Source organism: Flavobacterium sp. Arc3, assembly GCF_041431375.1.
In the GTDB taxonomy this organism is placed as follows: Bacteria; Bacteroidota; Bacteroidia; order Flavobacteriales; family Flavobacteriaceae; genus Flavobacterium.
Genome location: NZ_JASMRI010000003.1, coordinates 1 through 57,671, shown reverse-complemented (window position 1 = coordinate 57,671; position 57,671 = coordinate 1). Strand labels below are relative to the sequence as shown.

General features: G+C 34.7%; 48 protein-coding genes (1 of these 48 running past the window's edge). 31 read left to right on the top strand and 17 right to left on the bottom strand.

Annotated elements, in window-relative coordinates; all coding sequences use genetic code 11:
* From QO200_RS02885 to QO200_RS02875, 3 genes are all read right to left on the bottom strand, one after another.
* On the bottom strand, nucleotides 1–557 hold the 5' portion of the coding sequence (locus QO200_RS02885; protein WP_371536106.1) for a hydroxymethylglutaryl-CoA lyase. It extends 307 nt beyond the left edge of the window; 557 of the gene's 864 nt are visible here — the first part of the coding sequence; its start codon is at nucleotides 555–557; its stop codon lies off the left edge, out of view.
* Between the two features lie 127 nt (nucleotides 558–684).
* Nucleotides 685–1,704, bottom strand: coding sequence for a quinone-dependent dihydroorotate dehydrogenase (locus QO200_RS02880; RefSeq protein WP_371536103.1), 1,020 nt, complete (start codon nucleotides 1,702–1,704; stop codon nucleotides 685–687).
* A gap of 263 nt (nucleotides 1,705–1,967) precedes the next feature.
* Nucleotides 1,968–2,345, bottom strand: coding sequence for a hypothetical protein (locus tag QO200_RS02875; protein ID WP_371536101.1), 378 nt, complete (start codon nucleotides 2,343–2,345; stop codon nucleotides 1,968–1,970).
* Between the two features lie 76 nt (nucleotides 2,346–2,421).
* On the opposite strand from QO200_RS02875, the gene QO200_RS02870 reads away from it, so the two are divergent.
* The 4 genes from QO200_RS02870 (at nucleotide 2,422) to QO200_RS02855 (ending at nucleotide 5,407) form a co-directional block, all read left to right on the top strand.
* Nucleotides 2,422–2,988, top strand: coding sequence for a histidine phosphatase family protein (locus QO200_RS02870; RefSeq protein ID WP_371536098.1), 567 nt, complete (start codon nucleotides 2,422–2,424; stop codon nucleotides 2,986–2,988).
* Nucleotides 2,989–3,089: 101 nt separating this feature from the next.
* On the top strand, nucleotides 3,090–4,367 hold the full coding sequence (gene pepT / locus QO200_RS02865; protein ID WP_371536096.1) for a peptidase T: 1,278 nt from the start codon (nucleotides 3,090–3,092) through the stop codon (nucleotides 4,365–4,367).
* Nucleotides 4,368–4,389: 22 nt separating this feature from the next.
* Nucleotides 4,390–4,554, top strand: a complete 165-nt coding sequence (locus tag QO200_RS02860; protein ID WP_371536093.1) for a hypothetical protein — start codon at nucleotides 4,390–4,392, stop codon at nucleotides 4,552–4,554.
* Nucleotides 4,555–4,978: 424 nt separating this feature from the next.
* On the top strand, nucleotides 4,979–5,407 hold the full coding sequence (locus QO200_RS02855; protein WP_371536090.1) for a hypothetical protein: 429 nt from the start codon (nucleotides 4,979–4,981) through the stop codon (nucleotides 5,405–5,407).
* A gap of 79 nt (nucleotides 5,408–5,486) precedes the next feature.
* Here the strand turns inward: QO200_RS02855 and yajC are convergent, their stop codons facing one another.
* The 3 genes from yajC to QO200_RS02840 all read right to left on the bottom strand — a co-directional run bounded on the left by yajC (nucleotide 5,487) and on the right by QO200_RS02840 (nucleotide 8,010).
* On the bottom strand, nucleotides 5,487–5,759 hold the full coding sequence (yajC, locus tag QO200_RS02850; RefSeq protein WP_371536087.1) for a preprotein translocase subunit YajC: 273 nt from the start codon (nucleotides 5,757–5,759) through the stop codon (nucleotides 5,487–5,489).
* A 29-nt stretch (nucleotides 5,760–5,788) separates the two neighbouring features.
* A complete protein-coding gene (nusB, locus tag QO200_RS02845) occupies nucleotides 5,789–6,700 on the bottom strand; it encodes a transcription antitermination factor NusB (RefSeq protein ID WP_371536489.1) in 912 nt (303 codons plus the stop codon).
* Between the two features lie 203 nt (nucleotides 6,701–6,903).
* On the bottom strand, nucleotides 6,904–8,010 hold the full coding sequence (locus QO200_RS02840) for a Glu/Leu/Phe/Val dehydrogenase (protein ID WP_371536084.1): 1,107 nt from the start codon (nucleotides 8,008–8,010) through the stop codon (nucleotides 6,904–6,906).
* Nucleotides 8,011–8,212: 202 nt separating this feature from the next.
* Between QO200_RS02840 and QO200_RS02835 the strand changes: the two genes are divergently transcribed.
* From QO200_RS02835 to QO200_RS02800, 8 genes are all read left to right on the top strand, one after another.
* Nucleotides 8,213–9,973, top strand: coding sequence for an ABC transporter ATP-binding protein (locus QO200_RS02835; RefSeq protein ID WP_371536081.1), 1,761 nt, complete (start codon nucleotides 8,213–8,215; stop codon nucleotides 9,971–9,973).
* Nucleotides 9,974–10,044: 71 nt separating this feature from the next.
* Nucleotides 10,045–10,428 (top strand): PUR family DNA/RNA-binding protein, encoded by a 384-nt coding sequence (locus tag QO200_RS02830; RefSeq protein ID WP_371536486.1) that lies wholly within the window; start codon nucleotides 10,045–10,047, stop codon nucleotides 10,426–10,428.
* A 297-nt stretch (nucleotides 10,429–10,725) separates the two neighbouring features.
* Nucleotides 10,726–11,643: a mechanosensitive ion channel family protein gene (locus tag QO200_RS02825; protein WP_371536078.1), complete on the top strand. Its 918-nt coding sequence runs from the start codon at nucleotides 10,726–10,728 to the stop codon at nucleotides 11,641–11,643.
* Between the two features lie 121 nt (nucleotides 11,644–11,764).
* Nucleotides 11,765–12,934 carry an MFS transporter gene (locus tag QO200_RS02820; RefSeq protein ID WP_371536076.1) on the top strand — a complete coding sequence of 390 codons (1,170 nt, stop codon included), beginning with the start codon at nucleotides 11,765–11,767 and terminating at the stop codon, nucleotides 12,932–12,934.
* 112 nt (nucleotides 12,935–13,046) lie between these two features.
* Nucleotides 13,047–15,566: a cation-translocating P-type ATPase gene (locus QO200_RS02815; protein ID WP_371536074.1), complete on the top strand. Its 2,520-nt coding sequence runs from the start codon at nucleotides 13,047–13,049 to the stop codon at nucleotides 15,564–15,566.
* A gap of 11 nt (nucleotides 15,567–15,577) precedes the next feature.
* Complete coding sequence (locus tag QO200_RS02810; protein WP_371536072.1) at nucleotides 15,578–16,399, top strand: sulfurtransferase; 822 nt, start codon at nucleotides 15,578–15,580, stop codon at nucleotides 16,397–16,399.
* Complete coding sequence (locus QO200_RS02805; RefSeq protein ID WP_371536070.1) at nucleotides 16,392–17,090, top strand: GNAT family N-acetyltransferase; 699 nt, start codon at nucleotides 16,392–16,394, stop codon at nucleotides 17,088–17,090. Before QO200_RS02810 ends, QO200_RS02805 begins: the two co-directional genes overlap by 8 nt.
* A 104-nt stretch (nucleotides 17,091–17,194) precedes the next feature.
* Nucleotides 17,195–17,689: a nuclear transport factor 2 family protein gene (locus tag QO200_RS02800; RefSeq protein ID WP_371536067.1), complete on the top strand. Its 495-nt coding sequence runs from the start codon at nucleotides 17,195–17,197 to the stop codon at nucleotides 17,687–17,689.
* A 201-nt stretch (nucleotides 17,690–17,890) separates the two neighbouring features.
* On the opposite strand, the gene QO200_RS02795 is transcribed toward QO200_RS02800, so the two are convergent.
* From QO200_RS02795 to QO200_RS02785, 3 genes are all read right to left on the bottom strand, one after another.
* A complete protein-coding gene (locus QO200_RS02795; protein WP_371536063.1) occupies nucleotides 17,891–18,208 on the bottom strand; it encodes a four-helix bundle copper-binding protein in 318 nt (105 codons plus the stop codon).
* A gap of 52 nt (nucleotides 18,209–18,260) precedes the next feature.
* On the bottom strand, nucleotides 18,261–19,595 hold the full coding sequence (locus QO200_RS02790; RefSeq protein WP_371536060.1) for an erythromycin esterase family protein: 1,335 nt from the start codon (nucleotides 19,593–19,595) through the stop codon (nucleotides 18,261–18,263).
* Between the two features lie 374 nt (nucleotides 19,596–19,969).
* Nucleotides 19,970–20,311, bottom strand: a complete 342-nt coding sequence (locus QO200_RS02785) for a tRNA-binding protein (RefSeq protein WP_371536057.1) — start codon at nucleotides 20,309–20,311, stop codon at nucleotides 19,970–19,972.
* Between the two features lie 113 nt (nucleotides 20,312–20,424).
* On the opposite strand from QO200_RS02785, the gene QO200_RS02780 reads away from it, so the two are divergent.
* A complete protein-coding gene (locus tag QO200_RS02780) occupies nucleotides 20,425–20,982 on the top strand; it encodes a thioredoxin family protein (RefSeq protein ID WP_371536054.1) in 558 nt (185 codons plus the stop codon).
* 269 nt (nucleotides 20,983–21,251) lie between these two features.
* On the opposite strand, the gene QO200_RS02775 is transcribed toward QO200_RS02780, so the two are convergent.
* From QO200_RS02775 to QO200_RS02755, 5 genes are all read right to left on the bottom strand, one after another.
* On the bottom strand, nucleotides 21,252–22,184 hold the full coding sequence (locus QO200_RS02775) for a peptidylprolyl isomerase (RefSeq protein WP_371536052.1): 933 nt from the start codon (nucleotides 22,182–22,184) through the stop codon (nucleotides 21,252–21,254).
* Nucleotides 22,185–22,227: 43 nt separating this feature from the next.
* Nucleotides 22,228–23,412 (bottom strand): MFS transporter, encoded by a 1,185-nt coding sequence (locus QO200_RS02770; RefSeq protein WP_371536049.1) that lies wholly within the window; start codon nucleotides 23,410–23,412, stop codon nucleotides 22,228–22,230.
* A 136-nt stretch (nucleotides 23,413–23,548) separates the two neighbouring features.
* The gene (locus tag QO200_RS02765; protein WP_371536046.1) at nucleotides 23,549–24,217 is read right to left on the bottom strand and encodes a peroxiredoxin-like family protein; all 669 of its coding nucleotides are present in this window, start codon (nucleotides 24,215–24,217) and stop codon (nucleotides 23,549–23,551) included.
* Nucleotides 24,218–24,333: 116 nt separating this feature from the next.
* Nucleotides 24,334–25,329, bottom strand: coding sequence for an alpha/beta fold hydrolase (locus QO200_RS02760; protein WP_371536044.1), 996 nt, complete (start codon nucleotides 25,327–25,329; stop codon nucleotides 24,334–24,336).
* A gap of 237 nt (nucleotides 25,330–25,566) precedes the next feature.
* Nucleotides 25,567–27,693, bottom strand: coding sequence for a M3 family metallopeptidase (locus QO200_RS02755; protein WP_371536041.1), 2,127 nt, complete (start codon nucleotides 27,691–27,693; stop codon nucleotides 25,567–25,569).
* 175 nt (nucleotides 27,694–27,868) lie between these two features.
* On the opposite strand from QO200_RS02755, the gene trmD reads away from it, so the two are divergent.
* The 9 genes from trmD (at nucleotide 27,869) to uvrB (ending at nucleotide 42,301) form a co-directional block, all read left to right on the top strand.
* Nucleotides 27,869–28,546: a tRNA (guanosine(37)-N1)-methyltransferase TrmD gene (gene trmD / locus QO200_RS02750; protein ID WP_371536038.1), complete on the top strand. Its 678-nt coding sequence runs from the start codon at nucleotides 27,869–27,871 to the stop codon at nucleotides 28,544–28,546.
* Nucleotides 28,547–28,718: 172 nt separating this feature from the next.
* Nucleotides 28,719–29,069 carry a 50S ribosomal protein L19 gene (gene rplS, locus QO200_RS02745; RefSeq protein WP_367751816.1) on the top strand — a complete coding sequence of 117 codons (351 nt, stop codon included), beginning with the start codon at nucleotides 28,719–28,721 and terminating at the stop codon, nucleotides 29,067–29,069.
* Between the two features lie 269 nt (nucleotides 29,070–29,338).
* Nucleotides 29,339–31,561, top strand: coding sequence for an NADP-dependent isocitrate dehydrogenase (locus tag QO200_RS02740; protein ID WP_371536035.1), 2,223 nt, complete (start codon nucleotides 29,339–29,341; stop codon nucleotides 31,559–31,561).
* 131 nt (nucleotides 31,562–31,692) lie between these two features.
* Nucleotides 31,693–34,074, top strand: a complete 2,382-nt coding sequence (locus QO200_RS02735; protein ID WP_371536033.1) for a carboxypeptidase-like regulatory domain-containing protein — start codon at nucleotides 31,693–31,695, stop codon at nucleotides 34,072–34,074.
* A gap of 5 nt (nucleotides 34,075–34,079) precedes the next feature.
* A complete protein-coding gene (locus tag QO200_RS02730; protein WP_371536031.1) occupies nucleotides 34,080–34,898 on the top strand; it encodes a DUF4249 family protein in 819 nt (272 codons plus the stop codon).
* Nucleotides 34,899–35,038: 140 nt separating this feature from the next.
* Nucleotides 35,039–35,701, top strand: a complete 663-nt coding sequence (locus QO200_RS02725; RefSeq protein WP_371536029.1) for a thiamine diphosphokinase — start codon at nucleotides 35,039–35,041, stop codon at nucleotides 35,699–35,701.
* A gap of 122 nt (nucleotides 35,702–35,823) precedes the next feature.
* Nucleotides 35,824–36,783: a 23S rRNA (adenine(1618)-N(6))-methyltransferase RlmF gene (gene rlmF, locus QO200_RS02720; protein ID WP_371536027.1), complete on the top strand. Its 960-nt coding sequence runs from the start codon at nucleotides 35,824–35,826 to the stop codon at nucleotides 36,781–36,783.
* A gap of 344 nt (nucleotides 36,784–37,127) precedes the next feature.
* Nucleotides 37,128–40,181 (top strand): TonB-dependent receptor domain-containing protein, encoded by a 3,054-nt coding sequence (locus QO200_RS02715; protein ID WP_371536025.1) that lies wholly within the window; start codon nucleotides 37,128–37,130, stop codon nucleotides 40,179–40,181.
* A gap of 128 nt (nucleotides 40,182–40,309) precedes the next feature.
* The gene (gene uvrB / locus QO200_RS02710) at nucleotides 40,310–42,301 is read left to right on the top strand and encodes an excinuclease ABC subunit UvrB (RefSeq protein ID WP_371536022.1); all 1,992 of its coding nucleotides are present in this window, start codon (nucleotides 40,310–40,312) and stop codon (nucleotides 42,299–42,301) included.
* Here the strand turns inward: uvrB and QO200_RS02705 are convergent.
* Together QO200_RS02705 and QO200_RS02700 are read right to left on the bottom strand one after the other, a co-directional pair.
* Entirely contained in the window at nucleotides 42,298–42,699 is a 402-nt protein-coding gene (locus tag QO200_RS02705) for an excinuclease ABC subunit B (protein WP_371536019.1), read from the bottom strand. The two genes, uvrB and QO200_RS02705, sit on opposite strands and share 4 nt — an antisense overlap.
* Before the next feature lie 286 nt (nucleotides 42,700–42,985).
* A complete protein-coding gene (locus QO200_RS02700) occupies nucleotides 42,986–43,300 on the bottom strand; it encodes a hypothetical protein (RefSeq protein ID WP_371536017.1) in 315 nt (104 codons plus the stop codon).
* Nucleotides 43,301–43,672: 372 nt separating this feature from the next.
* On the opposite strand from QO200_RS02700, the gene QO200_RS02695 reads away from it, so the two are divergent.
* The 6 genes from QO200_RS02695 to QO200_RS02670 all read left to right on the top strand — a co-directional run bounded on the left by QO200_RS02695 (nucleotide 43,673) and on the right by QO200_RS02670 (nucleotide 48,385).
* Nucleotides 43,673–44,476 carry an alpha/beta hydrolase gene (locus tag QO200_RS02695; RefSeq protein WP_371536014.1) on the top strand — a complete coding sequence of 268 codons (804 nt, stop codon included), beginning with the start codon at nucleotides 43,673–43,675 and terminating at the stop codon, nucleotides 44,474–44,476.
* Nucleotides 44,477–44,544: 68 nt separating this feature from the next.
* A complete protein-coding gene (locus QO200_RS02690; protein ID WP_371536011.1) occupies nucleotides 44,545–45,555 on the top strand; it encodes a dipeptide epimerase in 1,011 nt (336 codons plus the stop codon).
* Nucleotides 45,556–45,560: 5 nt separating this feature from the next.
* Entirely contained in the window at nucleotides 45,561–46,592 is a 1,032-nt protein-coding gene (locus QO200_RS02685; RefSeq protein ID WP_371536008.1) for an aminotransferase class I/II-fold pyridoxal phosphate-dependent enzyme, read from the top strand.
* 58 nt (nucleotides 46,593–46,650) lie between these two features.
* On the top strand, nucleotides 46,651–47,115 hold the full coding sequence (locus QO200_RS02680) for a DUF1456 family protein (protein WP_074723960.1): 465 nt from the start codon (nucleotides 46,651–46,653) through the stop codon (nucleotides 47,113–47,115).
* A 7-nt stretch (nucleotides 47,116–47,122) separates the two neighbouring features.
* Nucleotides 47,123–47,779, top strand: a complete 657-nt coding sequence (locus QO200_RS02675; protein WP_371536006.1) for an NAD(P)H-binding protein — start codon at nucleotides 47,123–47,125, stop codon at nucleotides 47,777–47,779.
* A gap of 84 nt (nucleotides 47,780–47,863) precedes the next feature.
* Nucleotides 47,864–48,385, top strand: coding sequence for a hypothetical protein (locus QO200_RS02670; RefSeq protein WP_371536004.1), 522 nt, complete (start codon nucleotides 47,864–47,866; stop codon nucleotides 48,383–48,385).
* A gap of 63 nt (nucleotides 48,386–48,448) precedes the next feature.
* Here the strand turns inward: QO200_RS02670 and sucC are convergent, their stop codons facing one another.
* Nucleotides 48,449–49,642: an ADP-forming succinate--CoA ligase subunit beta gene (gene sucC, locus QO200_RS02665; protein ID WP_371536001.1), complete on the bottom strand. Its 1,194-nt coding sequence runs from the start codon at nucleotides 49,640–49,642 to the stop codon at nucleotides 48,449–48,451.
* Nucleotides 49,643–50,071: 429 nt separating this feature from the next.
* Between sucC and gltB the strand changes: the two genes are divergently transcribed.
* The 3 genes from gltB (at nucleotide 50,072) to lysA (ending at nucleotide 57,571) form a co-directional block, all read left to right on the top strand.
* Nucleotides 50,072–54,586, top strand: a complete 4,515-nt coding sequence (gene gltB, locus QO200_RS02660) for a glutamate synthase large subunit (protein ID WP_371535998.1) — start codon at nucleotides 50,072–50,074, stop codon at nucleotides 54,584–54,586.
* Between the two features lie 2 nt (nucleotides 54,587–54,588).
* Nucleotides 54,589–56,043 (top strand): glutamate synthase subunit beta, encoded by a 1,455-nt coding sequence (locus QO200_RS02655; RefSeq protein ID WP_371535995.1) that lies wholly within the window; start codon nucleotides 54,589–54,591, stop codon nucleotides 56,041–56,043.
* 304 nt (nucleotides 56,044–56,347) lie between these two features.
* Nucleotides 56,348–57,571: a diaminopimelate decarboxylase gene (gene lysA / locus QO200_RS02650; protein WP_371535993.1), complete on the top strand. Its 1,224-nt coding sequence runs from the start codon at nucleotides 56,348–56,350 to the stop codon at nucleotides 57,569–57,571.
* The last annotated feature ends 100 nt before the right edge of the window (nucleotides 57,572–57,671 follow it).

The following is a 57,671-nucleotide window of genomic DNA, read 5'->3' as shown; positions in this document are numbered from 1 at the left end:
ATTACATCTGGAGTAGAGCTACCAACAGTATCCGAAAGCGACAAAATTTTCACTCCCATGTTTGATAGTTTTTCGGTCCACTCTCCTACAATATCTACATTCCAAGGGTCTCCATACGGATTGCCAAAACCCATAGACAAATAAGCCACTACTTCCTTGTTTGTTTTATCAGCAATTTCCAGAATTTCTTCCAAAGTAATTAACGACTCGGCGATGGTTTTGTGAGTATTTCGCATCTGAAAATTCTCGGATATCGAAAAAGGATATCCTAAATACTGAATTTCAGCATGCTCAGAAGCCATTTTCGCTCCTCTTGTATTAGCAATAATAGCCAGTAGTTTACTTCTAGTTTGTGATAAATCCAATTGTGCCAAGACAGCAGCGGTATCCTGCATTTGCGGAATTGCTTTTGGAGACACAAAGCTTCCAAAATCGATCGAATCAAAACCTACTCTCAATAAAGATTGAATGTACGCTACTTTTCTTTCGGTGGGAATGAATGGCTTAATCCCTTGCATGGCATCACGTGGACATTCTATAATTTTAATTGGCTCCATATATTTTCAAAGATAATAAAACTTGGAAAGTAGCAAAGACTAAGATTATAAAATTTTACAGGAAATAAAAATGCGTAATTCTCAATGAAGAATTACGCATTTTGATAATAGTGTAAACCAACCACTCTTACATGCGGCTTAGTATCTTTTTGTTTATGGCTTTCACCAAAGCGGGTCCTTCATAGATAAAACCAGTGTACAATTGTATTAAACTAGCACCTGCTTCGAGTTTTTCTATAGCATCATCTGCTGAATGAATGCCTCCCACTCCAATTATTGGAAAAGCCTTATTACTTTTTTGAGACAGAAAACGAATTACTTCAGTAGAGCGGCTTGTTAATGGCTTTCCTGACAATCCTCCCATTTCTGTTTTATTTTCAGATTGCAAACCTTCACGAGAAATAGTAGTATTAGTAGCTATAACGCCTGCAATTTGCGTTTCCTTCACAATAGCTATAATGTCTAGTAATTGTTCATCAGTCAAATCAGGAGCAATTTTCAGCAATATGGGTTTCTGTTTTGGCTTTGCCAAATTCTTATTTTGTAAAGTTTGCAGCAGTTGCGTTAATGGTTCTTTGTCTTGCAATGCACGAAGATTAGGCGTATTAGGCGAACTAACATTCACCACAAAATAATCAACATAATCAAACAAGGCATCAAAACAAATTTCGTAATCCAAGGTCGCATCTTCGTTTGGCGTCAGCTTATTTTTTCCAATATTTCCTCCAATTAACACATCAGTGTTTTCTTTAAGTCGTTCCACCGCTTCTAAAACTCCTCCATTATTAAACCCCATTCGGTTAATAATAGCCGAGTCTGCTTTTAAACGGAACAAACGTTTTTTTGGATTTCCTTCCTGTCCTTTTGGCGTAAGCGTTCCTATTTCTATAAACCCAAAACCAAAGTTGGACAATTCTTTATACAATTTGGCATCTTTATCAAAACCCGCGGCAAGCCCTACTGGATTTTTGAACTTCAACCCAAACACTTCGGTTTCTAATCGTTTGTCATTGACTTCATATCGCGATTTAAATAGAGTAGAGAATCCAGGAATTTTAGATAAAAATCGAATCAGGGAAAAAGTAAAATAGTGCACTTTTTCTGGATCAAACCAAAAAAGAATGGGACGAATAACTAATTTATACATGAGTGTTTTGTTGTGTACTGCAAAAATAGAATTATCTGGTCGATAAATAAATATTTGGAAACTAAATTTATAAATCATTTTATTTGGCAAAAGACTATTCCGAAATTTCATTTTCATCTTTTCCTTTTTTCCTAAATCTAAAAAAACGACTACCGTGACAATTCCCATAAATACTATAAAAATGGAATGCCTTATAATTTCAAGTTCGTTTAAAAGATATTGTAAACTGTTATAAAACAGCATTTCGGCAGCGACGTACAGAATTACAAAAATAATGGCCCTAGTCCATTTACTAAGAAAAACAAGCTCCACTTTACGCAAAATACAACTGCAAAAATAGGCCTGAAAAATCTAATTTCAGGAATAAGACTCAGTATTACTAACGTTCGAACAGGATGTCCATGTAAACCTTTGACATAGCTATCTTGCGTTTTTTTACAGATTTTATTTTTTAGCTTTTCAATCACTTTATTTCCGGAAAACGCCAAGCAGTAAAACACATTATCAATAATAGTAAGTCCTAGAAATGCCGCAATTCCCGCAAAGTAAGGATTGACTATAAAGCTATCCAAAGATGAAAAATAACAACCAATTCCCTTTTCGAAATGCTTTAGAAAACAGCAAACTTGAAGCCAGAACATCTTTAAATAAAAAACAATGGTACCAGACCGTACTAAAAGAAAAAGAAAGAATCATTATTTATTTATAAATTAGCCAATGAAATCAATATTAAAACACATGAAAAACTACTGCAGCTTCTTACTATTATTTCTGACCATTGGCCTTTTTGCGCAAGCAGAAAAACCAACACGCATTTATTTAGTTCGCCATGCCGAAAAAATCACCACCGATCCAAAAGAAAACAATCCGTTACTGACAGGAAATGGAAACGAAAGAGCCATTGCGCTTGCCAAAAAATTAGAAAAAGAGTCCTTAAATGCCATATACAGTACAAATTATAAGCGTACCCAATCTACTGCAAGCCCCACGGCAGAAGCTCATAAAAAGGAAATTAAAATATATGATGCCAAAAACTTAACAGCCGCGGCTGTAACTATCCTTACAGAAAACAAAGGAAAAAATGCCTTAGTGGTAGGTCATTCTAATACCGTTTTAGAAATGATTGAAGCCCTGGGAGCTAAAAGACCAATACCAACTATTGAAGATCAAGAGTATGATTTCCTATTTCTACTTACTATTCGTCCCAACGGAAAAACAAAAGTAAAAGTCATGCATTACGGCAAAGCCAATTCCTATAAAGAGGGAGCGCAAATGATGCATTAAAGTAATTACTGTTTATTAGTGGAATCACTACTCTAAATGGGAGTTTTGAACCCTAATTTCTAAATAAACCTTATATTTGTAGTTCATTATAAAAATACTTTATGCAACATATTATAGATCGTTTCATCAGCTACGTTACTGTTGACACGGAATCAGATCCCAACTCAGAAACAACACCAAGTACAGCAAAACAATGGGTCTTAGCCAATCAATTGGTTGAAGAGCTAAAAAAAATAGGAATGCAGGATGTGACTATAGATGACAAATCTTATATCATGGCTACATTACCAAGCAATGTAGATCATGAAGTTCCAACAATTGGATTTGTATCGCATTTTGACACTTCTCCTGATTTTTTAGGAGCGAATGTAAAACCTCAAATTATCCCAAATTATAACGGTGAAGACATCGTTCTAAATGCGGAGCAAAACATCGTTCTATCTCCTAGCTATTTCAAAGATTTATTACAATACAAAGGACAAACATTAATCACAACTGATGGAACTACTCTATTAGGTGCTGATGACAAAGCTGGAATTACGGAGATTGTTACAGCAATGGAATACCTAATCAACCATCCAGAAATCAAACACGGAAAAATCAGAATTGGTTTCACACCTGACGAAGAAATTGGTCGTGGAGCACACCATTTTGATGTAGAAAAATTTGGAGCTGACTGGGCCTACACTATGGACGGAAGTCAAGTAGGGGAATTAGAATATGAGAATTTTAATGCGGCTGGAGCCAAAATTACTTTCAAAGGAAAAAGTGTACACCCAGGTTATGCTAAAGGAAAGATGATTAACTCCATGTTAATTGCCAATGATTTTATGAATGCATTGCCTGCAGATGAAACACCTCAGGAGACAAAAGGGTACGAAGGTTTTTTCCATGTGACTCATTTAACTGGAAGTATCGAAGAAACTGTTTTAGAATTGATAATCAGAGACCACAATAAGATTAAATTCGAAAAACGAAAAGACAAAGTTGAAAAAATTGTCCGTAAAATCAATAAGAAATTTGCGAAACAATTTGGTGAAGATATTGCAATAGCTGAAATCAACGACCAGTATTACAACATGAAAGAAAAGGTCGTTCCTGTAAAATACATTGTTGACATTGCCGAAAAAGCGATGAAAGAATTAAACATTAAACCATTAATCAAACCCATTCGTGGTGGTACTGATGGCTGTCAATTATCGTATATGGGATTACCTTGTCCTAATATTTTTGCGGGCGGACATAATTTTCATGGAAAATACGAATACGTTCCTGTTGAAAGCATGCAAAAAGCAGTTAACGTTATTGTGAAAATAGCTGAACTGACTTCAATGCCTAACTTTGGATTAGAGGAAAGCAAATCAAAGAAGAAAAAATAATTGGACCGCAGAATTGATTCTGTTGAAATCTATTATTGCTAAGACAGCACTTATAGAAACCACAAAATGGGGAGGTCCTGTTTATGTTTTAAATGACAAGAACGTATTTGGTATCGGAGATTTAAAAGTTATTTTGGAATTTGATTTTTTAATGGCGTTTTCCTTAAAGATGAAAAAAAGATATTAGTAAATGCACAAGAAGGTGTTACTAAAGCTTTACGACAATGGCGTTTTTCGTCAAAAGAAGAGTCGACGAAAACAAGCTGTTAGCTTACAAGCTATCGCCAATATTGCAGCAGCAACACATTGAAGATACCAAAAGAGATCAAACCAAACTTAGCAGAATGGAAAAAATAAAACCATTGATCCTACAAAAAATTGGTTTGAATGATAAGTACAACTTAAAAAAGCCCCGTGAAAACGGGGCTTTTTTAAGTTGTACGGCCTATCAATATTTGCTACTTCTGCTTTTTACACCAATCAAATCCATAGGCAAAAGCTTAACATTATCGTGTCGCATTATTTACTATATTTACTAACGACTTGTTTATCAGATCATTTAGACCACGGTAAAAAGAGTCCTGCTATTAAAACTAAACGAATAGACGATCATGGATGAAAAAAAAACAGAAGTAAAAACTCCGGCAGCTTCGGACGCCAATAAAAAGGTGGCCCCTGCCAAATCTAAAAAACCAGCAGTTGATAAACCAACTGCTGATGTCATTCCTAAAGCCACCAAAGAAGCAACTAAGGAGAAAAAGCCAATTGAAGTTAAGAAAGAACCAGTCCCGGAAGATAACAAGGATGAAAAGAAAGAGGAAAAAGCTAAGCTGAAAAAGACGGCAAAAAAAGAGAAGGAAAAACTAAAAAAACTGATTGGTAAAGAAATAGCCAAACAAAAAGCAAAAGAAAAAAAATCGAAAGCTAAGAAAGCTAAAAAAGACAAAGCCAAGAAAACGAAATTAAAATCGAAGCTTAAAAACAAAAAAGCCAAGGCAAAAGCAAAAAAGAGCAAGAAAAAGAAAAAAAGCAAAAAGTGATTTCCCTTTTTTAATTGCAAAAAAAAGTCCCATTCAGAATTACATTCCGAATGGGACTTTTTATAACCTTAAAAAAATATTATTTTTTAGCAAGTGTAGCGCTCATTTCCATAGAAATTGCAGAACGCTCCATTTTTAATTTCCCAGACATTGTTTCAATTACAACTGTAGTATCTGCAAGCTCTGAAACTTTACCATGGAGTCCACTTTTAGTAATGATTCTATCTCCTACTTTTAAAGTGCTTTCAAATTCTTTTTCGTTCTTAGCTTTTTTCTGTTGTGGTCTGATCATAAAGAAATAGATCACTACAAACATTAATAAGAAAGGTGCAAATTGAGTTAACTGTTCCATAATTTTTAATTCTTTTTTTATTATTAGTGTTACATTAAACCGCGACCGGTTTTATTTAATTTTTTACTGACTTCTAGTTCTTTAACTAAATTATCAAGAATTCCGTTGATAAAAATACTACTTTTTGGTGTAGAATACTCCTTAGCTAGTTCTAAATATTCATTTAGCGTCACTTTTACTGGAATTGAAGGGAATTTTAAAAACTCACAAATAGCCATTTTAAGGATGATAGTATCTACCTCAGCAATCCTGTCGCTATCCCAGTTTGGTGTTTTATCAACAAACTCTTTTGCAAGCTCTGCTTCATTCAAAATTGTCTTTCTAAACAAATCTTTAACAAACGCTTTATCCTCACTATCCTTGTACACTTTAGGCACACTAAAGTTATCATCCATGATAGGTTTCATCGCTTTTAACTGCTTAATGATTTGAGTGTTTACCAATGGTATATCATCAATCCAAGTTAGTTTGTCGTCTTCTAAGTATTCGTACAATTTTTCATTAGGTACAATTACTTCCATAAACAAGTCCACAATAAGCTGCCTGTCTTCTTCAAAAGAAGATTCTGGGTTGCTCATGTAATCTGCATAAAACTTACTTGCTTTTATAGCATTAAGCAACAACAAAATATAATCATCATTTAAAGTCCAAGCGTCAATCTTACGCGTTTCCATAGCAATGCTAAGAGAATTGTTTTCGGCAAGAATTTGAAAGATGTCGTTCTTAATAAATTTTTCGTTGGGTTTACGCTCCTCAGGAGTTGCAAGATGCTTAAGACTTGATTTATGTAAAAATTCGGATTCTTTTTTACATATTTCCGTCAAGGAAGAAATCATTGTAAGGTATAAATCTTGAATATTGTCGATACTGTAAAAAAGGAATTTTTCTTCTTTTTCTAGATTATCAGAACCGTTTTGATGCATTGCATAAATGGACTGCATGACTTTAACGCGAATGTGTCTTCTATTTACCACCTTGTAAGAACTTTTATTAAATTAGTTTGCAAAAATAAGCATTTCCTTTTTCAAAATAAAATTAAAACATCAAATAAAGATTTTGCTGCTAATTTTGTTTCCTTTATACTAAAAAGTCACAGTTTTCAATGCTATCCTGAAAACTGTGACTTTAAATATTTTAACTTAGATTACTTTCTACTGTTCTCTATTTTTCTTTGATCAATACGATTTTGAGCAATGGTAAGTGCCGCATGATGCGTCGTGATACCATTAGCAACAGCATAATCGATGATTTCTAAAGTTGTATTATAGATATTCTCTGTTTTACGCATGATTTCCTCTTTGCCATAATGTGCTAATTCAGCATAAACATTAATAATTCCACCTGCATTAATCAAGAAATCAGGAGCATATAAAATACCACGTTCTTGCAAAATTGCTCCATGAACATCTTCGTTTGCTAATTGATTGTTAGCAGCACCGGCAATTACTTTTGCTTTTATTTTGTGAACCGTAGCGTCATTGATAGTTGCTCCCATTGCACAAGGCGCGTAAATATCTACATCTGCGGTATATAAATCAGCTCCACTATAAATAGTAGCGCTATACTTCGCTCCTACTTCATACAGTTTTTCTTCATTGATGTCAGCAATCGTAACAATAGCTCCTTCTTTAGTTAGATAATCCACTAAAGTTTCTCCTACGTGACCAATCCCTTGAACCAATACTTTCTTTCCAGTAAGAGAATCTGACCCAAATTTACTTTTTGCAGCCGCTTTCATCCCCATGTATACGCCATAAGCAGTCACTGGCGATGGATTACCTGCTCCACCTCTTTCTTCTGAAATTCCAGTAACATAAGGCGTAACATCGCGAACGATATCCATATCCTTAGTTTCCATTCCTACATCTTCTGCAGTGATATATCTTCCGCTCAAACCATGAACAAATTCACCAAACTTACGCATCAATTCAGGTGTTTTCTGAGTTTTAGCATCGCCCATAATAACGGCTTTTCCTCCACCAATATTCAGACCTGTAATCGCAGCTTTAAAGGTCATTCCACGAGAAAGACGCAATACATCATTCAACGCTTCCCACTCGTTAGCATAATTAAACATTCGGGTTCCTCCCAAAGCTGGTCCCATAACCGAATTATGAATACCAATAATTGCTTTTAAACCCGTATCTTTGTCGTTGCAAAATACAATCTGTTCGTGATCATCAAATGATAATTGTCCAAAAACGGGATCCATTTTTTGAAGTTCCTTTCCTGTTGTGAAAGTTGCATCCATAGTATTAATTTTTATAGTGATAAAATTATGAATTTGTCAAGAAGACAAGTCAAAATTACATAAAAAATGAATATCTATCAACGTTTTTAATAAAAAATAATAATTCGATAATTTAAACTGACAAACGAAAAATATAGAATTATTAAAAAATTAAAAAAAATCATAAAAATAAAACGATTACAATACAGAATATCTTAAAAAAATGAAAGAATTACTTTATTTAAACAAATACTTCGTCAAATACAAATACAGTTTTTCACTGGGTATTATATTCACAATCATCGCACAAATCTTCATGCTGTTCACCCCTAAATTGATCAGTAGTTCATTTAAGGCAATTGAAGCTTTTTCTGAAGACAAAACCATTGCAGTATCTGTTATTCGGGAAGAGTTAATTTCGAATATTCTATTAATCATTGCCACTACTATAATTGCTGGTTTTCTGACTTTCTTGATGAGACAAACACTAATCGTTATGTCTCGTCACATTGAATTTGATCTAAAAAATGAAGTTTTCAGGCAGTATGAAAGTTTATCACAGAATTTTTACAAAAAGAATCGCACTGGAGATTTGATGAATCGAATTAGTGAAGACGTTTCTAAAGTGAGAATGTATGTGGGTCCAGCCGTCATGTACTCGATTAATACGATAATCCGTTTTACGATTGTTATTGTATATATGTACAACGTCTCCCCTCGTTTGACATTATACACGATTCTTCCTTTACCACTATTGTCCTACGGTATTTTCAAATTGAGTTCAGAAATCAATAAGAGAAGTACAATTTTTCAGCAATATTTATCGAAAGTTTCGAGTTTCTCTCAAGAAATATTTTCTGGTATTCGAGTAATCAAAGCCTATTCGCTAGAAGACCAACACCAGAACAACATGGTTTCCCTAGCTAATGAAAGCAAAAGTAAAAGTTTGAATTTAGCCAAAGTACAGTCGTTATTCGGGCCATTAATGTTAGCTCTTATTGGAATCAGTAACCTAGTTGTAATCTATTTTGGTGGTTTGATGTATATTGACGGTACGATTAAAAGTATCGGTACTATAGCTGAATTTATTTTGTATGTCAACATGCTTACTTGGCCAGTAGCTTCTTTAGGATGGGTTTCATCAATGGTTCAAGAAGCAGAAGCTTCCCAAAAACGTTTGAACGAATTCCTGAAAATTGAACCAGAGATAAAAAATAAAAACCCAAATAAATCAATCATAAACGGCTCGATTTCATTCGAAAATGTAAGCTACACTTATGAAGACACTAATATAAAAGCACTTAAAGACATCTCTTTCACTGTAAAAAAAGGAGAAACATTAGCAATTCTAGGAAAAACCGGATCTGGGAAATCAACCATTTTATCATTGATTTCACGTCTGTATGATGTGACTGATGGCGAAATAACTATTGACAAAAAAGAGATAAGTCTTTTAAACCTTAACGATTTGCGAAACAGTATTGGGATCGTACCACAAGATGCTTTCTTGTTTTCCGATTCTATCAAAAACAACATCAAGTTTGGTAAAGAAGATGCCACCGATGAAGAAGTAAAAGCTGCCGCAAAAAGTGCCGTGGTTCATAATAATATAATGGGCTTCAATAAACAATACGACACTGTTCTAGGTGAACGAGGGATTACACTTTCAGGGGGACAAAAGCAAAGAGTTTCTATTGCGAGAGCAATTATTAAAAATCCGCCAATTTTACTTCTTGACGACTGTTTATCAGCGGTTGACACCGAAACTGAAGAAAAAATTCTAAATAATCTAAACGAAATCTGTAAAGACAAAACAACCATTATTGTAAGTCATAGAGTTTCCTCTGCTAAGAACGCCGACAAGATTATCATTATCGACGAAGGGAAAATAATTCAACAAGGTTCTCATAACCAGTTAGTAAATCAAGAGGGCTATTATGCCTCTCTATATTTAAAACAACTTTCAGAAAAAGAATTGATGTAATTGTTGTTTAATACATATATTTTTATGATTTTTGATTACGATTTAACAACCATAAATTGAGAGAAAGGATTATGAGAGAAAATGACATGTTAGAAAAAGAAGAGATATTTTCTAAAGTTTTACGTGCTGGAAGAAGAACCTACTTCTTTGATGTAAGAGCGACAAAAGCTGATGATTATTATATTACGATTACTGAGAGCAAAAAATTTACTGAGGAAGACGGATCGTTTCACTTCAAAAAACATAAAATATATTTGTATAAAGAAGACTTTTCTGCTTTCGCCGAAATTCTTGCCGATATGACTTCTTATGTTTTGAACCACAAAGGCGAAGAAGTAATTTCAGAGAGACATCAGAAAGATTTCAAAAAAGAATACGCTATTGAAAAAGTAACCGCAGAAGAAGTCTTGCCCAACATATCTAGTTTTACAGATATTAATTTCGATGACATTTAATTTATAATTATAAATTAAATACCTTAATTACTTAAACAAAAAGTCCAAAATCAAACGGTTTTGGACTTTTTGTTTATTTATAAACCACTACAGAATTATACTCCATGGTTTTAGTATCGCTGAATAAGAGAATGCACAGCTAGTAACTTCTATGAACCACACAGAATTACACCGATAAATCCCGTTGCTGAATTTTAAGTAAGCAAAAAGATTTTCGAAGCTAAACAAACTAAAAATACATAGTTTTAACTATTTTTGTCGGTATTAAAAGCCTTTTTACAACTAAAAAAAGAATACATGCAGGAGATTTTAATGAAATACACAAACAAATACGCTGAACTTATTATCCCATGGCTATTAACAAGCGGACTAAAAATAGTTTTTATCATTATAGGTTCTTTAATTCTAAATAAGGTTATTATAACCTTTATTGAAAAAGCAGTGAGAATTGCCGTAAGACCTGATGGAATTTCTTCTCAAGATGCCGAAGAAAAAAGAGAAAACACTCTAATCCAGATATTCACCACTACTTCTAAAATTGGATTAATGACCATTGCAGGCTTGATGGTGCTTCAAGAATTTAGAGTAGAAATTGCCCCTATATTGGCAGCAGCCGGAATTGTAGGACTGGCATTGGGTTTTGGAGGTCAATACCTTATTAGAGATATTATTTCAGGTCTATTTATTATTCTTGAAAATCAATACCGCGTAGGTGATATCGTAAGTTTTGACAATGCCGGCGGTACCGTTCAAGAGATCAGTTTAAGAAAAACGACTTTAAGAGACTTAGACGGAACCGTTCACCACATTCCTCATGGAGAAATAAAAAAAGTATCAAATCTTTCCAAAGATTTTTCCCGTATTAACTTAGATATTGGTGTAGGATACGGATCAAATTTAGAACACGTTATTGGTGTAATAAACAGAGTAGGAACAGAACTTTCGACTGATCCTTTATGGGAAAACTACATCATCCTTTCTCCACAATTTTTACGCGTGAATGATTTTGCAGCTTCTTCAATTATGTTAAAAATATTAGGAGAGACTTTACCCAGTAAACAATGGGAAGTAGCTGGAGAACTTCGTAAAAGACTAAAAGTCGCGTTTGACGATGAGGGAATAGAAATTCCGTTTCCGCAAGTAGTAATGCACCGACCAAAAGGTGCTGAAGAAGCCACAGTTAAAAATGACACAAATGAAATTCAAGAATCGTAATCTTATTCATTTAGGGAATTAATTTGTTCCAATACAAACATTATTATAAAATCCTGAAAGTGAGATGGTTTTCAGACTTTTTATTTACATTTATAGTACATAACTTTCAATCGTTCCTGTTTTGAAAAACATCAGTCGCACTGTCTGGATTTTATCTTTGATAAGCTTGTTTACAGATACGGCAAGCGAAATGTTATATCCCATCATGCCTATTTACTTAAAGTCAATTGGCTTCTCCATTGTACTCATTGGTATTCTTGAAGGTGTTGCAGAAGCTACTGCTGGATTGAGCAAAGGATATTTTGGAAAGCGTTCTGATGCGACCGGAAAAAGAGTTCCGTTTGTTCAACTAGGTTATGCATTTAGCGCCATTTCAAAACCTATGATGGCGGTGTTCGTTTACCCGCTTTGGATTTTCTTTGCTCGAACCATCGACCGTTTTGGAAAAGGAATCCGTACTGGAGCAAGAGACGCAATCCTTTCCGATGAAGCCACTCCGCAAACTAAGGGAAAAATATTTGGTTTTCATCGTTCCATGGATACATTAGGCGCTGTCTTCGGTCCATCATTAGCACTACTCTACCTCTACTTCTACCCTGAAAATTACGTTACCCTATTCTACATTGCGTTCATTCCTGGACTTTTGGCGATAGCAGCCTCTCTATTGTTAAAGGAGAAAAAGAAAACTATTACATCCGAAATAAAAGCAACACCTTTCTTCTCCTTTTTGGGTTACTGGAAAGTAAGCCCACCAATGTACCGCAAAGTCGTTGTAGGCCTTTTAGCTTTCAACTTGTTTAACAGCTCTGACGTTTTCCTTCTACTTAAAGCCAAAGAATCTGGATTAAGTGACTCGCTGGTTATTGGTATTTATATTTTTTACAATCTCGTTTATGCTTTATTTGCTTTTCCAATAGGGATTTTGGCAGATAAAATAGGCTTAAAGAAAATGCTAGTTTTCGGAATAGGCATTTTTTCCATTGTCTATTTTGGTATGGGATTCAGTCAAAATATTTATGTTTTTGCTGGGCTTTTTGCTCTTTATGGAATCTACGCCGCAGCAACGGAAGGCATCTCTAAAGCGTGGATTAGCAATATTTCGAATAAAAAGGACATCGCAACTGCTATTGGCACCTATTCTTCTTTTCAAAGCTTTTTCACTATGTTAGCCAGTTCAATGGCTGGATTGATTTGGTACCAATTTGGAGCCGACGCTACTTTCATAGTTACCGCATGCGCCAGTATTTTAATTGGTTTATATTTTGTTCTCATGACCACCGAAAAAATATAATATGAATACCCTTCCATTAATTATACCCTTTTACCTTATAAACCACTTCCTATAACGCTTATATTATAACTAAAAATCTTATATTTGAGTAGCAGTACTCATTCACAAAACTATGTCAATAAAAATTAATATTCCCGAAAATATCGTAGGCTTAACCGATACACAAGTACAAGCTTCAAGCGACAAATTTGGTCAGAACAAACAAGTTTACAAGCAAAAACACAAATGGTGGTTAGCCCTCGCTGATCTATTCAAAGAGCCAATGTTACTATTATTGATAGCCGTCGCAATTATCTATTTCATCATGGGGCAAAATAACGAGGCGTACTTTATGCTAGCCGCAATAGTAGCTGTCTCGGGAATTTCTTTTTATCAAGATAACCGGAGTCGGATTGCAATTGAATCTTTAGAAAAATTGAATGAGCCACTTACTATGGTCTTACGAAATGGAGAACCTACAAAAATTCCCACGGCAGAAATTGTCATCGATGATCTGGTAATCGCGCAGGAAGGAAACACCATCAATGCAGACGGAGAAATCATACACAGTAATGATTTTTCAGTCAATGAATCCTTGCTAACCGGCGAACCCTATGCTGTTTTCAAGTCAGAAAAAACGGAGTTAAAATCTGTTTTCAGTGGAACACTAGTTGCTTCTGGATTAGCAGTTTATCGAGTAACTAAAATTGGCTCTAATACAGAAGTTGGAAAATTAAGTAGTTCCCTACAAAGCATCAAAGAAACCCCTTCCCCATTACAAGTTCAGATTCAAAATTTTGTAAAAGTGATGGCCATTATTGGCGTTGCTATTTTCTTATTAGTTTGGGGTGTCTATTTTTGGAAAACACAGAACATATTAACCAGTTTATTAAAAGGACTAACCCTCGCGATGTCAATTCTTCCCGAAGAAATTCCCGTGGCGTTTACTACTTTCATGGCCTTAGGGTCATGGAGACTAATGAAAGAAGGCGTTATAGTCAAAAAAATTAGAACCGTAGAAACCTTAGGAGGAGCGACCGTCATTTGTACCGACAAAACAGGAACACTGACAGAAAACAAAATGAGCCTGCAATCTGTTTATGCTTTTAGTAACGACAAATTATACGAAAGAGAGCATTGGAATACAGAAGAGGCTAAAAAAGTCATTGAAATCGCAATGTGGGCGAGCGAACCCGTGCCTTTTGATCCGATGGAAAAGACCTTGCATAAAGAGTATGCAAAAACAACAAACGACGATACCCGCAGAAAGTTTTCTATGGTACATGAATATCCGCTGGACGGGAAACCGCCCATGATGACGCACGTTTTTGAAAATAAGGACGGTAAACGTATTATTGCGGCCAAAGGTGGTCCCGAAACGATTATAAAGATATCCAACCTCAGCACAGATCAAGAAAAAAAAATTAATGATGCAATAACAGTATTGGCTTCGAAGGGGTATCGTATCCTTGGTGTTGGCTACTCTGATTATGCCGAAACCAATTACCCAAAAAACCAACAGGACTTACCTTTCTATTTTGTAGGCTTGGTTGTATTTTACGACCCTCCTAAACCAAATATACAAAGCGTAATTCAACAATTCTATGAAGCCGGTATCAAAGTAAAAGTTATAACGGGAGATAATACCATTACCACAAAAGCCATTGCTAAAAAAGCAGGAATTAAAAATTCTGATAGTGTGATGGAAGGCGAAGAATTCATGAAATTAAACGAAGTCGAAATGCTAAAAGCCATTCACGACACGACGCTTTTAACCCGCATGTTTCCAGAAGCTAAACTAGCCGTGATGAATGCCCTAAAAAAAGACAAGCAAGTGGTAGCCATGGTGGGCGATGGTGTAAATGACGGACCTGCATTGAAAGCTTCCAGTATAGGTGTGGCAATGGGAAAAAAGGGAACTGAAATTGCAAAAGAAGCCGCAGATCTAATTTTGGTTGATGATGATTTATCAAAAATGATTATAGCAATAGCGGCGGGACGTCGCATATATTCGAACCTTAAAAAAGCGGTACGTTATATCGTTTCCATCCATATTCCTATCATACTAACGGTATCTCTACCCTTATTTTTAGGGTGGATTTATCCCGATATTTTCACACCAGTTCACGTAATTTTCTTAGAATTAGTCATGGGGCCTATGTGCTCTATCGTATATGAAAATGAACCTGCAGAAAAAAACAGCATGCAACAAGCTCCAAGATCCATAGGTAGTACATTCCTATCGCTAAAAGAATTAGGAATAAGCATTGTACAAGGAATTGGGATTACAATAGGAATTTTATTTATGTATCAATGGACCGTCCAAAATGGAGCTAACGAACAACTAACACGAACAATGGTATTTACCACTTTAGTTTTTTCGAATGTGATACTGTCACTGGTAAACCGCTCGTTTTACTATTCTGTACTTACCTCGTTAAAAAATAAAAATAATATGATGGTAATTGCCAATTCAGTTACGTTATTTTTCCTAGCCTTGATTATATACGTAAATCCAATTGCCCGTTTCTTTGATGTTCTTCCTTTACAGCTTTCTCAAGTTTTAATTTGTTTGGCGGTAAGCAGCGTTTCAGTGCTTTGGATTGAAATCTGGAAATGGAACAAACGAAAAAATAATATACAACCCAACTAAACATAAAAATCATGAAAAATCCAATCGTATCTGTAGCCTGGCTTCATGAACATCTGCAGGATCCTGAATTAATTATTCTGGATGCTTCTCAAAAAGTAAATCAAAATAAAGACGAATCTCCACTTGAAGATCTCCAAATAAAAGGAGCACGCATTTTTGACATTAAAAATGATTTCAGTGATACTACAAATCCATTACCCAATACGGTACCAAATGCTGATGCTTTTGCAAAAGCAGCCCAAAAACTAGGCATTAATAAAGACAGTAAAATTGTAGTTTATGACAGCTTAGGAATATATACGAGTCCGAGAGCCTGGTGGTTATTCACCATTATGGGACATCATAATGTCTGGGTTCTCGATGGTGGTCTTCCCGCTTGGGCAAAAGAAAATCTTCCGGTCGAAAAACCCGAAAAAAGAACGTATAAAAGTGGCGATTTCGAATCTAAATTCAAACCCGAAATGGTAAAAACCACAGCGCAAATTTTAGGAAATATAGATTCAAAAGAAGCAGTTTTGATTGACGCGCGTTCTAGTGATCGTTACTTGGGAGAAACTAAAGAACCAAGAGCCGGACTACGCAGTGGACATATTCCCGGATCAATTAACATTCCATACTCTAATTTATTAAGTGAAGGAAAATTTCTATCCAAAGAAGAATTGACAAAAATACTGCCAAAACAAAATACTGCTTTATACTTTAGCTGTGGCTCTGGAGTAACGGCTTGTATTGATTTGATAGCCTACGAACTTATTGGAGATACGAACCCAAAAGCTGTTTATGATGGTTCATGGACAGAATGGGGACAAAACGAAAGTTTGCCAATTGAATAATCAAACCAGGAACGAAGAATATAAACTAGACAATCCTGTTTGGTATTCCTTATCAGAAAGCCATGAAAAACAAGCAATAAACTATGAAGACACTCAGTTTTACGATCCTGAATATTGTCCCTTTGGAGCGGCACTAGATACCAAGACGAGTTCCAACGCGATTGCTCACTATTCTAAATTATCTGCTAATTTTTTTATTGTTGGCGAAAAGCCAGAAATCCCCAATACTTTAAAAATAGAAAATGAATTGGTTTGTCTACAAATGATTGTTAGGGAACCAATAACAATTCCGATTAGCGATTCTATTGTAAAGCTAGAAGAAAGTCACAGAGAGGCCCTTCTTGGATTAGTCAAAATAGTGTATCCTGAATATTTCAAATCTAAAACAGCCACATTAGGTAACTATTATGGGATTTTCAAAGACAGTCAACTAGTCGCTGTTACTGGAGAACGAATGCAAATGAATGATTTTATTGAAGTCAGTGCTGTAATTACTCATCCTGATTACATTGGAAAAGGATACGCAAAACAGCTAGTAGCCCATACTGTTAATGCTATTTTGAATCAAAATAAAACAGCATTCTTACATGTATATGAAAAAAATATAGGTGCTATCAAACTATATGAAAAGTTAGGCTTTGAAACGAGGAGAAAAATCAGTTTTTGGAACATTATAAAGAAGGAAGAGTAAAACACTAATTAACCAGTGGTTGCGCCTACTTTTTTTTACAATAACTTGTTTTTTTCTACATTCGATACTGCTAAAATATATGAAACAATAAATACTTTGAAGTTATGAAAAACATAAATGCGTTCCTTTTTCCTTCCTTAATAATTGTCCTTTTTCTTTCTTCTTGCTCTTCAAAGAAAATTCCGATCCACGAACAAGACTATCCTTATATTATAGATGACCAAGTGCTGTACAATGAAATAGTGGATATGGACAGTACTTTTTTTCACGCCTACAACAACTGTGATATGGATACGCAAGCAGCAATCTATGCCGACAGCCTAGAGTTTTATCATGACAAAGGAGGATTGATGACCTCAAAACAAGAACTTCTAGACGCTACAAAAAGAAATATTTGCGGTAAAGTAACCAGAGAATTAGTAAAAGGAAGTGTTGAAGTATATCCTATCAAAGATTACGGTGCTGTAGAAATAGGATTGCATAAATTCTACAATAATCAGGAGCCCGCTGGAACTTCATCCAAAGCAAGTAAATTTATAATAATGTGGCAGTATAAAAACACCAAATGGCACATTACAAAGGTAATAAGCCTACATTAAAAATAAAAAATAGCTACCTTCTTAAAAAGTAGCTATTCCATTTTCTATAAAATTTGGCTTAGTTGTTACACAAGCATACCTAACCTGCATAGAAAGAATAGGTCGCTTAATTACTCCCAAAAGTTCTTTTCTTAATATGGTCGCAAAGTTATTCCGGTTTTATAGCTAAAGTATCAAAGTATCCTCTTTAAAATCACAATGCTACTCTCTATGCGCCACTTCATATTCATGACACATATCTGCACATTTACGACAGGCCTCAGCGCATTTTTTACAGTGTTCCATTTGTGGGTGTTTCTCGCACTCAGAGGCACATCTTTCGCACATTACTAAACAAACTTTTAAAAAGATATCTATATTCTCTGATTTCCGGTCCAATACTTGGGCTGTCAAACGACATAAGTCAGCACAATCCTGATCGTGCATCATACAAGCACTCATATCCATTTCCTTTTCTAATTGGCATGCATCATAACAATGTGTGCATTGTGCAGCACAAAATTGCAGTACCTCAATCATTTTTTGCTTTTCCATTGTAATCAATTTTTAGATTTATTTCCTTGTTTCTATTTTATACTCCAAATGGGAATGTTTCTGGCATTTGACTTCCATCGGGTTTTATGTGAAGTGGATGCAGTGCCGTAGTTTCGTCTAAATAAATGAAGGCGTTATATCGATATGGGATTTTAGACCGAACATAATTACCAAAATGCTCGTATTTAGGGCGATATACAACTCCGATGGCCCGATGGCCAAATTCACGTTCCCCAAGTTTATCTTTCATTTCATCGTTCATAAATACGATTCTGTCTCTAGCCTCGAGTTTGTGCAATTCATATTCCCAACTGTGCTTTACCGCTTCCGGAATTTTCATTACTTGCATCACATCGCCCCATTCCCGGCCCGCGATAACAGTCCCTTGATAAGAACCGAAGCCCACAGAAAACACCTCTTCTGGCTTGTGTTCTTCATTTATGATTTGGCCCACATTTACTGTTCCATCATTTACCATATCCGTAGCTCTTGCATCACCAATATGGGTGTTGTGTTCCCAAATGATACCCTTAGCGCCTGCGCCATAAAACTCCATAAGATTTTCTAAAGTATGAACCATATGACGATCCCGAATATTCCAAGATTTAGGCCCCGCAGTTACCATCGCACGATAATAGCGTTCTGCATTAACAATCACTTCCGCATTTTGTTTAATATTCATGGCATCTTCAGGATCTCCACTATACGTTGCAATTTCTCTTCTTATTTTTGTCAACAGATTAACTACTTCATCTTCGCAAGACAATGATACCATTCGTGCCGCCCGTGCATATTCTTGTCCTTCTCCTCTGTTGTAAGGTTCAAAACATTTTAAGGCAGCCATCGCAGCCTTTTTTGTTGCGGGATCTTTTTCTTCTAAATACTTAATAATCTCATCAAAAGACTCCCAAAGACTATAAACATCTAAACCATAAAACCCCACTTTATCTGCCTTAGAATAATTGTCATTATGTTCCCTTAGCCACTCAGCCAATGCAACAGTTCCCCAATTAGCCCACATCCAAGTTGGCCATCTATTAAAACAGTGGAGAACAGCTAGAGCCGAGTCGCCTGAATCAGGATAATTTTTTACATATCGGTTCAGGTTATAGCAGTCTGGCCAATCCCCTTCTACCGCAATAAATGAAAACCCTTTCTTTTCTATTAATTTTTTACTGATTTTCATCCGCAAAGTATAATATTCGTGGGTGCCATGAGAAGCTTCTCCTAATAGTACATATTTAGCATCACCAATTTTTTCAATCAGTTTATCCAAATCACTTTCTTCATTTAACTCTATTGAATTATCAAGAATTAACTTTCTCACATCTAAAATCCCAGGCGCTGTATACTTTGATTCAATCTTTTCCATACTTTTCTAAATATTTAAATTCCTAATTAGGTGTTTTTTAAATTAATTTAAGAAGCGTAAAAAGTGTAGGTCCTCTAGGCTATGGGTGATAATTAGCACTACATATAAATGCAATATTTTCATAGCCGCCATTTTTATACTAAGTAATAATGTCTTCGCAATCAAAAGTTAATTTGGCGTAAAAAGTCGATGGAGCAAAAAGAATAGGCGCGTAATTAAGTCTAAAGTAAATCTACGATAAATTTTAAATTAAAACACTGATTAATAATACATTAACATTTTAATTATTAAAATGATACGTATTAATTGAGGTCAATAGTATGAGATTTGATACGTATTTTAAAAACATCAATCCGAAGAAAAAAGTATACCTCTTAACCGATTCGAAGTCCATTTTTAATTTTAAAGTCGGGAGCCAGTAGAATAACATCTCCTTCTTCTCCGACTGCCCCAAGCACGAGGCATTCACTCATAAACTTGCCAATTTGCTTTTTTGGAAAATTAATGACGGCAACAATTTGACGGTCGAGTAAATTAGACTTGGCGTAGCGTTTAGTAATTTGTGCCGAAGTTTTTTTGATTCCAATAGCCTCTCCAAAATCAATTGTGAGTTGGTAAGCTGGTTTCCGCGCCTCGGGGAAATCACTAACTTCCAAGATGGTGCCCACATGCATTGCTACTCTTTCAAATTCTTGCCAACTTAAATTATTCTCCATCTTCAATTATGGTTTTATTCCAATGAGTTACGAGAACTAAAAATAATCATTTCAGACTAAAAGCAAACCTTTTTTCTTAACTTTAAGCCTGAAACTTTAAACAAATAAAGTCAATGTCAAGAACTCCATCAAATATGACCCCACTAGGGACGAAAGCTCCAGAATTTTATCTGAAAGACATGAAGTCTACTACGGAGTCATTTTCTTTTGCTGATTTAAAAGGTGAAAAAGGAACCTTAGTACTATTTATATGTAACCATTGTCCGTTTGTACTTCATGTAATCGAAGAAGTCGTTATGATTGCTAATGACTATCAGGTACAAGGACTTGGTATTATTGCCATTTCTAGTAACGACATAGTCAATTATCCACAGGATGCACCAGAACTCATGACAGAATTTGCTTTCGAAAATAATTTTGAATTTCCTTACTTATACGATGAAACACAGGAAGTAGCTAAAGGGTATCATGCTGCCTGTACTCCTGATTTCTTTTTATATGACAGCCAGGACAAATTAGTCTATCGCGGACAAATGGATGACAGCAGACCCGGAAACGGAATTCCTCTTAGTGGTAGCGATTTACGTGGGGCAATTGACAGCGTTGTTTACAACCGTACGATGAATCCAGAACAGAAACCGAGTATTGGGTGTAGTATAAAATGGAAGTAAGGTTAGAGGTTAAAGGTTAGAGAAAAATAAAAATGCATAGTCACTACTTCCATTTTTGACATGGAAATTCTCAAAATAAACGGATTTAAATATATTAGAAAAGTATTGTGATACTTCGTAGCAATTTTGTTTTACAAGCCGTTAATCATTACAAACAGACGAATAAAAATATTATATCGCATAAAAAAATCCCCTCTCGTTTAAAACGAGATGGGATTTTTAATTATATAAACTGATCACTGAAAAAAATGATCATTAAATACTAAATACTATTTAACGTCCATTAATTCAACGTCAAAAATCAAAGTAGCATTTGGTGGAATAACTCCTCCTGCTCCTGCTGGTCCGTATCCTAAATCAGAAGGAATTACAAAACGAGCTTTGTCTCCTACTTTCAATAAAGCAATACCTTCGTCCCATCCTTCGATAACTTGTCCTTGCCCTAATTTGAATTCGATTGGTTTTTTTCTTGGGTAAGAAGAATCAAAAACTTTTCCGTTTTCTAACGATCCTTCGTAGTGAACAGCAACTGTTTTACCAGCTTCAGCTTGTTTTCCATCCCCTCTTTGGATGAATTGGTAACGCAATCCACTTTCTGTTTTTTCAAAACCTGCCGCTAATGTTTCCATTTTTGCTTCTGATTCTGCTTTTAAAGCTGCTTGTTTTTTCAAACGAGCTCCTTTTAAACCTACAAACGCTTCGATAGCATTCCAGTTTTTAGCTTCTTCACCTACTCTAATGATTTCAACTGAATCTAAAGCATCACCTTGAGCGATAGCATCTACCACGTCTTGTCCTTCGATTACATTTCCAAAAACGGTGTGTTTATCATCTAACCAAGGTGTTGCAACGTGAGTGATAAAAAACTGAGATCCATTTGAACCGGGACCAGAATTTGCCATAGACAATACACCAGGTGCATTGTGACGTAAATCTTTGTGAAATTCATCATCAAATTTGTACCCTGGATCTCCTGTTCCAGTTCCTTGAGGACATCCTCCTTGAACCATAAAATCAGGGATTACTCTATGAAAATTTAAACCATCATAGAATTTTTGTCCTTGAGGCTTAATTTTATTTTCCATATTTCCTTCAGCAAGAGCAACAAAATTCCCTACTGTTCCTGGAGTTAATTCATGCTGTAATTTTACTAAAATCGCTCCTTTTGCAGTGTTGAATTTAGCGTATATTCCGTTTTCCATCTTTATTTATTTTTATTGAATTGCAAATTTACGAATTAATTTTTTATTCATTGATTCTTTCTAAAGCTTTCCCTTTTGATTTATAGGTATAGGCATACACTGACAACGCTAATCCTGACAACAGTAAACATCCTAATGCTACCGCATGCCAGCCACCCAATTGCCATAAAAACAATCCAAAGGCAGATCCTGCTGCTGTTCCTAAAAAGCTAAAAGACATAAATACGGTATTCATACGATTTCTAGCTTCGGGAACTATGGAATACACACGGGTTTGATTTGAAATATGCACGCCTTGCAAACCAATATCAATTAGAACTATACCTATAACTATCCCAACAACACTCGCTCCTGAGAAGTAGAAAACGATAAAACTCAAAGCGATTAGCAGACATCCATACCCTACCGCTACTCTGGAACTTCCTTTATCGCCAAGTTTCCCCACCAAAGGTGCTGCCAAAGCTCCTGAAGCACCTACAATACCAAATAATCCAATTGTAGCACTATTAAAATTGAAAGGTTCTGCCGAAAGTAATAAAACCATTGTCGTCCAGAAAGCACCAAATTGTGCAAAACTAAATACATTAATTAAAGTAGCTTCACGCAGTAAAGGTTGCTCTTTAATTAAAGTAAAAAGCGAACCAATAAGTTGGCCATACGAACCATTGAAAACAGGTTTGTTATAAGGAAATTGTTTTTTAATCATAAAAAATAAAAGGAGACAAAGTCCTGATGCAATCCAAAACATGGCGCGCCATCCTAGCACTTCGCCAATAAAACCACTTAATGTTCTTGATAACAAGATCCCAACTAAGAGTCCGCTCATGATGGTTCCTACCACTTTACCGCGTTCTTCGGGTGCGCTTAATGACGCTGCCAGAGGCAAGATAAGTTGCGGAACAATAGATGTGATTCCGATTAATAGTGAAGCAATTTCTAATATCAGGTAACTTTGTGCTGTAGCCGCAATAATCAAAGCAATTACAGAAGCAAAAGTGGTGTATAATATTTGAGTCTTTCGTTCTATTTTATCTCCTAGCGGAACCATAAAAAACAACCCAATAGCATACCCAGCTTGCGTAAGATAGGTTATTGTTCCTGCATCGGCGTGAGGTATTTTAAACTCATCTGCGATTAAAACGATTAAGGGTTGGCAATAATATAAATTAGCTACTATAAGTCCCGTGGCCGCCGCCATAAACAAGACATTCTTTTTTGATAAATTCATCGCGCAAAAATACGTTGGGTTTCTAGATTATTGTTTTAAACAAAAGCTAAATTTCAAACAAAAAATAAAGCTATTAATTAAAAATACCCTCAGAAGATTTTCTCTTTTGAGGGTATTAAATAAAGGCTTGCTTTAACTATTTTTGAATAGCATCAAGTGCCGCCAAAATATCATCGGCTTCAGCTCTGTTTCTATATTCAGCATCTAAAAAAGTGTAAACAATTTTCCCTTCTTGATCAATTACATAAGTAGCCGCCAAAGGTAATTCATCTGATTCATCACCGTTATAACCATGTAAATCAAATCCTTTTTGATAAGATTCAGCTACATCATCAGTTAATTTAAAAACGATACCATATTCCTTAGCCACTTTGTTTCCTACATCACTTAACACTTCAAATTTTAGTTGGTGTTTTTCAGTAGTAGACATTGATTTGTCAGGCAACTCAGGTGTTAATGCCAATAAATTAGCTCCTTTTAATTGAATATTGGGCAATTGCTCTTGTAAATAATGTAACGTCATGTTGCAATAAGGACACCATCCACCGCGATACCATGTTAAAACAACAGGTCCTTTTTTTAGATAATCACTTAATTGCACTTCTTTTCCTGTAGCGTTGGTAAGGCTAAAGTTAGGTGCTATATCATCATTTTTCTTGGCGTTTAAAACAATATTCTGGCGTGTTACATCAGCAATTCCTTCTGCATATATTTCTTTAGTTCTCTCAGGTGCTTTTGCTTCCCATGCGTTTTTTGCGTTATCTAAAGTGGCTTGTAAACCTATTGTATTATTTTCTGTGCTCATTTTTATATTTGTTTATTAATTGTACAAATGTACTATTACATCTGCCTTTATTGTTTATCAATTTTTAGCGAAAATGTTACAACATTTCCCGATTCTGGTCGTAAGGCTGCTGTTTTTTATTTTTCTAAAAACGCTGTTAGTGGTTGTATAAATTTATCAAAACTTTCAATATGTGGCATGTGTCCAATATTCGGAATTTCGACTAGTTTTGAATTTGGTATTTTCTTTTGCGTTTCTTTTCCCAGAACAGCGTATAATCCCATTGTACTTTGCACCTCTTTGCTTACTAATGGTTTCCCTAAAGCGGTTCTATCTCTTGTTCCAATGATTAAAAGTGTTGGAGCTTTTATGTTTTGGAATTCATAAACGACCGGCTGTGTAAAAATCATATCATACGTTAGAGCCGAATTCCAAGCTATTTTCTTAAAATCAGAATTTAGAGTCCAACCTGCTAATAGATTTACCCATTCATCATATTCTGGTTTCCATTTCCCATCGTAATAACTGTCTAATTGGTATTTTTTAATTCCAGCATAACTCTGTTTCAATTCATTTTGATACCACCAATCCACTGTTTGATAAGGCACTTTAAGTTTCCAATCTTCTAAACCTATTGGATTTTCTAGAATCAATTTCTCCGTAATCTCAGGATACATCAATGCAAAACGCGTGGCTACCATTCCGCCCATAGAATGTCCTAAAACGGCTGTTTTTTGAATTCCAAGAGAATCTAGAATCTGTTTTGTGTTTTGTGCCAGTTGCTGAAAAGTATATTGAAAATTATCTGGTTTTGTAGATTTCCCAAAACCTATTTGGTCAGGAACAATAACACGAAATCCTTTTTTCGTCAAAGCGTCAATGGTTGTTTTCCAATAGGCACCGTTGAAATTTTTCCCATGAAGAAGCAGTACATTTTTTCCATTATAATTATCGGGTTTCACATCCATGTACTCCATTTTGAGTTCTTGTTGCTGCACATTTAAAGTGATAAAATGCACCGGATAAGGATATTCATAATTACTTAAATTAATATCTAACCATTTTAGTTCTTCTTGTTGTGCAAAAGACCCTAGCGTTATAAAAAAGAGTCCTATCAAAAGTTTGAATTTCATTTTAAGTGTTTTTTTATTAGAATTGTAAATTTAGGTATAAAGAGTTTTGTATGAAAAATATTAAGGAAACTTTACAATTTGGAAAGTAAAACTTAAACGTAATTACATACGCTAGCCCAGATGGAAACGGCATCCTATTGTGCCGGTGTTCGGCACAATAGATAGAGTGGACAGCTGGAAATTGCTCCAAAAAAAAATGACATCCTTTACGAATGTCATTTTTTAGTATAATAATAGTTATTCTTTTTCTAAAAGTCCGGCGTTTCTTAAGTACGGTTCGATTTCCATATCGTGACCTATAAATTCTTTGAAAGCTTCGTTTAAATCTACACTATTCCCTACTGATAAAATGTATTTTCTAAAACGCTCAGAGTTCTCTCTAGTTAAACCACCGTTAGCATTCATCCAGTCATATACATTGTAATCTAACGTTTTTGACCAAGTATAAGCGTAATATCCAGCAGAGTAACCGCCAGACCAAATGTGTGCAAAATAAGGAGTATGGTATCTTGTAGGTACTTCGTTAACTAAAAGTCCGTATTTTTCAAGCGCTTCTTTTTCGAAAATTAAAGTAGGTTTAAAATTGGCTTCGTTCTCTACACTATGCCAATTCATATCTAAGGTCGATGCTGCTAAAAGTTCCGTTACATCATATCCTTTATTGAAGGTTTCTGCTTTTTTAATTTTGTCAATTAATTCCTGAGGAATCACTTCTTTTGTTTTGTAGTGAATCGCGTAATTTTTCAATACTTCAGGATCTAAAGCAGCGTGCTCATTGATTTGAGAAGGGAACTCAACAAAATCACGAGGCACTGATGTTCCAGAAAGGCTGGTGTAATTTTGATTAGCAAATAAGCCATGTAAAGTATGACCAAATTCATGGAACATAGTCGTTACATCGTCAAAACTAATCAAAGATGGGTTTCCGTTTACTGGTTTTGCAAAGTTATACACGTTTACAATAACTGGTTTTTGTTTTAAATAATGTGATTGATCCACAAAATTATTCATCCAGGCACCACCATTTTTATTGTCTCTAGTGTAGAAATCTAAATAGTAGATTGCGATTGATGTACCGTCATTATCAAAAACTTCGTAAGCCACTACATCTGGATGATAAACTGGTAAATCTTTTCGTTGTTTAAATGTGATTCCGTACATTTTTTTGGCTGCAAAAAACACTCCTTTTTCAAGAACTGTAGTCAATTCAAAGTATGGCTTTACTTGACTTTCGTCCAAATCATATTTGGCTTTACGAACTTGCTCTGAATAAAAATTCCAATCCCATGGCTCTAATTTAAATCCACCATTTTGAGAATCGATCAAATCTTGAATTTCTTTAGCTTCTACTTTTGCTTTAGCAGCTGCTGGCCCAGCGATTTTTGCTAATAAGTTCATTGCTCTCTCTGGCGTTTGTGCCATTTGATCTTGCAATTTCCACTCAGCAAAATTCTTTTTCCCCATCAAGTTGGCTTTTTGCAAACGCAATCTGGCCATTTTTTCTAATACCTCACGAGTATCCCCATCATCATTCTTTTCGGCACGAGTCCAAGACGATTTAAATATTTTTTCTCTAGTTGCTCTGTTAGTTAAACTTTGCAATAAAGGCTGTTGCGTTGTGTTTTGCAATCCTATTAAATACTGTCCGTCATGACCAGCTTCAGTCGCTTTCACTTTTGCAGCAGCAAGATCATTAGCGCTCAATCCATCTAAATCTGCTACATTATCAAAAAGTATAGCCCCGTTTTTACGAGCGGTTAATAATTTGTTTCCAAAAAGAGTTCCTAAACTAGCCAACTCCTCATTGATTTTTTTCATTTTTCCTTTGTCAGAATCAGATAAATTAGCTCCTGCCAATTCAAATTCTTGCAAATAGTACTGCGTTAGTTTTTTATCTTCTCCTTTAAGAGCATTCAAATCAACTGCTTTAAAACGTTTGTACAACTTAGAATTCAAGTACATTTTATCGCTATGCGCTGAAAATACAGGTGCATATTCTGCTTGTAGCGCTTGCAATGTTGGGTTGGTATTAGAACCTGTCAAGTTATAAAAAACGCTAGCTGCTCTTTTTAAATCTACTCCCGAAGTTTCTAAAGCCAATACGGTGTTTTGAAAAGTAGCTTTAGCAGGGTTATCTGCAATTGCTACTATTTCCTTGTCGTGAACCGCTAGACCATATTCAAAAGCAGGTTTAAAATGTGCGTCTTTTATTAAATTAAAAGCGGGAGCTTGGTACTGCAACGCACTTTTTTGTAATAATGGATTGGTCATTTTTACTGATTTATTTTGAGCATTAATCGATTGTAAAGACGTAACCATAACAAGCATAGCGCTTGATAAAATTAAGTTTGATAAAATTTTCATAAATTGATTATTAATTTTGATAAAAGTAAATAAAAAAAAGCACCTCAGAAAGTTAACAGCTGTTAATGTTTTAGTCCGAAAATATTAGTTAAAAGGTTCATTCATTGATAAAATGAAGCCAGATAACTCCTAAAAAACTTTGTACCTTTGCGCTTTCAAACTAAGATATAAAATCATGCGAATTGATATTGTTACCGTTTTACCTGAATTATTAAGAAGTCCGTTTGAGGCTTCCATTATGAAACGTGCTATTGACAAAGGATTAGTGGAGGTACATTTTCATAATCTACGCGACTACACAACCAACAGACAAAAAAGTGTTGATGATTACCCTTATGGCGGTGGTGCCGGCATGGTAATGACAGTTCAACCGATCGACGCTTGTATCACACATTTGAAAAGTGAAAGAACTTACGACGAGATCATTTATATGTCGCCTGATGGAGAAACGTTAAACCAGAAAATGGCAAACACCATGTCCATGTATGAGAATATTATCATCTTATGCGGTCATTATAAAGGAGTGGATCAACGCGTGCGTGACCATTTCATTACTAAAGAAATTTCTATAGGTGATTATGTTTTATCAGGAGGAGAATTAGGTGCGTTAGTGTTATCAGATGCCTTAATCCGATTGATTCCGGGTGTTTTGAGTGATGAAACCTCAGCATTAACAGATAGTTTTCAAGATGGTTTATTATCTGGACCTATATATACACGACCTTCAGACTATAAAGGATGGAAGGTTCCTGAAGTACTAACCAGCGGTAATTTTGCTAAAATTGACAAATGGCGCGAAGACATGGCGTATGAACATACTAAGAATCGTCGTCCAGATTTATTAGAAGAATAATTATTTTAAATGTTGAATTTTAAATTTTAAACGACTCAGAATAAGGCTTTAAATAATTCGAAATTTATAATTTATAATTCAAAATAATTTTCTACTTTTGCGGTCACTTTAGACCAACCTCTGGCGAGATCCGTGAATGTTGATTTGATAAAAAACCATAATTAAAATTATCATGGCAGATTTAATGAAATTCGTTCAAGACGAATTAGTAGCTAGAAAAGATTTCCCTGTATTCGGAGCTGGTGATACTATCACTGTATACTACGAAATTAAAGAGGGTGAAAAAACTAGAACACAGTTTTTCAAAGGAGTTGTTATCCAAAGAAGAGGTTCTGGTAACACAGAAACTTTTACTATTCGTAAAATGTCTGGTGCTGTAGGTGTTGAGCGTATCTTCCCTGTAAACTTGCCAGCTTTACAAAAAGTTGAAATCAACAAAAAAGGTGCAGTTCGTAGAGCTAGAATTTTCTACTTCAGAGAACTTACTGGTAAAAAAGCAAAAATTAAAGACAAAAGAAGATAGTAAAATATCTCTTTATCATAAAAGTCCCATTCCGAATATTCGGAATCGGGACTTTTTTTATGCTTATTTTTTAATAACAAGCCCAGTCACAATCATTAATAAAAATAACATTTTTAGACGAACGCGTTAGTTATCTGAAAAATCATATATTTCTGTATCAAACCGAGCCTCTTTTCAGTCTGATTTCCTTATATTTGCTACGCTTAATTTTAAGCAGACCATACATTTGACATCCTACTTAGGGAGGATACGATTATAAAAATAAAAAAATGACACAGAAATCAAAGATTGTTTACACCTTGACTGATGAGGCGCCTTTGTTGGCAACTTATTCTTTTTTACCAATTGTACAAGCATTCACTGCAACAGCAGGCATTGAAATTGAAACGAAAGACATTTCACTAGCCTCAAGAATTTTAGCTCACTTCCCTGAGTTTTTAAATGAAGACCAAAAAGTGGAAGATGCTTTATCTGAACTTGGAAAACTAGCCAACTCGCCTGAAGCAAACATTATTAAATTACCAAATATTTCTGCATCTGTCCCTCAGTTAAAAGAGGCTATTGCTGAATTACAAAAACATGGTTACAAAATACCAAACTTCCCTGAAGACCCAAAAAGCGACGCAGAAAAGGAAATTAAGGCTAAATATTCAAAAGTATTAGGCTCAGCAGTAAACCCAGTTTTACGTGAAGGAAATTCTGATCGTAGAGCACCAAAAGCGGTTAAAAACTTTGCAAAAGCACATCCTCACTCCATGGGAGCATGGTCTGCAGATTCAAAAACAAAAGTAGAGGCAATGAAAAATGGTGACTTTTACGGAAGTGAAAAATCCATAACAGTTCCAGGAGCTACTGACGTAAAAATTGAATTCGTAGGAAAAGATGGAACGACTACTGTTTTAAAAGCGAGCACTCCATTAAAAGCCGGAGAAATAATCGATAGTTCAGTGATGAACTTAAAGGCATTAAAAAACTTTGTAGCCAATGCAATTGCAGAAGCTAAAAAAGAAAACGTATTGCTTTCTGTACACTTGAAAGCAACAATGATGAAAATTTCAGATCCAATTATTTTTGGAGCCATAGTTGAAGTTTTTTTCAAAGACGTATTTGAAAAATATAAAACTCTATTTACTCAATTAAACATTGATACCAGAAATGGATTAGGAGATGTTTATGCAAAAATTGCAGGTCAGCCGCAACAAGCTGAAGTAGAAGCTGCAATTACTCAAGCAATTGAAAATGGGCCTGGTTTAGCCATGGTAAATTCAGATAAAGGAATTACAAACCTTCACGTTCCCTCAGATGTAATTGTAGACGCTTCTATGCCTGCAATGATTCGTACTTCTGGACAAATGTGGAATGCTGCAGGAAAATTACAAGACACTATTGCTTTGATTCCGGACCGTTGCTATTCTGGTGTTTATGAAGCAACTATTGATTTCTGTAAAAAGAACGGTGCTTTTGACCCAACAACAATGGGAAGTGTTCCAAACGTAGGTTTGATGGCACAAAAAGCAGAAGAGTACGGATCACATGATAAAACATTCCAAATGACTGGAGACGGCGTTGTTCGTGTTACAGATACAAAAGGAAACGTTTTAATGGAACAATCTGTTGAAGAAAAAGACATCTTCAGAATGTGTCAGGCAAAAGACGCTCCGATTCAGGACTGGGTAAAACTAGCTGTAAACAGAGCTCGTGCTACAGACGTACCTACTATATTCTGGTTGGACGAAAACAGAGCACATGATAGAAAAGTAATTGAAAAAGTAGAGAAATATTTAAAAGATCACGATACAACTGGTTTAGATATACGTATTTTAAACCCAATTGAAGCTACTAATTTTACATTAGAAAGAACTAAAGCAGGATTAGATACGATCTCAGTAACTGGAAACGTATTGCGTGATTATCTTACTGATTTATTTCCTATCCTGGAATTAGGAACTTCCGCTAAAATGTTATCAATCGTTCCATTAATGAATGGTGGTGGTTTATTTGAAACAGGTGCTGGTGGATCTGCTCCAAAACACGTTGAACAATTCACATCTGAAGGATATCTACGTTGGGATTCTCTTGGAGAGTTCTTGGCCTTAGCCGTTTCATTAGAACATCTAGGTTCTGTTTATAATAATCCAAAAGCATTGGTTATATCTGAAGCATTAGATCAAGCCACAGAGAAGTTTTTACAAAACGATAAATCTCCAGCTCGTAGAATTGGACAAATAGACAACCGTGGTTCTCATTTCTATTTAGCAATGTATTGGGCAGAGGCTCTAGCAGCTCAAACCAAAGACACTAAATTACAAGCTACATTTGCTCCTATCGCAAAAGAACTGGAAGAAAACGAAACAAAAATTAATTCTGAATTAATTGGAACTCAAGGAAAACCTCAGGATATTGGTGGTTATTACCAGCCTAATCCTGAATTAACAAGCAAAGCAATGCGTCCTAGCGAAACATTTAATGCTATTTTAGCTAAAATTGCTTAATTAATTTTTATTACACTATTTTAAAAGACAACCAGCAACGGTTGTCTTTTTTATTATTAATATTTTTTTAACCTTTGTTTAATAGCATTTTACTTACCGTTAGACCAAATTTGTAACTCTAAATAAACAATATGTTTCACAAGAAAATCATAATCCTAATTGTCGGATTCTTATTTACACTCTCCTGCTATTCCCAAGAGAAATTTACACTTAGTGGTACAGTGACAGATATAAAAAATAACGAAACACTAATAGGTGTAAATATTTACATTCCTGAAATTAAGTCCAGTACCACAACAAATGAATATGGCTTTTATTCGATAACACTTCCTGCCGCTAATTACACGGTCTTAATTAGCTATATTGGATTTCAGACTGTATCTGAACAAATCGAATTATCTGAAAGTACAAAAATGAACTTCGGTCTATCTGAAAGTGGCGAAATGTTGCGAGAAGTAGTCATCAAAGACACGAATAAAAGCAGCAATATTAGATCGCCAGAGATGAGCGTAAATAGACTTTCGATTTCCTCTATAAAAAAGATGCCTGTTGTATTAGGTGAGGTTGATGTAATAAAATCACTTTTACTGCTTCCAGGAGTTACTAATGCTGGCGAAGGCGCTTCAGGATTTAACGTGCGTGGTGGTGGCGCTGATCAAAACTTAATTTTATTAGACGAAGCAACTATTTTTAACTCATCGCATGTTTTTGGTTTTTTCTCTGTCTTTAACCCTGATGCTATCAAAGATTTGAAATTATACAAAGGAGGTATTCCGGCAAATTTTGGAGGTAGAGCTTCGTCCGTTTTAGATATCTATCAAAAAGACGGTAACAGCAAATCTTTTCATGCTAGTGGTGGAATTGGACTGATTTCAAGTCGATTGTTATTAGAAGGCCCAATAGTAAAAGACAAAGGTTCCTTCTTAATTGGTGGTCGCAGTTCATATGCCCATTTATTTTTAAAACTTTCAGAAAGCACAAAAGACAACACCGCTTATTTCTATGATTTGAATGCCAAATTAAGTTATAAACTAAATCCAAATAACAATTTATACTTTTCAGGCTATTTTGGCCGCGATGTTTTTTCTATTAACGATAGCTTCTCTAACATTTACGGAAACACAACGCTTAATTTACGTTGGAATCACTTATTCTCAGATAAACTATTCTCTAATTTCTCAATGATTTACAGTGATTATTATTATGGGCTAGATTTGGATTTCATTGGTTTCAAATGGGATTCAGGTATAGAAAACTACAACATCAAGTATGATTTCAAGAATTACATCTCCGATAAATTCAAACTAAATTACGGTATAAATGCTATTTATTATTCTTTTAACCCTGGAAGAATTAGTCCAACTGATTCAGATTCGGCAATTAACCCTGACCAATTAGACAAAAAATATGCTTTTGAACCTGCTCTATATGTAAGTGCTGAACATGAAATATCTAAAAAAATTGCGGTAACTTACGGATTACGATACAGTATGTTTTATAGACTAGGAGAATCAACGCTAAATCTTTACGCAGATAACAACCCTGTAGTTTTTAATACAGAACAGCAAATCTATGAAAAGGCAACTCCTACAGGAACTCAATTTTATGATAAAAACAAAGTCATTAAAAGTTTCAACAACTTAGAACCTAGATTAGCAGTTTCGTACCAATTCAACGATAATAATGCTCTAAAAGCAAGCTATAATCGTATGACACAGTATTTACAGCTAATCTCTAACACCTCTTCGCCTACTCCTTTAGATATATGGATGCCAAGCGACAAATACATCCAACCGCAACTCGCTGATCAAGTGGCTTTGGGTTATTTTAAAAATTTTAATGATAATATGTATTCTCTAGAAGTAGAGACCTATTACAAAAAAATTAAAAACCGTTTGGATTATATCGACGGCGCTGATTTAATTGCTAACGACGCTATTGAACAAGTAATATTAAATGGTAGAATGCGTTCGTACGGGCTAGAACTTATGCTCCGTAAAAACGAAGGAAGATTAAACGGATGGATTTCTTATACCTTATCAAAATCAGAGCAGCAAACTCCAGGAAGAACTCCAGAAGAATCAGGAATTAACAACGGGGATTGGTACAATTCTGCCTATGACAAAACGCATAATTTAGCGGTAACAGCAGCATATCAAAAGAATGACAAATGGAGTTTTGGAGCTAATTTTGCTTTACAAACGGGGCAACCGGTAACGTATCCTACAGGACAATACACGTACTTAGGTGTCGTTATTCCGAGTTATGGCTTGAGAAACGAAAACAGACTTCCTGCGTATCACCATTTAGATGTTTCAGCAACATTAACTCCCACAGCAAATCAAGGCAGAAACTGGAAAGGAGAATGGGTTTTTAGTATCTACAATTTATACAATAGAAAAAATGCGGCTTCTATTAATTTTAGCCAAAACTTAGACACCGGTGTAAATGAGGCAGTAAAAACTTCCATTTTCGGAATCGTTCCTGCAGTGAGTTATAATTTTAAATTTTAATCGAAATGAAAAAAATAAACCTAGCTATAGTCCTACTCTTTACCTTTTTTATGAGTAGTTGCGAAGAAGTTATCCAAGTTGATCTAGATACCGAAGCGCCTCGTTTAGTTATCGAAGCCAATATAAAATGGCAAAAAGGTACTGATGGAAGCCAGCAAAAAATAAAACTGTCTACAACGACCTCTTTTTTTAGTGATAAAATCCCAACTGTTTCTGGAGCAGAAATAATTGTAAAAAACAGTGCCAATGTTCCTTTTATTTTTACAGAAATCGCTAATTCAGGAGAATACATATGTACTAACTTTATTCCTGTAATTGATGGAATCTACACGCTAACAGTGAAACTAAACAATACTATTTACAGCGCTACAGAGACATTGAAATCAGTTGCTCCTATTGATGAAGTTACCCAAAACAATGAAGGTGGAATTGCTAAAGATGAAATCCAGATCAAAACATTTTTTAATGACCCTGCTGCAATAAATTACTATCTTTTTCAATACACATATAAAGAAGAGCGTTTTCAAAATTTATCAGCCACTGATGATGATTTCTTTCAAGGCAATCGCTTTTTTAGCTTGTCGCAAAAAGATGATTTACAAATTGGTGACGAAGTTAAGATAACGCATTACGGAATATCAAAAACATATTACAACTATCTCGTTATCCTTATAACTATTTCTGGCGGTAATAGCGGTGGTCCTTTCCAGTCGCCACCTGCAACTGTAAGAGGAAACATTGTAAACACAATCGACAAAGACAATTATCCTTTAGGATTTTTCTCCCTTGGCGAAATAGATACAAGAACGATTACGATACAATAGATCGTCGTTTGGATTAGGGCCAGTGCATCCCGAAACTTCGGGAACAGGACGCAAGCAAAGCACGCTGGCGAACTAATAGCTCCTGAAAATCACTATTTTTTAGGTTGTTTTTTATATCTTTGCCCTTTAATTTATACTTCATGTCATCACACCATATTGTTCGCGACGACCAAGAACCCGCATTAATCATAGCAAATGGAGCCGCTTGTAATCCAGAATTATTAGGGCAATTACTAGAATGGTCTCCTTTAGTTATCGTGCTAGATTCGGCCATGGAAAGAGTCATGAAATTAGATATAAAAGTAGATGTTCTACTAGGTGATTTTGACCGCGATTTTGATGCTAATTACTATAAAGAGAAGCAATATCCTATTGAAATTGTGCATACTCCAGATCAAAACAAGACAGACCTTCAAAAAGCCTTTGATTATTTAATCAAAAGAAAAATCCCTGCTGTAAATGTAGTTTGGGCAACTGGAAGACGTACGGATCACACCATTACAAATTTGACTACCATTGTCCAATACAGAGAGCAGCTGAAAATTGTAATTCTAGACGACCATTCAAAAGTTTTTTTATTGTCAAAAAGATTCGAAAAATGGTACACTGCAAATACACCTATTTCTCTAATTCCAATAGGCCATGTAACTGGCATCCATTCTGAAAATTTATTTTATCCTTTGCAAAACGATAGCTTAACCATTGGTTATCGCACCGGTAGTAGTAACCATGTACTACAAGATGGAATCGTCACTATAGAACATGATGCTGGTGATTTATTAATGATGGAGTGCATTGATTAGTTTTTAATCTAAGAAAACTAAAACAAATCTTTAGTAAATCACTAAAGCTATACTTTTTTACATAACTTGCTACAAATCTTGATTTTAAAATAAATCTCTATATTTGCCTTGAAATAAAAAAAATGACACCTAAAAAGAATACTGAGAAAACAAATCTACACCCAAGGAACCAACACCGATTTCGATACGATTTTAAACTTTTAATAGCAAATAGTTCAGAATTAAACACATATGTTTCAATAAATGAACACGATATAGAAACGATTGATTTTAGTGATCCTGAAGCTGTAAAAGCTTTAAATAAAGCGCTATTAGCTACCTATTACGATATTCAAAATTGGGATATTCCCGCAAATTATCTTTGCCCTCCTATTCCGGGAAGAGCAGATTACATCCATTACATCGCTGATTTACTAGCTAGTAGTAACAATGGCATAATCCCAAAAGGCAATGCTATTCAAGGCTTAGATATTGGCGTTGGAGCTAACTGTATCTATCCAGTAATTGGAAATGTAGAATACGGCTGGAGTTTTGTAGGAACTGATATTGATGAAAAAGCGATTGAGAATTGCAGTAAAATAATTGAAGCCAATCCAAAGTTAGTCGATTTTATAAGTCTGCAACAACAAACTGAAGCTCGTTTTATTTTTAAAAATATCATTACACCTGAAGATAAATTTGCATTTACGATTTGCAATCCTCCTTTTCACAAATCACAAGAAGAAGCAACAAAGGGCTCTTTGCGAAAAGTTAATAATTTAGAATCTCGTGATTTTTCAAATAAAGCAACAAAACCCGTTTTAAATTTTGGAGGACATAATGCGGAATTATGGTGTGAAGGTGGAGAATTAGGCTTTATTACACAAATGATATACGAAAGTGCTAAATATCCGATGCAATGTTTTTGGTTCACCACTTTAGTATCAAAACAGTCTCATCTTTCCAGTATTTATAAAACATTAAACAAGGTTAATGTTGTCGAAATAAAAACCATTGATATGGCTCAAGGCCAAAAAACAAGCCGGATAATCGCTTGGACCTTTTTGAGCGAAGGACAACAAAAACAATGGAAGTTTGAATAGTTAAATCATACAGTTACTTATTAAATATAGCCCGTAAAGCGGCGAAAAACAGATAAAAACGACAAAGCCCTTTTTCATTGAGAAAAGGGCTTTGTCGTTTTTATCTGTCTAAAATAAAGCAATAGTTCTTTATTTTTTAAATATTTAAATACTGGTATAATTCTAATTCACAAATTAGTCAAAAAAAAATTGATTTAATTTAAAAAGGGCTTAAGAACAAATAAACACTCAATATCACACCGCATTAACAAGATTTTATTACTTTATTATTAATAATTAACATTTAAATAACATATTATTTTTTTTAATTGTAAATTTGACGCTCAAACTAAACAAACTACACCATGAAAAAACTATTATTTATTTTAACCTTAATTTTTTCGGCAGGATTGACTGCTCAAGAGATTAAAGTTACAGGAGTCGTAACTGACAACACAAAAGGACCCTTACCAGGAACCTCAATCCTCGTGAAAGGAACAACAAAAGGAACATCGACTGATGCTGATGGAAAATATACAATATCTGCTTCCATTGGCGATATTTTACAATTTACTTTTATTGGATTTGAATCAAAAAACATAAAGGTTACTGGAAGCACGGTAAATGTATCATTAGCTGAAAGCGGTGAAACACTTCAAGATGTAGTCATATTAGGATCACGTAGTTCTGCTAGAACAGTTACGGAATCAGCCGTTCCTATCGATGTAATTAACATGAAAGATATTGCGTCACAAGGGCCACAAGCTAACTTAAACCAAATCTTAAATATGGTAGCACCCTCGTTTACATCAAATACTACAACTGTAGCTGATGGAACAGACCATATTGACCCAGCTCAATTAAGAGGTTTAGGTCCAGACCAAGTTTTAGTATTGGTAAACGGAAAAAGAAGACACACTTCTTCCTTAGTAAATATTAATGGTTCTCCAGGAAGAGGGTCTGTAGGAACAGATTTAAATGCTATTCCAGCATTTGCAATTGATAAAATCGAAGTTTTAAGAGACGGCGCTTCTGCACAATACGGTTCAGATGCAATTGCAGGTGTAATTAACGTAAATGTTAAAAAAGCAACCAATAAATTAGACATTAATATCCTAGGAGGAACACAGTTATCTAGTGGTGCTAATGACCATAGAGGTGGTAATGACGGTAACAATTTACAAATAGATTTAAATTACGGTACAAGCCTAGGAAAAGAAAAAAGTTTCATCAACGCTACTGGAAGTTTTCAATTAAGAGGACAAACGAGTAGAGCAAATGATGTAACTGGTGGATTATTCAGTGCTTTTAATGCTATTGAACAAAGAGCTACAGAAGCAGGTACAAACATCAATTCATTATGGGGAAATATTAATAACACTCCAAATACTGCACAAATACTTACTGCTATTAAAGCTTATGCACCGCAAATAAGTTATTTTACGCAGCCACAAAAAGATGCAATATCGAATGCGGGGACTATTGGACAGATGCAAACTGCATTAAACTTTGATGCAACTGCAGGGGAATTAGCTTATAGAAAATTAGAGAGAAGTGCTTTCAACATGAAAGTGGGACAATCTTCACTACAAAGCGCACAGTTCTTTTTGAATGCTGCTTACCCTATTAACGAGAATCTTGAAGTATACGCTTTTGGAGGAACAAGTCATAGAACTGGTGAAGCTGCAGGTTTTTATAGAAAACCAAATCAATCAAGAACATATACCTTCTTATATCCAAATGGTTTCTTACCTGAAATTCACTCTACTATAAATGACGTATCTGCTGCAGCTGGTCTTAGAGGTAAAATCTTTAAAGAATGGAACTTTGATTTGAGTAACACGTTTGGTAGAAACGGTTTCGATTATAATATTGAAAATACTTTAAATTCTTCACTGAGAGAAAAATCTTCAACTGAATTTGATGCTGGTGGATTAGCCTTCTCTCAAAACACAACTAACTTTGATGTGTCTAGAAAAATTGACAAATTGAATGTTGCTTTTGGAGCAGAATATAGACATGAAAATTTCCAAATTACAGCTGGTGAACCAGATTCATACAATCAATATGATATAAATGGAGCAGTTGTTACTGCAACAACTGCTGCTACATTAAAAGCTACCGATTTTTATGGTTCAGTAAGAGCTGGTGGAGCGCAAGTTTTTCCAGGGTTCAAACCGGCAAACACTGTAGACAAAGGCCGTAATAGTGCTGCTGTATATGCAGACTTAGAATACGATGTAACTGAAAAATGGTTGCTAAACGGAGCATTACGTTATGAAAACTATTCTGATTTTGGTGGTACCACTAATTATAAAATAGCTACTCGTTATAAATTAACTGACAACATTAACTTACGTGGTGCAGTATCTACAGGATTTAGAGCGCCATCTTTACACCAAATCTACTTTAACTCAACTGCTACACAATTTGTAGGAGGTGTGCCATTTGAAGTAGGAACATTTAGTAACGATTCACCTGCTGCAAAACTATTAGGGATTCCACAATTGAAACAAGAAGAATCAAAAAGTGCTAGTGTTGGTTTCACAGCTAAAGTACCTGAAGCAAAACTGACTATAACAGCTGATGCTTATTTTGTGAAAATTGCTGACAGAGTGGTCCTTACGGATCAATTTTCTAGACCAGGAGGAACTCCTGTTGCTGGAAGTTCAGCAGCACAGTTAAACACTTTATTTGATAATGCTAATGCTACTGCTGCAACATTCTTTGCCAATGCTATTGACACAGAATCTAAAGGTATTGACATCGTAATAAGCCATAAAGCAGAAGTTGGAAATGGATTAACTTTAAAAACAGACTTATCTGGAACTATATCAAACACTAAAAAAGTAGGTGATATACACGGTTCACAGATATTAATTGACAATGGACAAATAAACAGATATTTCTCTGAATCTAGTAGAGTTTACTTGCAAGAAGCTGTACCAAGAGTAAAAGCAAATTTAACAAACTCTATGACAGTTAAAAAATTCGATTTCTTCTTGAGAAATGTATACTTTGGTGAAGTAACTGATCCAAACATAGCTGATGCAAATGGAGACGGAACTATTAATGCTATTGTTGTTAATAACCAAGCAGTTGAAAATGAGCACCCAGTATGGGCTGCAAAAATCATTACTGATTTATCTGTAGGGTATAAAGTTTCTAATTCGACAAAAGTTGTTATAGGAGCTAATAATATTTTTGATATTTATCCAACAGCTAACTTAGGACCACAAACAATTGCTAAAAGAGCCTCTGGAGTTGACACTAGCGGAAATGTTATTTATTCCCCTACTACATCTTCAAACAATTCAATCGATTTATCAAATGCAAATCAATTTACATATTCAAGAAACACATCTCAATTTGGACAAAACGGAAGATTTGTTTTTGCTAGATTAAGTTTCAGTTTCTAATAAAAATTTCTTTGTTTTTTTAAAAACCATCATGCAAAGCATGATGGTTTTTTTTTGGTTTTAACTTTCGATTAGAATAATTATAAACGTTGTAACTTTGTAATTCTAAAACATTGTCCCTAATACAAATGAATTTCCAAGTAGAATCCGATTATCAGCCCAAAGGCGACCAGCCACAAGCCATTGAAAAATTAACTCAAGGTATCATTGACGGAGAAAAATTCCAAACTTTACTAGGAGTTACTGGCTCCGGTAAAACATTTACCGTAGCTAATGTTATTCAGGAAGTACAAAGGCCTACATTAGTTTTAGCACATAATAAAACGTTGGCTGCTCAACTGTATTCAGAATTTAAACAGTTTTTCCCTAATAATGCAGTAGAATATTTTGTATCCTATTACGATTACTATCAACCCGAAGCATTTATGCCGGTTACTGGAGTTTTTATTGAAAAGGATTTATCCATCAATGAAGAGCTTGAAAAAATGCGAATGTCTACTACGGCTTCCTTGCTTTCCGGACGAAGAGATATTTTGGTAGTTGCATCAGTTTCGTGTTTATACGGTATTGGTAATCCCGTGGAATTTCAGAAAAATTTAATCCCAATTGAGAAGGGACAAATCATCTCAAGAACTAAACTGCTACACCAGCTGGTACAAAGTTTATACTCTAGAACAGAAGCCGATTTTAATCCTGGAAGTTTTAGAATAAAAGGCGATACAGTAGATGTTTATCCTAGCTATGCAGATGAAGCGTATCGCATTCATTTCTTTGGTGATGAAATCGAGGAAATTGAAAGTTTCGATACAAAAGATTCTAAAGTTCTCGAAAAATTTGACAAATTGACGATTTACCCAGCTAATATGTTCGTGACTTCTCCAGATGTGCTGCAAGGTGCTATTTGGGAAATCCAGCAAGATCTAGTTAAGCAAGTCGACTATTTCAAAGAAATTGGAAAACATTTAGAAGCAAAACGATTAGAAGAGCGCACTAATTTTGATTTAGAAATGATTCGAGAACTGGGTTATTGCTCCGGAATTGAGAACTATTCCCGTTATCTGGATGGAAGACTCCCCGGAACAAGACCATTTTGTTTATTGGATTATTTCCCTAAAGATTATTTAATGGTGGTAGACGAAAGTCACGTAACACTTTCTCAAGTTAGCGCCATGTACGGTGGAGACAGAAGTAGAAAAGAAAACTTAGTGGAATATGGTTTCCGACTTCCTGCTGCGATGGATAATCGTCCGTTGAAGTTTGAAGAGTTTGAAGCGATGCAAAACCAAGTTATTTATGTTTCGGCAACACCAGCCGATTATGAATTGCAAAAAACGGATGGTGTCGTTGTAGAACAAGTCATTCGCCCAACAGGATTGTTAGATCCCATAATTGAAATCCGACCAAGTTTAAACCAAATAGATGATTTAATAGAGGAAATTCATGCGCGTAGTGAAGTTGACGAAAGAGTTTTAGTGACTACTTTAACTAAAAGAATGGCAGAGGAATTAGCAAAATACCTAACAAAGATCAATATTCGTTGTCGTTATATCCACTCAGATATTGATACTTTAGAACGAATTGAAATCATGCAAGACCTACGAAAAGGATTGTTTGACGTTTTGATTGGGGTAAATTTACTTCGTGAAGGACTGGATTTACCAGAAGTGTCACTTGTAGCCATTTTAGATGCCGACAAAGAAGGATTTCTGCGTAGCCACCGTTCGCTCACGCAAACTATCGGTCGAGCCGCCAGAAACCTTAACGGAAAAGCAATTATGTATGCCGATAAAATCACTTCTAGCATGCAAAAAACAATTGACGAAACGAACTACCGCAGAACGAAACAAATTAATTTTAATGTAGAGAACAACCAAGTTCCCCAAGCACTGAACAAAAAAATTGAAAGTGCTTTTACAAAGAATCCTTTGGCAGATTACGAATTAGGACTCACTTTAAATACAGCTGCTGAATCTGAAACAGAATATTTATCAAAAGTAGAAATAGAAAAACGCATTCGCGAAAAACGAAAATCAATGGAGAAAGCGGCAAAAGACCTAGACTTTATGCAAGCTGCTAAATTGCGTGATGAAATTAAGAAATTGCAGGAACAGCTTACCTAGTTGTGCTCTTCTTTAAAAATTTTCAACAATACATCCATTGGAATAGCAGTATTGGGAGCTTTTTCTATTTTTTTCAATACACGTTTGGCGGCATCTGGATTCAACCCCATTCGCATTGCAATTTGCTTGACGGCTGTACTTTCTTTACCGTTCAGGATAGCGTCACTATTCAATAATACTGCTAATCTATAGAATTGTTGAATCCTTTGAGATTCATTCTTCACAGGCAATTTTGGTAATTCTTGATGACACATATCATTGAACCCTCCTTTTTTGATATTCAATTCATTGGCAATTAGAAATAAAAATTCATATTCTTTTTTATCTAAATGACCGTCAACTGTTGAAAAAGCAATCATCTCTAAAAGTAAGCTCTTTTTTTCTTCGTACATGTTCATCAAATTATTTTTTTTAGCTAAAATATAGCTTTTATAATTAAAACCCTAAAACAAGCAGGTATTCAACAATTTATCCTAATTATATTGTTTTTTTTGATGACTATCAACTCATTTGTTTCGTCAAAGTATATTTCATTAAAAAAAGCCAGAGGTCCTAGAGACAGCTATAAAAACATCCCTAGATTCTAAACATTCATATCAGAACAACAATCGAATGATGAGAAACGAACAAATAAAAAAAGAGAACCAAATTAGTTCTCTTTTTACTATTTATTTGAAAGGGGAATTAATCATCATACCTATCATCATGATCTCTTTCTTTATATTTTTTATCTTTATGCCATTTTCCATGATGTTTTTTTTCTTCGCATCTTCTTTCATCATACCATCTATCTTCATCATAATCTCTATTGTCTACGTAAATGACACGCTCCTGCTGATATTCAACAGTCCGCCTTTGTGGTTCGTATCCACGCTCATAATGACCCGATAGAACTATTGAAGGTAATCCAATATTTACACCCACTGAAACTTGTGCATTTATTGTACTTGAGGCAAAAAAGGCAATTCCTAATATTGCGAGTAGTTTTATATTTTTCATTTTTCAAAATTTTAATTATTAGCTATTTGGTTAAAGCCAATAACTATGCCACTTAATGATTCTGAGCAATGTAAGAATTCCAAAAACAAACTAAAAACTGCAGAAGAAAAAAAACAAACTATTCAATATCAACTATTTAAATATCAAACTAGCAAACCGAAAAAGAAATAAAAATCAATAGATTAAAAAATAGTATTCGAACTAAATCAAACTAACAAGTAAATCAAGCTCTATAGATTGACTAATTTATTTCTTAGAATTAGCCATCTATATTTATAAAAGACTCCTGATTTAAATAGCAATCAAAATCAAATTATAAAAATAATCACTATTTTTAGCTACGAAATTACTTCTAAATCAAAAATCACCTTAATGACCAAACGACTCTTCCTTCTTCTTGCACTATTTTTTACACTAACTAACACAATAGCTCAAGAAAGCACTGCTTCAAAACAAGTTTCTACCTTTATGATTGAAGCTCCGCAATTACACACATCAAAAAAAATCTGGGTTTACCTTCCCAAGAATTATAAAAACTCCAAAAAAAAATATTCTGTTGTTTACATGCACGACGCGCAGAATTTATTTGATGCAAAAACTTCCTATGCCGGCGAATGGAATGTTGACGAAAAGCTAGACAGTATCAACGCACAGCTCATCGTTATAGGTATCGAGCATGGTAATGATAAACGCATTGAAGAGTTGACGCCTTTTAAAAATGAAAAATATGGAGGAGGAAATGCCGATGCTTATCTTGAATTTATTGTTAAAACATTAAAACCTCAAATTGACCAAAAATACAGGACAAAGACAGAAAAGAAAAACACTCTAATTATGGGAAGCTCCCTCGGTGGATTAGTTTCTTATTACGCTATTTTGAAATACCCACAAGTGTTTGGAAAAGCGGCCGTTTTTAGCCCTTCATTTTGGTTTTCAGATAAAATATATGATTTCGCCGAAAACACAAAAAAAATAAAAAGCAAAATTTATTTTCTATGTGGCGATAAAGAAAGTGAAGATATGGTCACAGAATTGAATAAAATGGAATATCTCTTAAATACAAAGCGGTGTTATTGTTTAAATCTGAATGAAAAGAAAATTATAAAAGGAGGCCAACACAATGAAAAATTATGGCGTGATGGATTTACTGAGGCCATTCTATGGTTGGGATATTAACTTATTCCTTATATTTACAAAACCTAGTTATTACTGATTTATATAAAATTTTACAGCTTCAATCAATTATGGAATTAATAATAAGAGCATACGACCTAAAACTAAAACACACGTTTACCATTTCAAGAGAATCAATCGATTTCCAGCCTTCTTTAATTGTAGAATTAAAAAGTGAAGGTTTTTCCGGTTTTGGTGAAGCAACTTCAAATCCGTATTACAACACTACAGTGCCAGTAATGACGGCAGATTTAAACAAAATTCGCAGTATTATCGAATCAAGCGATGGTGAAACCCCCGAAAAATTTTGGGACAAAATGTATCCTTACTTAAAAGAGGATATGTTTGCTCTATGCGCTTTAGACATGGCCTACAATGATTTGTATGCACGGAAAAAAGGAAAAAAATTATATGAATATTGGAACTATACTACAGAGAATAACCCATTAACAGATTATACTATCGGGATTGCGTCGATAGAAAAAATGGTTTCTAAAATGAAGGAATTGCCGTGGCCAATTTATAAAATTAAATTAGGAACCCAAGAAGACCTTGCTATTGTAACTGAACTTCGAAAACATACTGATGCCATTTTTAGAATTGATGCTAACTGCGGCTGGGGAGTTGAGGAGACAATCAACAATGCAATCGCCTTAAAGAAACTTGGTGTCGAATTCTTGGAACAACCTATGAAAGCTGACAACTGGGAAGGACATAAGGAAGTTTTCAAACATTCTGTTCTACCAATAATAGCCGATGAAAGTTGTATTATTGAAGAAGATGTTGCTAAATGTAATAACCATTTTCATGGAGTAAATATCAAATTAGTAAAATGTGGCGGTCTAACTCCAGCCAGACGCATGATTCAAGAAGCAAAGCAACTGGGTTTAAAAACAATGGTAGGATGCATGACTGAGTCCTCAGTAGGTATTTCAGCCATTGCTCAATTGCTTCCACAGTTAGATTATGTTGATATGGACGGCGCACTACTTCTGGCAGAAGATATAGCAAATGGCGTCACCATAAAAAATGGAAAAATTATTTATGCTGAAGGAAATGGTACTGGAGTTGTTTTAAAATAATTAAAATGAAAATCAATCAATTTCCAGACAGAATAATTGAGTTTGAGAAGGAAAGTTATTTATATTTTGGCGGAACAGCCTACCTAGGAATGCCTGCCAACCCAGAATTTCAGCAGCTCATTGTTAAAAACATACTACGCTGGGGCTCTGCTTACGGAAGTTCCAGAAATTCTAACATCCAACTTACAGCATACGAAAAAGGAGAAGATTTTCTAAAAAACTATATTAATGCCGAAGCTACAGTTACTGTTTCCTCAGGAATGCTTGCCGCAAAATTAGTAATAGAAGAGCTTACCCCTCATACAGATGTTTACTTTCACTTTCCAAATACTCACACAGCTCTAAAAGTAGCCAACAGCGTACCGTTTTTTATCGAAAACGAATTAAATCCCCGCTTACTAGACAGTAAAAACGAAAGGATAACAATTTTAACTGATGCAGTTGCCAGCTTTCAGATAAAAGCAGTTGATTTAGCCGCTATAGATTTAATTGCAGCTAACAAGGAAATCACTTTGGTTGTTGATGAATCTCATTCTTTAGGTGTTTTAGGAAATAACGGATGCGGAATTATTTCCTCTATTGATTTTAAAAACATCAAACGAAAAATTATGGTTGCTTCACTGGGAAAAGCAATGGGAGTTACTGGCGGTGTAATTGCATCTGATCAATCCTTCATTAATCAAATAATGAATAATCCCTCTTTTGTTTCAAGTGCAGGAATGAGCCCAGCACTAATTGAAACATTGGGAGAAGCGGAGACGATCTACAAGAGCCAACATATGAAGTTAAAAAATAATCTTAACTACATTGACAAACATCTGGTAAAAAATGAAGCGTTTGCATTTAATCCTGAATATCCTGTCATCTATCCAGAAATAGAAGGAGTAAACGAACTCTTCAATGCTAATAATATAATCGTTACTAATTTTAAATATCCTACCGGCGGTAAAGATTTGAACAGAATTATATTTACCGCAAATCATACAGAAGATGATTTAAACAAAATAATTACTATTCTGAACCAACACCAATTCTGAACCTAAAATTACAACCACTTACTTTTTAAACGTACCTTTGTAAAAAATATAGAATATGATGACAAATAACGATATCTTCAAAAAGCTACGCGTTGCCTTAATGTTGCGTGATGATCAAATAGTTGAAATATTGGAATTAGTAGACTTTCGAATTACTAAATCAGAATTAGGTGCTTTTTTTCGTGATGAAAAACATGAAAATTATATGGAATGTGGTGACCAAGTGTTACGCAATTTCTTAAATGCTTTAGTTATCCACTTGCGTGGAACAAAAGAAAATCCTAAAAACCCTAATGACGTTTTAGCAAAACATAAAGCACAAATACCTGCAAAGGAAGGATCTAAAGACAGACCTGAATTTAAAGCAAAACCAAAAGATCAAGAAAAGTCAAGAGGTGATGAAGCTCCTTCAAAAACAAAATCTGCGACAAAAAAACCGTCTAAGAAAGATTACCCTAAAGGAAATTCAAAAACTCAAGTAGTAGAAAAAGTGAAATACAATTTCGGAAAAAATAAAAAATAACTCGCCTTTGAAAACTGCATTAATTATTGGTAGCACAGGCTTAATTGGTTCACAATTATTGGATATTCTTTTAGAAAGTCCAGCCTACGATAAAGTAATCGCTTTTGTAAAAAGAGATACTGGAAAAACACATCCCAAATTAACACAACATATTATAGACTTTGATAAACCGGAGACCTATCAAAATTTAGTTGTTGGTGATGATTTTTTCTGTACCATTGGTACCACTATAAAAAAAGCAGGTAGTAAAGAGGCTTTCAGAAAAGTAGACTTTAAATATCCTCAGCATTTTGCAACTTTTGCATTAAAAAATGATGTAAAGCAATTTCTAACTATTTCATCCCTTGGTGCAGATAAAGCTTCTGGGAATTTTTATTTGAAGACTAAAGGAGAACTAGAAGAATTCTTGAAACAATCAAGTTTTGAAAGTGTATCCATCATGAGACCTTCGTTACTTCTAGGAGACCGGAAGGAATTTAGGATGGGAGAAAAAATAGGCGGCATTTTTATGAAACTATTTTCCTTTATATTTATTGGAGGACTAAAAAAATACAAACCCATAGAAAGTGAAACCGTAGCAAAAGCCCTTTTTAGAATTGCACAAAAAAATAAAAAAGGTTTTGACATATATGAATCCGATGAACTCCAACAAATCGGAAACTAATAAAAACAAAAAATCCTATTTGCCATGGCAGATAGGGTTTTTTTGTACATTTAATTTATTGTGAAATATTATAGCTGCCTAAATATGAAACCACTACTCACTCTTTTATTACTATTCATTACGACACTATTTTTTGGACAAAATAATAAAACTAAAGAAGCTGCAATGTTTCTTGATTCAACTTTTATTTCTGCTGAATCAATGAAATACATCGATCCTAACGGAATAGAGTCTATAAATATTATTAAAAATGATACAATAATTGATAGCAACCATTATGTTGGACAGATTCATATTACTTCCAAAAATCCAAAAAAATATACTTTTATAAGTTTAGAGCAAGTTAAATCTGAATTTACCAAAATCAAAAGTAACGATGTGATTTATATGGTAAATGGAGCCTTTATTAAAGAAAATAACGAAACGTTTAAAATAGATAAAAACTATATTTTAAAAGTTGAAATCACCAATTCAAACGAGTTTTATAATTTTAGAAATAGTCCAACCCAATTTGATATCATTAATATCTTGGGGAAAACCGAAGAAAATTTAGACAACGAAAATAAGATTCTATTAAGAGGCTATAATGCAATTGGCTCGAAATAGATTTAAAAAGAAAAAATCCTGAGCTTTCACTCAGGATTTTTTTATATCTAACTAATTTTCTAATTAAGAAAGAGCTGCTTTTACTTGGTCAGCTGCTTCTTGGAATTCAACAGCCGATAAAATTGGCATTCCTGAATTATCAATTAATTCTTTTGCAATTGCTGCGTTAGTACCTTGTAAACGAACAATGATTGGCACTTTAATAGCATCTCCCATATTTTTGTAAGCATCAACAACTCCTTGTGCCACACGGTCACAACGAACAATTCCACCAAAAATATTAATCAAGATTGCTTTTACGTTTGGATCTTTTAAGATAATACGGAAAGCAGTTTCAACACGTTTTGCATCTGCAGTTCCACCTACGTCAAGGAAGTTTGCAGGCTCAAAACCGGCATATTTAATTAAATCCATAGTTGCCATTGCTAATCCAGCTCCGTTAACCATACATCCAACTGAACCGTCAAGATCTACATAGTTTAATCCTACTTCTTTTGCTTCTACTTCGATTGGATTCTCTTCAAGAATATCACGCATTTCAGCATAAGCTTTTTGTCTGTACAAAGCATTATCGTCAATATTAACTTTAGCATCTACAGCTAAAATTTTATTGTCAGATGTTTTTAAAACCGGGTTGATTTCAAACATTGATGCATCAGAACCAATATATGCTTTATATAAAGCATCGATGAATTTCACCATTTCTTTAAAAGCATTTCCAGAAAGACCTAAGTTAAAAGCAATTCTTCTTGCTTGAAAACCTTGAAGTCCAACAGAAGGATCAACTTCTTCAGTAAAAATTAAATCTGGAGTATGTTCTGCTACTTCTTCAATATCCATTCCACCTTCAGTAGAATACATGATCATATTACGACCTGTCGCTCTATTCAATAAAACAGATACGTAAAATTCTGAAGTTTCAGTTTCACCAGGATAATAAACATCTTCAGCAACTAAAACCTTGTGTACTTTTTTACCTTCTGCAGAAGTTTGAGGTGTAACCAATTGCATTCCAATAATTTGTTCTGCAACTTCTTCTACTTGTTGTAAATTCTTGGCAAGTTTTACTCCCCCACCTTTTCCACGTCCACCTGCATGAACTTGTGCTTTAATTACATACCAACTTGTTCCTGTTTCAGTAGTTAATTGTTTTGCAGCAGCAACAGCTTCAACTGCATTATTAGCAACGATACCGCGCTGAATGCGAACTCCGTAACTAGCTAAAATCTCTTTTCCTTGATATTCGTGTATGTTCATAATATAGAATTTGTCTGGATCCTGAATTTATTTCAGAATATAAGTGGCACAAAAATAGCAAAATTCATCTTAACAGAAAAATCTTTTACCTATTTAAATTTCTTATATTACAACTTAAACAATAATTTCAAAATAACACAGAAATTTAAATTTTAATAAAAGTACAAGTCTGTTAAAACATTGCAGCAAAAGTCACTATATCGTTTGAAATTTAATGCGTAAATTTGGTAACATCCATTATATATCACGATAAATCGTCTTTAAAACTAAATCAGGTTGCCGATTTTGTAATTCACATACGCTTAAATATGATTATTATCATTTATTAAACGTTATTATAATTTTACTGCAAAAATAACCCGTTTTAAACACATTCTCTACATTATATTTAATGAAAACTCTATTTTTGTATAAAAAAAATTATAAAGCATGAAAATTAAAGAACAAGGCCTTTACTTGCCTGAATTTGAACATGACAACTGTGGCGCAGGATTTATTTGTAATTTAAACGGAATTAAATCTAATGACATTATTCATAAAGCACTCGATATCTTAATAAAATTAGAGCATCGTGGTGCAGTGAGTGCAGATGGACGAACTGGAGATGGAGCAGGAATTCTTTTTGATATTCCTCATGATTTTTTTAAAAAAGTATGTGACTTCACTATTCCAGAAACGAGAGAATATGCAGTGGGAATGGTTTTCTTACCAAAAAAGAAAAACCAAGTTGATTTTTGCAAATCTACTTTTGAAATAGCTATTCGCAATCAAAATTTGAATATTATCGGATGGAGAGATGTTCCTGTAGATGTATCTAATCTTGGACAAATTGCAGCCGAAAAAGAACCAACAGTAAAACAAATATTTATTGGCAAGAATGGATTGGAACTAACCGAACAACAATTCAATGCCAAATTATTTGCAGCTAGAAAAATAGCAGAACACGCTATCCTGAATTCTAAGATTTCAGAAAGTCATATGTTTTATTTCTCTAGTCTCTCTACTACTACTATAATATACAAAGGTTTATTGATGCCAGAAGACATCAGCAGATACTATACTGATTTAACCGATAGTGATCTAGTAACTCGACTAGCATTAGTTCACCAACGATTCTCTACTAATACATTTCCTTCTTGGGAATTAGCACAACCATTTAGATACATGTGTCACAATGGAGAGATCAATACCCTTCGTGGAAATGTAAGCAGAATGCGTGCCCGTGAAGAATTGATGAAAAGTGATGTATTTGGCGATGATATCAAAAATTTGTTCCCTATAATATTAGACGGAAAATCAGATTCAGCTTCTATGGATATGGTTATCGAACTGTTATTAATGACAGGACGTTCATTACCAGAAGTTATGATGATGGTTGTTCCTGAAGCTTGGGAAAAACACCAAACCATGTCTGATGACAAAAAAGCATTTTACGAGTATAACTCTTGTATTATGGAGCCTTGGGATGGTCCTGCTTCTATTCCGTTTACGGATGGTAATGTGATAGGTGCCCTTCTTGATAGAAATGGTTTGCGACCTTCTCGTTACACACTTACAAAAGATGGTTTTGTAATCATGGCATCTGAAATAGGTGTTCTGGATATAAAACCAGAAGACGTAGTGCAACATGGGCGATTAGAGCCAGGAAAAATGTTCTTAGTTGATATGAATGAAGGTCGAATCATTGAAGATGATGAAATCAAAAATGCTATTGTAACTAAACGCCCTTATAGAAAATGGTTAGATGACAATTTATTGCATTTAGCTCAAGTACCTTATACTAATAATAGTACGCCTACCGAAAATATAGATTACGAAACAAGATTACGTTTGTTTGGATATACTATTGAGGATTTAAAGACAATAATAATCCCAATGGGAACTAAAGGGACTGAAGTTATCAGTTCAATGGGTAACGATACTCCATTAGCCGTATTATCAGATAGACCACAGCTTTTATATAATTATTTCAAACAATTATTTGCTCAGGTTACTAATCCACCGTTGGATGGGATTCGTGAAGAAATTATTACAGACGTTAGTTTGGCAATAGGTGGAGACTACAATATATTTGATATTGACCAAAAACATTGTAAGAAGTTAAAAATTCAAAATCCGGTTATTTCAAAAGAAGATCTTGATAAAATAAGAAATATCAATCACCCAGATTTCAAGTCTAAAACCATTTCTACCTTATATGAAATAGAAAAAGGAGCAAATGGACTAGAGCGTGCATTAGAAAAATGTGTTCAAGCAACCTATAAGGCAGTGCAAGAAGGACACAATATCATAATACTTTCTGATAGAGGTGTTAGTGAAAAAATGGCACCAATACCAATGCTATTAGCTTGTTCTTACATTCATCATTCGATGAATATCCTAAAAGTTCGTTCTAAATTCGGAATCATTATTGAGTCTGCAGAACCACGCGAACCACATCATTTTGCCTTATTATTTGGATATGGCGCAAGTGCAATCAACCCCTATTTGGTAAACGAAATTATTCGTGATCAAGTGGATAAAGGTTTCATCACAGGAATAGAACCAGATTATGCAATTGCAAATTACAATAAAGCTATCGCAAAAGGGATTCTGAAAATTATGAATAAAATTGGTATCTCTACTTTACATTCGTATCGAGCTGCTCAAATTTTTGAAATTTTAGGTCTAAACAAAACTTTTACTTCTAAATATTTTCCATATACCCCTTCTAGAATCGAAGGAATCGGTTTGATGGAAATTGAAAAAGAGGTTAAGAAAAGATATCAAAAAGCATTTCCTAATTCGACAGTTGCCAGCTTATTATCTCTAGAAATTGGAGGTATTTACAGATGGAGAAGAACTGGTGAGAAACACATGTTTAACCCTACTACTATTGCTAAATTGCAACAGGCAGTACGTTTGAACAGTCCAGAAAGTTATAAAGAATACTCAACTATGGTCAACGACCAAAGTAAGAACCTAATGACAATCAGAGGGTTATTTGAATTCAACAACTTGGACCCTATCTCAATTGACGAAGTGGAGCCTTGGACAGAAATTGTAAAAAAATTCAAAACTGGTGCCATGTCTTACGGATCAATTAGCCAGGAAGCACATGAAAACTTGGCAATTGCCATGAATAGAATCGGTGGAAAAAGTAATTCTGGAGAAGGAGGAGAAGATCCTAAACGTTTCCAAAAAGAATTAAATGGAGATTCAAAAAATAGTGCGATTAAGCAAGTTGCCTCTGGACGTTTTGGTGTATCTATCAATTATTTGACAAGTGCTAAAGAGATTCAGATTAAAATGGCTCAAGGCGCTAAACCAGGAGAAGGTGGACAACTACCTGGTGAAAAAGTAGTGCCGTGGATTGCAAAAGTTAGAAATTCAACTCCCTATGTTGGACTAATTTCTCCGCCTCCACATCACGATATTTACTCTATTGAGGATTTATCACAATTAATATTTGATTTAAAAAATGCCAATCGTGAAGCCCGCGTAAATGTTAAGTTAGTTTCTGAAGTAGGTGTTGGAACAATTGCTGCTGGTGTTGCTAAAGCAAAAGCAGATGTGATTTTGATTTCAGGTTATGATGGAGGAACTGGTGCAGCACCATTAACTTCATTACAACATACAGGTATTCCTTGGGAACTTGGACTTGCCGAAGCACAACAAACTTTAATACTAAATGATTTAAGAAGTCGCGTAGTATTAGAATGTGACGGACAATTAAAAACAGGACGTGATGTTGCAATTGCAGCTTTACTAGGGGCAGAAGAATTTGGTTTTGCCACTGCACCCTTAGTAGCTTCAGGTTGTATCATGATGAGAGCTTGTCATTTAAACACATGTCCCGTAGGTATTGCTACTCAGGACCCTGAGTTAAGAAAAAATTTCAAAGGAACTCCTGAGCACATCATTAACTTTATGTATTTTATTGCTGAAGAACTAAGAGAAATCATGGCTCAGTTAGGCTTTAGAACGTTAAAAGAAATGGTAGGACAATCACAAAAACTGAATGTAAACAAAGCCATTAAGCATTATAAAGCAAGTGGTTTAGATTTGTCTACTATTTTGTACAAGCCTGAAAAAGCAAAAACAGTACCGAATCACAATACTACAACTCAAGACCATGCATTAGAAAATGTACTTGATTTTGCAATCATAAAAGAAGCAATTCCTTCTATTTATAGAAAAGAGAAAACAAGAGTAAACTTTAAAATTAAAAATACAGATCGTTCTGTAGGTGCTATTTTAAGTAATGAGATCTCCAAAATATATGGAGCCCAAGGCTTACCAGAGGATACTATCCTAGTTGATTTTGAAGGTTCTGCCGGACAAAGTTTTGGTGCTTTTGCCACTAATGGATTATCATTTAAAATTCATGGAAACTGTAATGACTATTTAGGAAAAGGACTATCAGGAGGAAAATTAATTATTAAAGTCCCTCCTACTGCAACGTTTAAACCAGAAGAAAACATAATTATCGGTAACGTAGCTTTATATGGTGCCATAACTGGTGAAGCATACATTAACGGTATGGCTGGAGAACGTTTTGGGGTAAGAAATTCTGGAGCAACAGCAGTTGTAGAAGGAATTGGAGATCACGGATGTGAATATATGACCGGAGGTATTGTAGTGGTATTAGGTAAAACAGGAAGAAATTTTGCTGCTGGAATGAGTGGTGGTGTTGCTTACGTTTTTGATGAGAAAAAACAATTCGAAAATGGATTGTGTAATATGGAAATGGTTGCTTTAGAAACATTGGAAGACGATGACTTGAAAAAACTTAGACGTTTAATCAAAAATCACGCAATGTACACCAACAGTCCATTGGCAACAAGAATATTGGAAGATTGGGAAAACCAACAGAAACATTTCATCAAAGTAATGCCTAAAGATTATAAAATAGCATTACAACGATTAGCAGAAGAAAAGAAAATTGAAGAACTAATAGCATAGTCATGGGAAAGATAGGTGGATTTAAAGAATACAATAGAACTGACGAAAGTAATGTAGAAGTAAAGGAACGTGTCTCAAATTATAATGAGTTTACCATTCCTTTAGCAAAAGATAAAATTAAAGAACAAGGATCAAGATGTATGGACTGTGGAATTCCATTTTGCCATAGCGCTTGTCCATTAGGGAATTTAATTCCTGACTTTAATGATATGGTACATCAAGAAGAATGGCAAAGTGCTTTAGAAATTTTGCAATCAACTAATAACTTTCCAGAATTTACAGGTCGCTTATGCCCTGCTCCATGTGAAAAATCATGTGTGCTAGGTATTATCGAAGAGCCTGTAGCAATCGAAAATATTGAAAAAAACATAATAGAAAGAGGGTTTGCAGAGGGATGGATCAAACCACAAATTCCTGCTCAAAGAACAGGAAAAACAGTAGCTGTAATAGGTTCTGGTCCTGCAGGATTAGCCGCTGCTCAACAATTAAACAGAGCAGGTCATACTGTAACAGTTTTTGAAAGAGATAATGCTATCGGAGGATTATTGCGATATGGAATTCCCAACTTTAAATTAGAAAAAGGAATTATTGACCGACGCGTATTAATACTAGAAGCCGAAGGAATTGTTTTTAAAACTAATGTAAATGTTGGTGTAAACTATAGTATAGAAGAATTAAATCAATTCGATTCAATTGTATTATGTGGTGGCGCTACCGAAAGAAGAAGCTTACCAACAAAAGGAATTGAAACAAATGGAGTTGTTCAAGCAATGGATTTTTTAACTCAGCAAACTAAAGTAGTTTATGGAGAGGAAATCCCTAACCAAATCAAAGCTACTGGGAAAGATGTAATTGTAATCGGTGGTGGAGATACGGGTTCAGACTGTGTAGGAACTTCAAACAGACAGGGAGCTAAATCGGTTACCAATTTTGAAATCATGCCTAAACCCCCTGTTGGAAGAAGCGAAACTACACCTTGGCCGTATTGGCCTTTACAATTAAAGACCTCTTCTTCGCACGAGGAAGGTTGTAATAGAAATTGGTTAATCAATACTAAAGAATTTATTGCTGATGAAAAAGGACAACTTGTAGGATTAAAAACTGTAGAAGTAGCTTGGAAAATGACACCAGGACAACGACCTGAATTAATTGAAAAAGAAGGTTCTGAGAAAATATGGCCTTGTGATTTAGCGTTATTGGCTCTTGGTTTTACTGGCCCTGAAAAAACATTAAGCAATCAGTTAGGTTTAGAAACAGACATGCGAAGCAACTATAAAGCGAGTAATTATCAAACAAATGTACCACACATTTTCACCGCTGGTGATATGAGAAGAGGACAATCTTTAATTGTTTGGGCAATATCTGAAGGTCGTGAAGCAGCGAGAGAAGTCGATAATTATTTAATGGGTTATACTAATCTACCTACGAAGGGAAATGGAGACTTACCAGCCTTATAAATCATAATAATACTGAAAAATGGCTGTCAGAATAATTTTTCCGACAGCCATTTTAATTTGGGGCTGACCACGCATACACTATCGTTCCTGCTTGGTCGGGCTATCCGCTACAAGTCCTCGTCGCTTTCGCAAAAGCTTCAGCATCTGCGGGCTATTCGCTTCTATCCCTCACCCAAAAAAGAACAACACTACTAAAAACATATGCATTTGTTTAATTTATAACTTTTTGTTACAAATTGTTAAAAATTAAATATTCCCTTGTCATATCAATAAAGAATAATAAATTTGCTAAAAAATAATAACGATGCAATCAAAAGACCTACTTCAATTAGCCGAACAATTTGGAAGTCCAATATATGTTTACGATGCCGAAAAAATAAAATCTCAATACAATAGATTAACAAAGGCATTTTCTAAGGTAGAGAAGTTGCGTATCAATTATGCAATGAAAGCATTGTCTAACGTTGCCATACTTCAGCTATTAAAAGAAATGGGATCAGGTCTTGATACAGTATCTATACAAGAAGTTCAATTAGGACTTCATGCTGGATATGATCCAGAAAAAATATTTTATACACCAAACGGAGTATCTCTGGAAGAAATTGAAGAAGTACATGCCATGGGAGTACAAATCAATATTGATAATTTATCTATATTAGAACAATTTGGAACAAAACATCCTACCGTTCCAGTTTGTATACGTATCAATCCTCATGTAATGGCAGGTGGAAACACTAACATTTCTGTTGGACATATTGATAGTAAATTTGGAATATCAATCCACCAATTGCCTCATTTAGTTCGAATTGTTGAAAACACAAAAATGAACATCGTAGGTATCCACATGCATACAGGTTCAGACATTTTAGATATCGAAGTGTTTTTATATGCTGCCGAAATTTTATTTGATGCTGCAAAAAACTTTAAAAATCTTGAATTCCTAGATTTCGGAAGTGGATTTAAAGTACCATACAAAAAAGACGATATCGAAACCGATATTGAAGAGTTAGGTAAAAAACTATCAAAAAGATTCAACGCGTTCTGCGTTGAATACGGTAAAGATTTAACTTTAATATTCGAACCAGGCAAATTCTTAGTGAGTGAAGCAGGATCTTTTTTAGTAAAAGTTAATGTAATCAAACAAACTACTTCTACTGTTTTTGCAGGAGTTGATAGTGGTTTCAACCATTTAATTCGTCCAATGTTATATGGTTCACAACATCATATTGACAATATCTCAAATCCTAAAGGAAAAGAGCGTTTCTACTCAGTGGTAGGATACATTTGTGAAACAGATACTTTTGCAAATAACAGAAGAATATCAGAAATTAAAGAAGGAGATATACTAAGCTTTAGAAATGCTGGTGCCTATTGCTACTCTATGGCCTCCAATTACAACTCGAGATACAGACCTGCTGAAGTATTATGGATGAATGGAAAAGGTCATTTAATACGAGCACATGAGACGTTTGAAGATTTACTTAAAAATCAAATTCCATTACCAATAGAAGAAGCTACAAAAGCTTAATAATAAAAAAATCCCATCTCCTTTTAGACTGAACCCAAAAGTTTGGACAAATTTATAATTAATTTTGATAATAATGAGCTCGATATTGTATCGGGCTCAT

Coding starts and splice junctions, on each gene's coding strand:
- QO200_RS02800 (WP_371536067.1), top strand. CDS start 17,195: ATGAAAAACATAAATGCGTTCCTTTTTCCTTCCTTAATAATTGTCCTT.
- nusB (WP_371536489.1), bottom strand. CDS start 6,700: ATGCAGTCCATTTATGCAATGCATCAAAACGGTTCTGATAATCTAGAA.
- QO200_RS02830 (WP_371536486.1), top strand. CDS start 10,045: ATGAGAGAAAATGACATGTTAGAAAAAGAAGAGATATTTTCTAAAGTT.
- QO200_RS02680 (WP_074723960.1), top strand. CDS start 46,651: ATGACAAATAACGATATCTTCAAAAAGCTACGCGTTGCCTTAATGTTG.
- QO200_RS02880 (WP_371536103.1), bottom strand. CDS start 1,704: ATGTATAAATTAGTTATTCGTCCCATTCTTTTTTGGTTTGATCCAGAA.
- sucC (WP_371536001.1), bottom strand. CDS start 49,642: ATGAACATACACGAATATCAAGGAAAAGAGATTTTAGCTAGTTACGGA.
- QO200_RS02870 (WP_371536098.1), top strand. CDS start 2,422: ATGAAATCAATATTAAAACACATGAAAAACTACTGCAGCTTCTTACTA.
- rlmF (WP_371536027.1), top strand. CDS start 35,824: ATGACACCTAAAAAGAATACTGAGAAAACAAATCTACACCCAAGGAAC.
- QO200_RS02815 (WP_371536074.1), top strand. CDS start 13,047: ATGTCAATAAAAATTAATATTCCCGAAAATATCGTAGGCTTAACCGAT.
- QO200_RS02705 (WP_371536019.1), bottom strand. CDS start 42,699: ATGAACATGTACGAAGAAAAAAAGAGCTTACTTTTAGAGATGATTGCT.
- QO200_RS02690 (WP_371536011.1), top strand. CDS start 44,545: ATGGAATTAATAATAAGAGCATACGACCTAAAACTAAAACACACGTTT.
- pepT (WP_371536096.1), top strand. CDS start 3,090: ATGCAACATATTATAGATCGTTTCATCAGCTACGTTACTGTTGACACG.
- QO200_RS02695 (WP_371536014.1), top strand. CDS start 43,673: ATGACCAAACGACTCTTCCTTCTTCTTGCACTATTTTTTACACTAACT.
- QO200_RS02875 (WP_371536101.1), bottom strand. CDS start 2,345: ATGTTCTGGCTTCAAGTTTGCTGTTTTCTAAAGCATTTCGAAAAGGGA.
- QO200_RS02755 (WP_371536041.1), bottom strand. CDS start 27,693: ATGAAAATTTTATCAAACTTAATTTTATCAAGCGCTATGCTTGTTATG.
- QO200_RS02765 (WP_371536046.1), bottom strand. CDS start 24,217: ATGAGCACAGAAAATAATACAATAGGTTTACAAGCCACTTTAGATAAC.
- QO200_RS02835 (WP_371536081.1), top strand. CDS start 8,213: ATGAAAGAATTACTTTATTTAAACAAATACTTCGTCAAATACAAATAC.
- QO200_RS02790 (WP_371536060.1), bottom strand. CDS start 19,595: ATGGAAAAGATTGAATCAAAGTATACAGCGCCTGGGATTTTAGATGTG.
- QO200_RS02825 (WP_371536078.1), top strand. CDS start 10,726: ATGCAGGAGATTTTAATGAAATACACAAACAAATACGCTGAACTTATT.
- QO200_RS02760 (WP_371536044.1), bottom strand. CDS start 25,329: ATGAAATTCAAACTTTTGATAGGACTCTTTTTTATAACGCTAGGGTCT.
- QO200_RS02775 (WP_371536052.1), bottom strand. CDS start 22,184: ATGGAAAACGGAATATACGCTAAATTCAACACTGCAAAAGGAGCGATT.
- QO200_RS02770 (WP_371536049.1), bottom strand. CDS start 23,412: ATGAATTTATCAAAAAAGAATGTCTTGTTTATGGCGGCGGCCACGGGA.
- QO200_RS02740 (WP_371536035.1), top strand. CDS start 29,339: ATGACACAGAAATCAAAGATTGTTTACACCTTGACTGATGAGGCGCCT.
- QO200_RS02655 (WP_371535995.1), top strand. CDS start 54,589: ATGGGAAAGATAGGTGGATTTAAAGAATACAATAGAACTGACGAAAGT.
- QO200_RS02685 (WP_371536008.1), top strand. CDS start 45,561: ATGAAAATCAATCAATTTCCAGACAGAATAATTGAGTTTGAGAAGGAA.
- lysA (WP_371535993.1), top strand. CDS start 56,348: ATGCAATCAAAAGACCTACTTCAATTAGCCGAACAATTTGGAAGTCCA.
- trmD (WP_371536038.1), top strand. CDS start 27,869: ATGCGAATTGATATTGTTACCGTTTTACCTGAATTATTAAGAAGTCCG.
- QO200_RS02785 (WP_371536057.1), bottom strand. CDS start 20,311: ATGGAGAATAATTTAAGTTGGCAAGAATTTGAAAGAGTAGCAATGCAT.
- QO200_RS02780 (WP_371536054.1), top strand. CDS start 20,425: ATGTCAAGAACTCCATCAAATATGACCCCACTAGGGACGAAAGCTCCA.
- QO200_RS02700 (WP_371536017.1), bottom strand. CDS start 43,300: ATGAAAAATATAAAACTACTCGCAATATTAGGAATTGCCTTTTTTGCC.
- yajC (WP_371536087.1), bottom strand. CDS start 5,759: ATGGAACAGTTAACTCAATTTGCACCTTTCTTATTAATGTTTGTAGTG.
- QO200_RS02715 (WP_371536025.1), top strand. CDS start 37,128: ATGAAAAAACTATTATTTATTTTAACCTTAATTTTTTCGGCAGGATTG.
- QO200_RS02795 (WP_371536063.1), bottom strand. CDS start 18,208: ATGATTGAGGTACTGCAATTTTGTGCTGCACAATGCACACATTGTTAT.
- rplS (WP_367751816.1), top strand. CDS start 28,719: ATGGCAGATTTAATGAAATTCGTTCAAGACGAATTAGTAGCTAGAAAA.
- QO200_RS02810 (WP_371536072.1), top strand. CDS start 15,578: ATGAAAAATCCAATCGTATCTGTAGCCTGGCTTCATGAACATCTGCAG.
- QO200_RS02855 (WP_371536090.1), top strand. CDS start 4,979: ATGGATGAAAAAAAAACAGAAGTAAAAACTCCGGCAGCTTCGGACGCC.
- QO200_RS02725 (WP_371536029.1), top strand. CDS start 35,039: ATGTCATCACACCATATTGTTCGCGACGACCAAGAACCCGCATTAATC.
- uvrB (WP_371536022.1), top strand. CDS start 40,310: ATGAATTTCCAAGTAGAATCCGATTATCAGCCCAAAGGCGACCAGCCA.
- gltB (WP_371535998.1), top strand. CDS start 50,072: ATGAAAATTAAAGAACAAGGCCTTTACTTGCCTGAATTTGAACATGAC.
- QO200_RS02735 (WP_371536033.1), top strand. CDS start 31,693: ATGTTTCACAAGAAAATCATAATCCTAATTGTCGGATTCTTATTTACA.
- QO200_RS02840 (WP_371536084.1), bottom strand. CDS start 8,010: ATGGATGCAACTTTCACAACAGGAAAGGAACTTCAAAAAATGGATCCC.
- QO200_RS02730 (WP_371536031.1), top strand. CDS start 34,080: ATGAAAAAAATAAACCTAGCTATAGTCCTACTCTTTACCTTTTTTATG.
- QO200_RS02670 (WP_371536004.1), top strand. CDS start 47,864: ATGAAACCACTACTCACTCTTTTATTACTATTCATTACGACACTATTT.